The organism is Levilactobacillus suantsaiihabitans (assembly GCF_004745505.1).
GTDB lineage: Bacteria > Bacillota > Bacilli > Lactobacillales > Lactobacillaceae > Levilactobacillus > Levilactobacillus suantsaiihabitans.
Window position 1 is genome coordinate 57,672 of sequence record NZ_RKLX01000008.1, and the last position, 56,202, is coordinate 113,873.

General features: G+C 53.0%; 59 protein-coding genes, 2 pseudogenes and 1 riboswitch (2 of these 62 running past the window's edge). Of the genes and pseudogenes, 27 read left to right on the forward strand and 34 right to left on the reverse strand.

What is annotated here, in order from left to right:
• The 9 genes from parC to EGT51_RS06095 all read left to right on the forward strand — a co-directional run.
• Positions 1–1,328, forward strand: the 3' portion of a protein-coding gene (parC, locus tag EGT51_RS06055; protein WP_404819920.1) for a DNA topoisomerase IV subunit A. It extends 1,075 nt beyond the left edge of the window; the window shows 1,328 of its 2,403 coding nt (coding positions 1,076–2,403); the start codon falls outside the window, past its left edge; it ends in the stop codon at positions 1,326–1,328.
• A 125-nt stretch (positions 1,329–1,453) separates the two neighbouring features.
• On the forward strand, positions 1,454–2,413 hold the full coding sequence (locus EGT51_RS06060) for a LysR family transcriptional regulator (protein WP_135367866.1): 960 nt from the start codon (positions 1,454–1,456) through the stop codon (positions 2,411–2,413).
• A gap of 33 nt (positions 2,414–2,446) precedes the next feature.
• A complete protein-coding gene (locus EGT51_RS06065; protein ID WP_135367867.1) occupies positions 2,447–3,376 on the forward strand; it encodes a manganese-dependent inorganic pyrophosphatase in 930 nt (309 codons plus the stop codon).
• 146 nt (positions 3,377–3,522) lie between these two features.
• Positions 3,523–4,098, forward strand: a complete 576-nt coding sequence (locus tag EGT51_RS06070; RefSeq protein ID WP_135367868.1) for a matrixin family metalloprotease — start codon at positions 3,523–3,525, stop codon at positions 4,096–4,098.
• Between the two features lie 143 nt (positions 4,099–4,241).
• Positions 4,242–4,685 (forward strand): peptide-methionine (R)-S-oxide reductase MsrB, encoded by a 444-nt coding sequence (gene msrB, locus EGT51_RS06075; RefSeq protein WP_135367869.1) that lies wholly within the window; start codon positions 4,242–4,244, stop codon positions 4,683–4,685.
• 13 nt (positions 4,686–4,698) lie between these two features.
• The gene (gene msrA, locus EGT51_RS06080) at positions 4,699–5,220 is read left to right on the forward strand and encodes a peptide-methionine (S)-S-oxide reductase MsrA (protein WP_135367870.1); all 522 of its coding nucleotides are present in this window, start codon (positions 4,699–4,701) and stop codon (positions 5,218–5,220) included.
• Positions 5,221–5,267: 47 nt separating this feature from the next.
• Positions 5,268–5,717: an NUDIX hydrolase gene (locus tag EGT51_RS06085; RefSeq protein ID WP_135367871.1), complete on the forward strand. Its 450-nt coding sequence runs from the start codon at positions 5,268–5,270 to the stop codon at positions 5,715–5,717.
• Positions 5,718–6,823: 1,106 nt separating this feature from the next.
• Complete coding sequence (gene xerS / locus EGT51_RS06090) at positions 6,824–7,888, forward strand: tyrosine recombinase XerS (protein ID WP_135367872.1); 1,065 nt, start codon at positions 6,824–6,826, stop codon at positions 7,886–7,888.
• A 68-nt stretch (positions 7,889–7,956) separates the two neighbouring features.
• On the forward strand, positions 7,957–8,934 hold the full coding sequence (locus EGT51_RS06095) for an aldo/keto reductase (RefSeq protein WP_135367873.1): 978 nt from the start codon (positions 7,957–7,959) through the stop codon (positions 8,932–8,934).
• 265 nt (positions 8,935–9,199) lie between these two features.
• Here the strand turns inward: EGT51_RS06095 and EGT51_RS06100 are convergent, their stop codons facing one another.
• The gene (locus EGT51_RS06100; RefSeq protein ID WP_135367874.1) at positions 9,200–9,697 is read right to left on the reverse strand and encodes a cysteine hydrolase family protein; all 498 of its coding nucleotides are present in this window, start codon (positions 9,695–9,697) and stop codon (positions 9,200–9,202) included.
• 139 nt (positions 9,698–9,836) lie between these two features.
• On the opposite strand from EGT51_RS06100, the gene EGT51_RS06105 reads away from it, so the two are divergent.
• Positions 9,837–10,628, forward strand: a complete 792-nt coding sequence (locus EGT51_RS06105) for an ABC transporter ATP-binding protein (RefSeq protein WP_225428692.1) — start codon at positions 9,837–9,839, stop codon at positions 10,626–10,628.
• A 181-nt stretch (positions 10,629–10,809) separates the two neighbouring features.
• Here the strand turns inward: EGT51_RS06105 and EGT51_RS06110 are convergent, their stop codons facing one another.
• A complete protein-coding gene (locus EGT51_RS06110) occupies positions 10,810–11,973 on the reverse strand; it encodes an alpha/beta hydrolase (RefSeq protein ID WP_135367876.1) in 1,164 nt (387 codons plus the stop codon).
• A gap of 224 nt (positions 11,974–12,197) precedes the next feature.
• Here EGT51_RS06110 and EGT51_RS06115 point away from each other — a divergent pair, with 224 nt between their 5' ends.
• The 3 genes from EGT51_RS06115 to EGT51_RS13195 all read left to right on the forward strand — a co-directional run bounded on the left by EGT51_RS06115 (position 12,198) and on the right by EGT51_RS13195 (position 13,171).
• Entirely contained in the window at positions 12,198–12,725 is a 528-nt protein-coding gene (locus tag EGT51_RS06115; RefSeq protein ID WP_135367877.1) for a TetR-like C-terminal domain-containing protein, read from the forward strand.
• 75 nt (positions 12,726–12,800) lie between these two features.
• On the forward strand, positions 12,801–13,007 hold the full coding sequence (locus tag EGT51_RS06120; RefSeq protein ID WP_135367878.1) for a hypothetical protein: 207 nt from the start codon (positions 12,801–12,803) through the stop codon (positions 13,005–13,007).
• Positions 13,008–13,084: 77 nt separating this feature from the next.
• Complete coding sequence (locus EGT51_RS13195; protein ID WP_434737631.1) at positions 13,085–13,171, forward strand: hypothetical protein; 87 nt, start codon at positions 13,085–13,087, stop codon at positions 13,169–13,171.
• 216 nt (positions 13,172–13,387) lie between these two features.
• On the opposite strand, the pseudogene EGT51_RS06130 reads toward EGT51_RS13195, so the two are convergent.
• The 6 genes and pseudogenes from EGT51_RS06130 to mazE form a co-directional block, all read right to left on the reverse strand.
• A pseudogene (locus EGT51_RS06130) lies at positions 13,388–13,648 on the reverse strand (oxidoreductase); the annotation flags it as partial.
• Positions 13,649–13,944: 296 nt separating this feature from the next.
• Entirely contained in the window at positions 13,945–14,409 is a 465-nt protein-coding gene (gene tnpA, locus EGT51_RS06135; protein WP_135367879.1) for an IS200/IS605 family transposase, read from the reverse strand.
• A 243-nt stretch (positions 14,410–14,652) separates the two neighbouring features.
• Positions 14,653–14,964, reverse strand: coding sequence for a type II toxin-antitoxin system YafQ family toxin (locus EGT51_RS06140; protein ID WP_135367880.1), 312 nt, complete (start codon positions 14,962–14,964; stop codon positions 14,653–14,655).
• A 2-nt stretch (positions 14,965–14,966) separates the two neighbouring features.
• Positions 14,967–15,231 (reverse strand): annotated as a pseudogene (locus tag EGT51_RS06145) (type II toxin-antitoxin system Phd/YefM family antitoxin).
• 317 nt (positions 15,232–15,548) lie between these two features.
• On the reverse strand, positions 15,549–15,893 hold the full coding sequence (locus EGT51_RS06150) for a type II toxin-antitoxin system PemK/MazF family toxin (RefSeq protein ID WP_135367881.1): 345 nt from the start codon (positions 15,891–15,893) through the stop codon (positions 15,549–15,551).
• Positions 15,887–16,132 carry a type II toxin-antitoxin system PemI/MazE family antitoxin gene (gene mazE / locus EGT51_RS06155; protein WP_135367882.1) on the reverse strand — a complete coding sequence of 82 codons (246 nt, stop codon included), beginning with the start codon at positions 16,130–16,132 and terminating at the stop codon, positions 15,887–15,889. The genes EGT51_RS06150 and mazE overlap by 7 nt, the downstream gene beginning before the upstream one ends.
• Positions 16,133–16,714: 582 nt before the next feature.
• Between mazE and EGT51_RS06160 the strand changes: the two genes are divergently transcribed.
• Entirely contained in the window at positions 16,715–17,218 is a 504-nt protein-coding gene (locus EGT51_RS06160) for an LURP-one-related/scramblase family protein (RefSeq protein WP_135367883.1), read from the forward strand.
• 3 nt (positions 17,219–17,221) lie between these two features.
• On the opposite strand, the gene EGT51_RS06165 is transcribed toward EGT51_RS06160, so the two are convergent.
• Both EGT51_RS06165 and EGT51_RS06170 read right to left on the reverse strand, forming a co-directional pair.
• Positions 17,222–18,022, reverse strand: coding sequence for a metallophosphoesterase (locus tag EGT51_RS06165; protein WP_135367884.1), 801 nt, complete (start codon positions 18,020–18,022; stop codon positions 17,222–17,224).
• Positions 18,023–18,037: 15 nt separating this feature from the next.
• Entirely contained in the window at positions 18,038–18,688 is a 651-nt protein-coding gene (locus EGT51_RS06170; RefSeq protein ID WP_135367885.1) for an endonuclease III domain-containing protein, read from the reverse strand.
• A 156-nt stretch (positions 18,689–18,844) separates the two neighbouring features.
• Here EGT51_RS06170 and EGT51_RS06175 point away from each other — a divergent pair, with 156 nt between their 5' ends.
• Together EGT51_RS06175 and EGT51_RS12940 are read left to right on the forward strand one after the other, a co-directional pair.
• Positions 18,845–19,285 carry an SRPBCC family protein gene (locus EGT51_RS06175; RefSeq protein ID WP_135367886.1) on the forward strand — a complete coding sequence of 147 codons (441 nt, stop codon included), beginning with the start codon at positions 18,845–18,847 and terminating at the stop codon, positions 19,283–19,285.
• Complete coding sequence (locus EGT51_RS12940; protein ID WP_167850158.1) at positions 19,278–19,418, forward strand: hypothetical protein; 141 nt, start codon at positions 19,278–19,280, stop codon at positions 19,416–19,418. The genes EGT51_RS06175 and EGT51_RS12940 overlap by 8 nt, the downstream gene beginning before the upstream one ends.
• A 138-nt stretch (positions 19,419–19,556) precedes the next feature.
• Here EGT51_RS12940 and EGT51_RS06180 read toward each other — a convergent pair whose 3' ends face one another.
• On the reverse strand, positions 19,557–21,086 hold the full coding sequence (locus EGT51_RS06180) for an endonuclease MutS2 (protein WP_135367887.1): 1,530 nt from the start codon (positions 21,084–21,086) through the stop codon (positions 19,557–19,559).
• Between the two features lie 704 nt (positions 21,087–21,790).
• Here EGT51_RS06180 and EGT51_RS06185 point away from each other — a divergent pair.
• The 3 genes from EGT51_RS06185 to EGT51_RS06195 are packed head-to-tail and all read left to right on the forward strand — an operon-like array spanning position 21,791 to position 25,185.
• On the forward strand, positions 21,791–22,531 hold the full coding sequence (locus EGT51_RS06185; protein ID WP_225428688.1) for a WxL domain-containing protein: 741 nt from the start codon (positions 21,791–21,793) through the stop codon (positions 22,529–22,531).
• Positions 22,532–22,567: 36 nt separating this feature from the next.
• Entirely contained in the window at positions 22,568–23,704 is a 1,137-nt protein-coding gene (locus EGT51_RS06190; RefSeq protein WP_135367888.1) for a DUF916 and DUF3324 domain-containing protein, read from the forward strand.
• Between the two features lie 14 nt (positions 23,705–23,718).
• The gene (locus EGT51_RS06195; RefSeq protein ID WP_135367889.1) at positions 23,719–25,185 is read left to right on the forward strand and encodes an Ig-like domain-containing protein; all 1,467 of its coding nucleotides are present in this window, start codon (positions 23,719–23,721) and stop codon (positions 25,183–25,185) included.
• A 635-nt stretch (positions 25,186–25,820) separates the two neighbouring features.
• Here EGT51_RS06195 and EGT51_RS06200 read toward each other — a convergent pair.
• A complete protein-coding gene (locus EGT51_RS06200) occupies positions 25,821–26,654 on the reverse strand; it encodes a class I SAM-dependent methyltransferase (RefSeq protein WP_135367890.1) in 834 nt (277 codons plus the stop codon).
• 225 nt (positions 26,655–26,879) lie between these two features.
• Between EGT51_RS06200 and EGT51_RS06205 the strand changes: the two genes are divergently transcribed.
• Positions 26,880–27,392, forward strand: a complete 513-nt coding sequence (locus tag EGT51_RS06205) for a VanZ family protein (protein WP_135367891.1) — start codon at positions 26,880–26,882, stop codon at positions 27,390–27,392.
• A gap of 159 nt (positions 27,393–27,551) precedes the next feature.
• Here EGT51_RS06205 and EGT51_RS06210 read toward each other — a convergent pair whose 3' ends face one another.
• The 6 genes from EGT51_RS06210 to EGT51_RS06235 form a co-directional block, all read right to left on the reverse strand.
• Complete coding sequence (locus EGT51_RS06210; RefSeq protein WP_135367892.1) at positions 27,552–27,998, reverse strand: GtrA family protein; 447 nt, start codon at positions 27,996–27,998, stop codon at positions 27,552–27,554.
• 276 nt (positions 27,999–28,274) lie between these two features.
• Positions 28,275–28,817, reverse strand: a complete 543-nt coding sequence (locus EGT51_RS06215) for a folate family ECF transporter S component (protein ID WP_135367893.1) — start codon at positions 28,815–28,817, stop codon at positions 28,275–28,277.
• A 24-nt stretch (positions 28,818–28,841) separates the two neighbouring features.
• Positions 28,842–28,939, reverse strand: a riboswitch (THF riboswitch).
• Between the two features lie 384 nt (positions 28,940–29,323).
• Positions 29,324–30,190, reverse strand: coding sequence for a DegV family protein (locus tag EGT51_RS06220; protein ID WP_135367894.1), 867 nt, complete (start codon positions 30,188–30,190; stop codon positions 29,324–29,326).
• A 61-nt stretch (positions 30,191–30,251) separates the two neighbouring features.
• Positions 30,252–31,499 carry an MFS transporter gene (locus EGT51_RS06225; protein ID WP_135367895.1) on the reverse strand — a complete coding sequence of 416 codons (1,248 nt, stop codon included), beginning with the start codon at positions 31,497–31,499 and terminating at the stop codon, positions 30,252–30,254.
• Positions 31,486–32,790 carry an alkaline phosphatase family protein gene (locus tag EGT51_RS06230; RefSeq protein ID WP_135367896.1) on the reverse strand — a complete coding sequence of 435 codons (1,305 nt, stop codon included), beginning with the start codon at positions 32,788–32,790 and terminating at the stop codon, positions 31,486–31,488. The genes EGT51_RS06225 and EGT51_RS06230 overlap by 14 nt, the downstream gene beginning before the upstream one ends.
• A 133-nt stretch (positions 32,791–32,923) precedes the next feature.
• Positions 32,924–33,352: a MarR family winged helix-turn-helix transcriptional regulator gene (locus EGT51_RS06235; protein ID WP_135367897.1), complete on the reverse strand. Its 429-nt coding sequence runs from the start codon at positions 33,350–33,352 to the stop codon at positions 32,924–32,926.
• Positions 33,353–33,551: 199 nt separating this feature from the next.
• Here EGT51_RS06235 and EGT51_RS06240 point away from each other — a divergent pair, with 199 nt between their 5' ends.
• Positions 33,552–35,258, forward strand: coding sequence for an NFACT RNA binding domain-containing protein (locus EGT51_RS06240; RefSeq protein WP_135367898.1), 1,707 nt, complete (start codon positions 33,552–33,554; stop codon positions 35,256–35,258).
• 291 nt (positions 35,259–35,549) lie between these two features.
• Here EGT51_RS06240 and EGT51_RS06245 read toward each other — a convergent pair whose 3' ends face one another.
• The 5 genes from EGT51_RS06245 to lspA all read right to left on the reverse strand — a co-directional run bounded on the left by EGT51_RS06245 (position 35,550) and on the right by lspA (position 41,289).
• A complete protein-coding gene (locus EGT51_RS06245) occupies positions 35,550–38,126 on the reverse strand; it encodes a carbamoyl phosphate synthase preATP-grasp domain-containing protein (protein WP_135367899.1) in 2,577 nt (858 codons plus the stop codon).
• 2 nt (positions 38,127–38,128) lie between these two features.
• The gene (locus EGT51_RS06250; RefSeq protein WP_135367900.1) at positions 38,129–39,208 is read right to left on the reverse strand and encodes a carbamoyl phosphate synthase small subunit; all 1,080 of its coding nucleotides are present in this window, start codon (positions 39,206–39,208) and stop codon (positions 38,129–38,131) included.
• A gap of 24 nt (positions 39,209–39,232) precedes the next feature.
• The gene (gene pyrR / locus EGT51_RS06255; RefSeq protein WP_125576944.1) at positions 39,233–39,766 is read right to left on the reverse strand and encodes a bifunctional pyr operon transcriptional regulator/uracil phosphoribosyltransferase PyrR; all 534 of its coding nucleotides are present in this window, start codon (positions 39,764–39,766) and stop codon (positions 39,233–39,235) included.
• A 135-nt stretch (positions 39,767–39,901) separates the two neighbouring features.
• On the reverse strand, positions 39,902–40,825 hold the full coding sequence (locus EGT51_RS06260; protein WP_135367901.1) for an RluA family pseudouridine synthase: 924 nt from the start codon (positions 40,823–40,825) through the stop codon (positions 39,902–39,904).
• Positions 40,825–41,289 (reverse strand): signal peptidase II, encoded by a 465-nt coding sequence (gene lspA / locus EGT51_RS06265; protein ID WP_135367902.1) that lies wholly within the window; start codon positions 41,287–41,289, stop codon positions 40,825–40,827. The genes EGT51_RS06260 and lspA overlap by 1 nt, the downstream gene beginning before the upstream one ends.
• A 234-nt stretch (positions 41,290–41,523) precedes the next feature.
• Between lspA and EGT51_RS06270 the strand changes: the two genes are divergently transcribed.
• Entirely contained in the window at positions 41,524–42,270 is a 747-nt protein-coding gene (locus tag EGT51_RS06270) for an alpha/beta hydrolase (protein WP_135367903.1), read from the forward strand.
• A gap of 498 nt (positions 42,271–42,768) precedes the next feature.
• On the opposite strand, the gene EGT51_RS06275 is transcribed toward EGT51_RS06270, so the two are convergent.
• Both EGT51_RS06275 and EGT51_RS06280 read right to left on the reverse strand, forming a co-directional pair.
• Positions 42,769–44,427, reverse strand: coding sequence for a formate--tetrahydrofolate ligase (locus tag EGT51_RS06275; protein WP_135367904.1), 1,659 nt, complete (start codon positions 44,425–44,427; stop codon positions 42,769–42,771).
• Positions 44,427–44,843 carry an EbsA family protein gene (locus tag EGT51_RS06280; protein ID WP_135367905.1) on the reverse strand — a complete coding sequence of 139 codons (417 nt, stop codon included), beginning with the start codon at positions 44,841–44,843 and terminating at the stop codon, positions 44,427–44,429. Before EGT51_RS06280 ends, EGT51_RS06275 begins: the two co-directional genes overlap by 1 nt.
• A 36-nt stretch (positions 44,844–44,879) precedes the next feature.
• Here EGT51_RS06280 and EGT51_RS06285 point away from each other — a divergent pair, with 36 nt between their 5' ends.
• Positions 44,880–45,284: a ribonuclease HI family protein gene (locus EGT51_RS06285; protein ID WP_135367906.1), complete on the forward strand. Its 405-nt coding sequence runs from the start codon at positions 44,880–44,882 to the stop codon at positions 45,282–45,284.
• Here the strand turns inward: EGT51_RS06285 and EGT51_RS06290 are convergent.
• The 4 genes from EGT51_RS06290 to EGT51_RS06305 form a co-directional block, all read right to left on the reverse strand.
• Positions 45,260–46,384 carry an NAD(P)/FAD-dependent oxidoreductase gene (locus tag EGT51_RS06290; RefSeq protein ID WP_135367907.1) on the reverse strand — a complete coding sequence of 375 codons (1,125 nt, stop codon included), beginning with the start codon at positions 46,382–46,384 and terminating at the stop codon, positions 45,260–45,262. The two genes, EGT51_RS06285 and EGT51_RS06290, sit on opposite strands and share 25 nt — an antisense overlap.
• Before the next feature lie 290 nt (positions 46,385–46,674).
• Positions 46,675–47,277 (reverse strand): nitroreductase family protein, encoded by a 603-nt coding sequence (locus EGT51_RS06295; RefSeq protein WP_135367908.1) that lies wholly within the window; start codon positions 47,275–47,277, stop codon positions 46,675–46,677.
• A gap of 103 nt (positions 47,278–47,380) precedes the next feature.
• Positions 47,381–48,889: a carboxypeptidase M32 gene (locus EGT51_RS06300; RefSeq protein WP_135367909.1), complete on the reverse strand. Its 1,509-nt coding sequence runs from the start codon at positions 48,887–48,889 to the stop codon at positions 47,381–47,383.
• Between the two features lie 246 nt (positions 48,890–49,135).
• Positions 49,136–49,660, reverse strand: a complete 525-nt coding sequence (locus tag EGT51_RS06305; RefSeq protein ID WP_135367910.1) for a TetR/AcrR family transcriptional regulator — start codon at positions 49,658–49,660, stop codon at positions 49,136–49,138.
• Positions 49,661–49,850: 190 nt separating this feature from the next.
• Between EGT51_RS06305 and EGT51_RS06310 the strand changes: the two genes are divergently transcribed.
• Positions 49,851–50,516, forward strand: coding sequence for a CPBP family intramembrane glutamic endopeptidase (locus tag EGT51_RS06310; RefSeq protein ID WP_135367911.1), 666 nt, complete (start codon positions 49,851–49,853; stop codon positions 50,514–50,516).
• A gap of 86 nt (positions 50,517–50,602) precedes the next feature.
• Here EGT51_RS06310 and EGT51_RS06315 read toward each other — a convergent pair whose 3' ends face one another.
• The 5 genes from EGT51_RS06315 to EGT51_RS06335 all read right to left on the reverse strand — a co-directional run bounded on the left by EGT51_RS06315 (position 50,603) and on the right by EGT51_RS06335 (position 54,472).
• Complete coding sequence (locus EGT51_RS06315; RefSeq protein ID WP_135367912.1) at positions 50,603–50,947, reverse strand: hypothetical protein; 345 nt, start codon at positions 50,945–50,947, stop codon at positions 50,603–50,605.
• 133 nt (positions 50,948–51,080) lie between these two features.
• On the reverse strand, positions 51,081–51,554 hold the full coding sequence (locus EGT51_RS06320) for an 8-oxo-dGTP diphosphatase (RefSeq protein ID WP_135367913.1): 474 nt from the start codon (positions 51,552–51,554) through the stop codon (positions 51,081–51,083).
• Complete coding sequence (locus EGT51_RS06325) at positions 51,509–52,627, reverse strand: acyltransferase (RefSeq protein ID WP_135367914.1); 1,119 nt, start codon at positions 52,625–52,627, stop codon at positions 51,509–51,511. Before EGT51_RS06325 ends, EGT51_RS06320 begins: the two co-directional genes overlap by 46 nt.
• 141 nt (positions 52,628–52,768) lie before the next feature.
• Positions 52,769–52,963, reverse strand: coding sequence for a hypothetical protein (locus EGT51_RS06330; RefSeq protein WP_135367915.1), 195 nt, complete (start codon positions 52,961–52,963; stop codon positions 52,769–52,771).
• A 171-nt stretch (positions 52,964–53,134) separates the two neighbouring features.
• The gene (locus EGT51_RS06335; protein WP_135367916.1) at positions 53,135–54,472 is read right to left on the reverse strand and encodes an ammonium transporter; all 1,338 of its coding nucleotides are present in this window, start codon (positions 54,470–54,472) and stop codon (positions 53,135–53,137) included.
• A 400-nt stretch (positions 54,473–54,872) separates the two neighbouring features.
• On the opposite strand from EGT51_RS06335, the gene EGT51_RS06340 reads away from it, so the two are divergent.
• The 3 genes in view from EGT51_RS06340 to EGT51_RS12945 are tightly spaced (at most 39 nt apart) and all read left to right on the forward strand, a layout consistent with a single transcriptional unit that may run on beyond the window.
• On the forward strand, positions 54,873–55,757 hold the full coding sequence (locus EGT51_RS06340; RefSeq protein WP_135367917.1) for an AraC family transcriptional regulator: 885 nt from the start codon (positions 54,873–54,875) through the stop codon (positions 55,755–55,757).
• A 39-nt stretch (positions 55,758–55,796) separates the two neighbouring features.
• Positions 55,797–56,081 (forward strand): hypothetical protein, encoded by a 285-nt coding sequence (locus EGT51_RS06345; RefSeq protein WP_135367918.1) that lies wholly within the window; start codon positions 55,797–55,799, stop codon positions 56,079–56,081.
• A 24-nt stretch (positions 56,082–56,105) separates the two neighbouring features.
• Positions 56,106–56,202, forward strand: the 5' portion of a protein-coding gene (locus EGT51_RS12945; protein ID WP_167850159.1) for a hypothetical protein. It continues 80 nt past the right edge of the window; only the first 97 of its 177 coding nucleotides appear in the window; it begins with the start codon at positions 56,106–56,108; its stop codon lies off the right edge, out of view.

Here is a 56,202-nt window from a genome sequence, read left to right on the forward strand (position 1 = left end):
GGCAACACATCGTGGTCGGTCTGATCAAGGCGCTGTCCATTTTGGATCAAGTCATCCAAACGATTCGGGCCAGTCAAAACCGGCGCGATGCACGGGACAATCTGGTCAAGACCTACGACTTTTCCGAAAAGCAGGCCGACGCCATCGTGGCCCTGCAACTCTACCGGTTGACCAACACCGACGTGACCCAGCTGGAAGCGGAATCAGCTAAGCTATCCGCTGACATTGCGGAATACCACAAGATTTTGGAAGAACCCAAGACGTTAAACGCGGTCTTGCGCAAGGAACTCAAGGCAGTGGCCAAGGACTACCGCAACCCTCGGCGGACTGAGATCCAAGATCACATCGAAGACCTGAAGATCAAGACCACCGTGACCGTGGCCGACGAAGACGTGGTCGTCTTAGTCAGTCACGACGGGTACCTCAAACGCTCCGGCGTCCGGTCTTACACGGCGTCAGATCCCGCCGATAACGGGCTCAAGGACGAGGATTACCCAATCTTCATGGAAAAGTTGAGCACGTTGGATCACCTGATGATGTTTACCAACAAGGGAAATCTCATCTACCGACCGGTCCACGAGATCAGCGACGTGAAGTGGAAGGAGACCGGGGAGCACATTTCGCAAACCATTGGGCTGGCGTCCGATGAGGAAATCGTCGCAACCTACGCCTTCAAGACGCTGAAGGAACCCGGACGCTTCTTGATTGCGACCAGCGATGGTTACATCAAGCAAACGGCCTTTGCGGATCTGACCCCTGGGCGGACCTACAAGAGTCGGGCGGCCACTTACGAAAAACTCAAGCATCCAGAGGCCCACGTGGTCGCGGTGCGTTATTTGACCGAACCCATCGAATCAGGCATCCTGTTAGTCTCTAAGAACGGTTACGCCCTGCGCTACCCGGTTGACGAAGTTTCCGTCAACGGCGCGCGGACGACCGGGGTCCGGTCCATGGACCTCCGCGACGACGATGAGGTCGTCAACTTAGCCCTAGTCACCGACAGTGACACGATTGCCTTAGTCACCCAACGCGGGGCCTTCAAACGCCTGGCGATGAAGGAATTGTCCGTCACCAGTCGGGCCCGGCGCGGCGTCATCGTGTTACGTGAGTTGAAACGCGATCCACACCGCATCGTGGACTTCTTAACGATTCCGGCCGGCAATCCGGCACTGGAGATCATTACCAGTCGCGAACGCACGCACGACGTCATGCCGACCGAACACCCGTTGAGTGGGCGTTATTCCAACGGCTCGTTTGTCGTGGACACCGATGCCGAGGGACAACCGGTTCAATTACGGGTCAAGCCAACTGAGCTCGTCCTCGACTGATCCGGAATTTGCGAGGAGAAATCATTGCGCTTTTTCCCCAAACGGCCTATTATATAGATTAATAGTAACCATTAGGTAGACCTGGTATTTTGAAGCATCAGGCCAATCATAAGGAGAAAAAACGGATGAAGACGAAACAGGAAAGTATCTTTTCTTCCAAGACCCTGACGTATTTCTTACAATTAGCGGAAACCATGAACTACACCCAAGCGGCCCAGATTCTGGGCATCACGCAACCAGCCTTGACGCAACAGATCAAGAAGCTGGAACGCACGGTGGGGGCACCGCTCTTTTATTCAGTGGGGAAGAAGTTACGGCTGTCCGACGCAGGCTACACGATGCTCGACGCCACCCATAAGATCTATGGCATTTTGAACACGGCGACCGACGAGATTCAGCAGTCGACGAGTGCCACGCAAGGGGAAATCAACATCGGTCTGTTGGCTTCGATGGAAGACGCGGTCTTTGAAGACTTCGCCATTCTGTCTTATCAAAACAACCCCGAGCTCAAGATTTCCTTTCACATGTTAACGCGAAAGGAAATTTGGGAGCGCCTGGAAAACAACAAGATCGACCTAGCCATCATGTATCTGCCGGACGATTCGATCAAGAACTGGAAGCCTTACGAATCCAAGAAGATCATCTCGGACGACCTGTTGTTCATTCATCATGACGAGCAACTGGCTAAGAAGCGCCGCATCAAGTTCAAGGATACGACGGCGAGTGTCTGGGCCATGTATCCCGATGGCTACTACCTGAACCAGACGCTGCATGAAGCCTACAAGAATCAACTGGCTGATTTTCCCAAGAGCGTCGCCAACTTTACGACGCCAACGCAGCTGTTGCATTTTTCCATGCAGACGCAGGCCTCGACAGCGCTGCCAAATTCCTTTATGATAGGACAGGATGACCTGCCAGACACCTGGACGGCCCATTTTGACCCGAATATTCGGTTTGACCTGGCATTTGTCTTCCGGAAGGGCAAGGCGGAGATTCCGCGGATCAGTCACTTCTTGGCTCAGTTCGACCGTTACCTGCATACCGACGATTATATTTCTCGGCTGAAACAACTACGGAACCAATAAACTTAAAATTATTTGTTAAAGGAGTTTTCTCACATGAGTAAAGCATTAATCTTTGGTCACCAAAATCCTGATACGGACGCAATCGTTGCCGCTAAGGCCTTCGCTTACTTCCAAACGCAAAAGGGCTTCGACGTTGAAGCCGTTGCTTTGGGCGAACCCAACATGGAAACCAACTACGTCTTGAACCACTTCGACGAACCCGCACCACGGGTCGTGAAGACGGTCTCCAACGAAGTCGACACGGTGATGTTGGTCGACCACAACGAAGCGCAACAAAGTGTCGCTGATTTGGACAAGGTGACGGTCAGCTACGTGGTTGATCACCACCGGATCGCCAACTTCCAAACTGATTCACCCCTGTACTACCGGGCAGAACCCGTTGGTTGCACGAGCACGATCTTAACGGAAATGTTTGACGAAGAAAAGATCGAGATCCCAGCTAAGTTAGCGGGCTTGATGTTGTCTGCCATCATTTCCGATACGCTGTTGTTACAAAGCCCAACCACGACGGACGCTGACCGTGAAGCCGTTCGGGCCTTGGCAGAAATCGCTGACATTGACGTGCAAAGCTACGGTATCGCCATGTTAAAGGCCGGTACCAACCTGGCTGCCAAGAGCGACAAGGAACTCATCGACGGCGACGCCAAGTCATTTGACATGGCCGGCAAGAGCGTGCGCATTGGCCAAATCAACACGGTCGACTTGAACGAAGTCTTGGACCGTCAAGCTGGTTTGGAAAAGGAAATGCAAGCTGAAATGGCCGCTGATGGCTACGACTTGTTCATTACCTTGGCCACCAACGTTTTGAACAGCGACTCCGAACTCATCGTGGCCGGTGAACCTAAGAGTGCTGTCGAAAAGGCCTTCAACACCAAACTGGAAAACAACCGCGCTAGCTTACCTGGCGTCGTTTCCCGGAAGAAGCAAGTGGTGCCACCATTGACCGCTGCTTTCGAGGCTTAATTAGCTAAATTTACGATATTAAGCGTCCAACAACTGGCTTTCCCGGTTGATTGGGCGTTTTTTAATCGCTTCTTTGGGCCCGCTCCCGTATAATACGGGGCGATGGTAGCCGTCAGGCATCCTCCTTCAAGAGAGAAGGACTTTGCATGATTAAAGGTTGGTACCGTGGGATTTTAACCATTATCACAACGCTGGTTTTGTTTTTGACGCAGGTTGGTGGCAATTTGGCATTGGCGGCAGGCGTAACGCCATTTGGGCCAGAACGCTTTGCACATGCCAGTGCCACATATGTGATTACGACCAAGTCCCCATATTATCGGCGGATCTGGCAGTCAGCGATTTCAGCCTGGAATAAGACGGGGGCCTTTCACTTCAAGGCGGGCACTAAGGGAAATGCCCAAATTGACCTAGAAACCGCCTCTAAATCTCAAGCAGCCTCATTAGGTGACGACGTTGGTTTGACCGAATACACCGCGCAAAACGATTATTTGACCAAAGTCAAGGCGACGCTGAATCCGACGTTGCTGCATGCGTACGACTATTCTCGTTCCGATGACCTACACGTGGCAGAACACGAGTTGGGCCACACAATGGGACTAGCCCACAACCCATCCAAGCACAGTGTGATGTACTACCGGAACCGGACCGTTGGTATCCAAAAGGTGGATATTGAAGGGGTACAGTTGCGGTATCACACGCCTGCTGGGCAATCAGCAAAATAGAAGGTAAGGCTGAAAAATCGGTCCGCTGCGTGGTGGCGGGCCGATTTTTAGGTGGTCTGTCAAATCCCTTGTGTTTCTGGCAAAAAGTCTTACACTAAGAGTAGTAACGATTAAGTTGCGTACAACTGATTGGAGGAATTTGCATGAAGCAACCAGAAAATCAAGCCGATTTGAAAAAACGGCTCACCGCAGAGGAATACGCGGTCACCCAGCATGCGGCCACAGAAGCCGCGTTCACCGGGAAATACGATGCCTTTTACGAAGACGGTATCTACGTGGACGTGGTCAGTGGCCAACCACTCTTCAGTTCGACCGACAAATACGACGCAGGCTGCGGCTGGCCGTCCTTTACCAAGCCCATTGATGCCGCTAACGTCAAGGAAAACACCGATCACTCCTTTGGCATGGTCCGTCAAGAGGTCCGCAGTGCCGACGCCAATTCGCATCTGGGTCACGTCTTTACCGATGGCCCACAAGATCAGGGTGGCTTACGCTACTGCATCAATTCAGCGGCTTTAAAGTTCATTCCCGCTGATAAACTGGAAGAAAACGGGTATCACGATTTTGAACAACTCTTTGACAAGTAAGGAGGGGGATTCAATGGCTGAACAAGAGACCGCGATTTTTGCTGGCGGCTGCTTCTGGTGCATGGTCCAGCCCTTCGACACACAACCTGGCATCGTATCCGTCATTTCCGGCTACACCGGCGGCCACACGGTCAATCCAACGTACGCAGAGGTGGCCAGTCACACCACGGGCCACACGGAGGCCGTCAAGATTACCTTTGACCCTAGTATCATTAGCTACGCGCAATTGGTCGAAATCTATTGGCGGCAAACAGATCCTACCGATGCCAGCGGTCAGTTCCAAGACCGTGGCGACAGCTATCGGCCGGTCATTTTCGTGAACAGTCCCGCACAACGGGCCACGGCGGAAAAATCCAAGGCAGCCCTCGCAGCCAGCGGCCGCTTTGACGCGCCCATCGTGACCACGATTGAAGACGCCCAGCCATTTTATCCGGCTGAAGAGGAACATCAGGACTTCTACCGCAAGAACCCGTTTCGTTACCAGATTGAAGAAATGGGTGGTCGCCAGGACTTTATCCAAAAGAAATGGCATTAAAACCCATTTTGTATGATACAATCATGGGTAAAGGCGGGTGAAGACACGTGGGTTATGTGTTAAATTTACGGCAGCAAATCGGCCACGCACCGCTGATCGTCGTAGGCGCCGCGGCCGTGGTCTACCGGCAATCAGCGTTACTGTTGGTGCACCGCACGGATAATCAACGCTGGGGTCTGCCAGCCGGTTCCAAGGAACTCAACGAAAGTACGCTAACAACGGCCAAACGTGAGCTGCACGAGGAAACCAATCTGACGGCCACGGACGCAAAATTATTAACGGTCGTGAGTGGCGCTGGCATGCAATATCAATATCCCAATGGTGATCAGATTGATTCGGTCACGGTGGTTTATGAGCTGACCGCGACCGGCGAACCCAATGGCGATGATCACGAAACTAGCGCAGCTAAATTTTTCCCACTGACGCAATTGCCAACGGCGTTGACGCCATTAACGCGTGAGATTTTAACCACGCTAGGCGTCGGTCAGCTGCATTAAAACTTAAAACCAGTGAGCAGGTGAAAAAAACTTGCTGACTGGTTTTAATTTGGCTGGCATTCGAGGCTGGCGCGCTTGAAGCACTACTTTCGATAATATATATTATGTAAAGTAGAGAATGAAAAAGCTTTTAGTTGGGCAAGTGCCGGTTCCCTGCTTAATTACATTGACTCATCCAGTCATGTCATGATCGTTCAGTTCGTCAGCAAGTTCGTCTGCTAGAATGCCACGTCCGCTTTTGTGCTGAACTGTATTTAACGTGCTGTGCGCCGTTGACAACTGACTACCGGCTGACTAGCCGACTTCAGGCTGCTGACTGAATAGCCGTTGCCGACCGCCAACCAGCAACCATAACCTATTGCGCGTCAGTCTAAAAAAACGGCTATTTACGGGCGGATTCTACGGCCATTTCGCGATGACCTGATCAGCTAATTCCTGAACGTGTGCTCAGAATCAACGTCCTTTTTCCGGAAATTTGACGTTTGCTACCGCATGACTGTTGACTGATGGTTTAAGCGGAATTTTGCGCTTGTTGGTCGTTGAATTGACCTAGATCTGAAGTTCACGGTTGGTTGAGATTACTGGTAAACTGGCTATGATGCTGCCGCGACCGCAACACCGATACGCTGCTGGTCAGGATGTTTGCCGTATCAACGGTTTAGCTACGAGTTTAATGACCGCCAATCGGTCCAATGCGTGCCAGCTGCCACGTTTGAATTTAGGCCGACTTGCTGCTGGATTAGCTTAGGCTAAAATGCGGTCAAACGCTGTCATGGCAACGTTTCGGCTGAATACTAATAGTCACTAAAGCTGGCACGTATCTGTACCAATGCGGCTCGCTTAAGTCGACATGCAACCGTCTACTTAATCACCACAAACTGCGGTATGACAGCATTTTACCGTTACTTATTTAGGCCACTGACATGCTGAAAGCTAGTAACTGGTTAGCCGTCTCCAGGATCGTTAACCCGTCTCGGACTAACTACTTTCATTAAAACAAATATTTTAAAGATAATAGTCGCAAAAAAATGGGCGGGGGACTTGCTAATTTTTACGTTCACCGGTATCATTAGAGACATGAGAACATACGTTTGGAGGCCACTTCTATGGAAAAGCAGCACTACTTAAAATTAATCGACGAAGAATTGGCCACAGCGCCCTGGTATGTGCAGGAATACTACCAGGCCAAGGCCACGATTCCCCTGTCGCCCGCGACCCTATACCAATACCTGACGGAGTTTCGGCGTTTCTTTAATTGGCTGATCAGCGAAGGCTTGACCCCTGCCACGCGCCCCGCAGACATTGACATTCAGGTCTTGGCAACGTTAAAAAAAGAAACGGTCGAGCTATACAAGTCCGCCCTGCTGAACCAGACCAAATTAACGGGCGCCCCTGGCAGTCGGACGCACCCCACCATCAATCGGTCGCTCAACGCCCTGTCCTCGCTGTTCAAGTACCTGACCGAAGACACCGAAGACGACAACGGCGAGGCCTACTTTGACCGCAACGTCATGCACAAGATTGCCCTGGTGCGCACCAGTGAGACCTACGCCACCCGGGCCGCCAACCTCAAGACTAAATTGATGCTGGGCAACACCGATCATGAATACCTGGCGTTTATTGATCAGAAATACGAATCCCTCTTGTCACCGGCCAAGAAACGTTACTTTCATCGCGACAAACGCCGGGACTTGGCCATCAACGCCTTACTGCTCGGCAGCGGGTTACGGGTCTCGGAAGCCGCCAATGCCGATTTGCGCCACCTGAATCTCAAGACCGGCACGATTGGCGTGATCCGTAAGGGCGGCCAGCGCGACACCGTGCCGATTGCGCCGTGGACGTTGCCGTACATCCAAGATTACATCGACCACCGCGCAGCCACCTACCATGCCACCAACGCCGATCGTGCGCTTTTTCTCAGTAGTTATCGCGGTCAGGCCTCACGGATGCAGGCCAACTCGATGGAAAAGATGGTCGCTAAATATTCGGCGGCGTTCAAGGTCCGTATCACGCCCCACAAGCTCCGGCACACGCTAGCCTCAAAACTCTACCTGGCCACTAAGAACGAGCAACTGGTGGCCACCCAGCTGGGTCAAAACTCGACCAGCGCCACGGGACTGTACACGCACATCATCGACGAGGAACAGCGTCACGGACTCGAAAAAATGTAGTTTCGACCATAAAAGATGTCGTATACTGGAGATATCAGCAAATCACCCATTAAAGGAGTTAACCACAGATGAATTATCGAAAATTTGGTAAGACCGGTTTTAATATCAGCGAAGTTTCTCTCGGCACCTGGCAACTCGGCGGCAAATGGGGCCTCCCTTTCAGCCAACAAGATGCCGAAGACACATTAGCGGAAGCCTATGAGCGCGGGGTCAACTTCTTTGACACCGCCGATGGCTATCAAAACGGGGCCAGTGAACGCGCCGTGGGACAATTTATCAAGACCCACCCCGACGTGCATTTTACCACCAAGATTGGCCGCAAAGAAGAACCCCTGACCGCCGACCACTTTAGTCCGGCCAACATTGACCGCTACGTCGATGAATCCTTGAAGAATATGGGACTCGACGCGTTGGACATGGTCCTGTTGCACTGCCCACCGACCCAAGTATACTATCAACCCGAGACATTCTTTGCGCTCGACCGCCTGCAACAACAAGGTAAGATTCGCAACTACGGCGTCAGTGTGGAAAAGGTTGAAGAAGGCATCAAGGCTCTCGACTACAACGTCGCCGGGGTCGAAATCATCTTCAACATGTTCCGTTTACGGCCGGCCAAGCTCTTCTTTGAACTGGCCCAACAACACGACGTGGGCATCTTGGCCCGTGTGCCGCTGGCCAGTGGCCTGTTGAGTGGGAAGTACACCGCCGACACCAAGTTTGCGCCCGAAGATCACCGGACCAACAACCGGGACGGCCAACACTTTGATAAGGGGGAAACCTTCTCCGGCGTCGATTACCTCACCGGGGTCAAGGCAGCCACTGAACTCAAACAGCGGTTGGGCACGGAGCAGTTGGCAGCCACGGCATTGCGCTACATTTTAATGTATGATGCCGTTTCGGCCGTGATCCCCGGTGCCAGCAACCCGACGCAAATCGAACGCAACACCGCTGCTGCCGATTTAGCGCCACTGACGACTGACCAAATGGCCATCGTTCAGGACGTCTATGACCGGTACCTGAAGAATCCGGTTGACTACTTGTGGTAATTTGCTAAACGCTAATTGCGTAAAAAAGCTCTCAGGACTATTTCTTCAAATAGTCTTGAGAGCTTTTTATTTCGCCACTCGGTTCCGTAGCACGTACGACTCAGATAAACACAACTCGCGCCCCCAAAAACATAGATTGGCACCACTTCACTTAAGAAACCCTTAAGTTCCCCCATCAACCGGTGACAAATCCGCTCCCAATTTCGTTGGTATCAATAAAGGGGTGACTGGCGCACGCTCGCCAGTCACCCCCCTGTAATTTGCTTTAGTCTTGGTGCATCGTCACAAAGCGGCGGCTCCAGATACCCTCGTAAAAGGCAATGGTCTGTTCTGCCGTCATAAAGGCGTTGTCCACCGTAGTCGTCAGTCCGGGCGTCATTTCCAAATCATAGCCGATACCGTGGGCCACCTTGGTCGTGGTATCCACGCCATACTCGGTCTGGGCGCCACAAATTTCCAAAGATTCCGCCGCAAAATCGGTCAGTACCCGCCGCAAATTGGTGTGGTAAAAGGCGTTAGCGTGGGTCTTTTGGACGACCGTATCCGTTGGCTGGACGCGAAAGGCGGGGATGATCTGCCACGCCAGACTGTCGGCCACCAAGTCTTCGTCGTTGTGCTGCACGAAAACAATCGGCCGCCCCAACTGACGGTAATGTGTGATGCGCTGCTGAATTCCCGCAATCACCTGAGCAGCATTAGCCACCCCCGGTTCACCAAAACAAACCCCATTTTGCATATCAATAATCAGTAACGCATCAGCCATTCTGCCATCTCCTCAACCGTATTTGTTCTTAAGTTTACACGACTTACTGCTGGGAGACAACCGAACCTGTGATGCTTAAGCTTTAAAAAAATCGACAACGTCATTCAAGACATCACCACCTACATTCAGCCACCACCCCATTGTTACCCATGCTAGCTTTCAGCTTCAGCCTGGGATGATTGCGGGTCTGACTGGCCCCAATGGTGCTGGCAAGACCACCATCATGAAAACCATCTTAGGCTTAACCCGGTTCACCGGACGCATTCAAGTCAATCAACAGGCGGTCACCGAGGATCAGCACGCTGCTTTAGCCCACGTGGGCGCGCTAATTGAGCATCCTGCCATTTATCCCTTCCTGACTGGGCAACAGAATCTGGCCCTTTACGCCCATGACCCAGCGGACCTGCAACAACTCACGACCACCCTGGGGATGCGCACCTACATTCATGCTAAGGCAAAGGGCTATTCCTTGGGGATGAAACAGAAGCCGGGCATTGCCATTGCGCTACTCAATCATCCGCAACTGGTGATTCTAGACGAACCCATGAATGGTTTAGATGTTGAATCGACCATCACGGCCCGCCGCCTTATTCAGCAATATGCAGCGGCCGGGACAGCCTTCTTGATTTCTAGTCACATTCTCAATGAACTGCAGAAGGTCATGACTCAGGTCATTTTGATCGACCATGGTCAGATAATTGTGGACCAACCCATCAACACGTTCAATCAGCGCCATCAACGTGACTACCGCCTGATGACGACCAATCCGCAGCTTACCGCCCAACTACCCGCCCAATCGCATACGGCTTACCAGCAGGCCGATGCAACCTTTCGCGTCAAACGCACAGACATTCTGACCATTCAAGATCTCCTAATGGCCCACCACATCTATCTTCAGGAGCTCACACCGCTCAGACCTAATCTGGAATGATTAGTCGTCTCGGTCTTAGAGCAGCAAGGGGGCGCATCATGAGGTATATCGCTGCTCTCCAAGCTCCTGAGAGCCCCTTGGTATCAATATTTGATCCTGTGGCTAACTTGTTCTTACAAATTGTGATTATTTTTAGTGGGCAAATTTTATAATCAAGTTTGCTACTTGAAAAAGTTACACTTTATTTCTTGATACTCAGACCATCAATTCTCTTAGCATAATTACTCAGCAGACTGACTACTTCTTGCATGTTGATTCCATGATTAGCAAAAGGAATCTTAACTAGTTTTGCTTGCCCACCTGCCTGATTAAGTTTGCTGACAAATTTTTCAGATCCTGTAATAGTTACCAGAGTGTCTTTTTGACCATGAATGATATAAACGGGCGGAAACTTATCGTTAATATAGTTTGTCGGTGACACTGACTTTAGTCTATTTTTATGTGCTGTTAAATTTCCACCGAGATACTTTTCAACAATTCCAGGAATAACATTGCTACTTAGATAACGCCCATTTTTAGCTGTCCACGTCATATCGATAGCTGGGTACATTACACCGACTGCATCTGGAATCGGTGCTTCTATCTTGCCACTTGAAACTAGACCAGCATAAAGCAGTGCAAGCTGACCACCCGCTGATTCGCCTGAAAGGAGAATGTGTTCACCATCACCACCATACTCAGCAGCATGACTTTTTATCCATTTGATTGCATCGACTACATCATCAGTTGCAGTTCGCCAATTTGGATGGTTACCTGTTGCTAATCGATAGTTGATGCTAAAAGCGACATATCCTTTGTCAGCCATTGAACGATGAAGCCAAGCTGATGATTCTGAATCGCCAGAAGCCCAGCCACCACCATGAATATAGATATAGACTGGCTGTTTTTGTTTTTTCGCTATCCCTTTATTTTTATAGACGGACACTTTCAAATCTTTACCTTCCCGATGAGCAAAACTAACTTGTGTATCCGGTTTTGCACTTGTAGAAATACTTTTATCTCCCATTAAACTGATCTGACCGCCATTTTCACGAACAACATTTCTTTCTATCAGCCATTCGGTTCCACCAGTAAAAAGTGCAATTATAGATACTAAAGTTAACGTGATTAAAAATTTTCCTGGCTTCCGTTTTTGTTTGATTATCCATCCAACGAATCCCAGTGACGCTAATGTTAAGAGAATCAACAAAACTAAAAGACGACCAGCAGCCAATGGGAAAAAAATACTACCAATTTGAGTTGTTAATAAGTGATTGGGACCTAAAACAAAGACAAACAATAAGAGGCACAATGAAGCCAATATGATCCCAAAAATTTTCACTACTATAAACATAATTTTTTTCATTTTGATTTCTATCCCATCCTCAAATTTTATCCAACCAGCTTTGACACTGTTTAAAGTAATTTCGAATAAAGAGCATGCTACCTATCGTGAATATTAAATTCCCTTATTCGATGTTACTATCTGTTCACTTACGACTTTACAAGTGTAACATTGTTTGGTAGTATTTTTAGAAAGTATCGCTCCAAATTGCTAAAATGAAACAATCAAAGGGGTTTTGTAAAGACATGAATAATGCAGAAAAACAAACCTTTGCCAAAGATGAATTGACAAAGGCCCTTTTACAATTACTTAAAGAAAAGGAATTAAATCAAATTTCCGTCAGCGAATTATCCAGAGTATCACAGATAAGTCGAGTTTCCTTCTATCGAAACTTCCAAGACATGGAAGCAATCTTAGCCAATTATTGCAACAAAATCATGATGGATTGGTACCTTGAGAACGAGGCAAATTTCGATCAGGAGCGACGAGACTTTGGCCGAAATGACTCACTCTTGGCTGGCATATTTTGCCATTTAAATGATAATAAAGAATTATATAATTTGCTAAATCGGCGCGGCTATTTACGGTTGATCGTCCCAGTTCTCAAAAAAATCCTCTTGAACAAACATGCTGACAACAATTATGAGATTTATTTAGAATCATTTTACCTATATGGAATGTATGGATGGATTAAGGAGTGGCTAGATAGAGGTTCGGTGGAGTCTCCTGAAGAAATAGAAACTTGGTTAAAAGCAAGAACAATCAAACTTTAATGAGTCATCTTTATATGACATGGATGCTGAATCTAAACTTCCATTTTATGTACGAAAACAGCATATCGAAGTTTATTGCAAATTTATCGAGCAATAGCGGTAAACGCACCAAACAAAAAAGATAAAGTTGAATTCGAATACCATGCAGGTGAAGAGATCATTGATGTAGAAGACTTTAACAACAAACTTGATGATATCCTCGTTGATACTGAGGATTCAACAGTTGCTTACCTTAAAACTATTACTGTTGAAGAGCTGATGAATTCTGTGAAAATGATCTAAATTCACTTTTACGTAAAGTCAAATATTTTTAAACTAATCTTAAATTTGGATATTCTAATAACGAAATTGCTAGAAGAATGTGTTTGTCTAAATCGACAATCAGTTATGAACTCAAAAGCATTCAGACAATAAAAGGCATCAATGTGGACGTCGCTCAATCCTAACTAAAGATGATTCTACCTTGATTAAGCATCATCTGGAACTAACTTGGTCGCCTGAGCAGATCTCATGCAAATTCGGCTTTTGTATAAAGTCAATCTACAACTGGATATATGGCGGCTTGATTGATTTTAACGCATCTTTACTTCCAGATAAATTCCGACGTAAAAATCAGAAACATGAAACTAGAGGGACCTTTACCGTTGATGAAACCATTGAGACTAGGCCTGATTAGTTGGGTAAATCGTAAACTCCGAAATATCTACATCTTCTGGTTGGTCAATCGCAAAATTTACGACTCGAGCAATCGCTGCGGGAGAAATACCATGTTGTTGATAAAATTTCTTCATATTTGTCGCCGTCGTTTGATCACCGATATGATTTAACAGCTCAGTATTAATGGCTGCTGGATATAAAGTTGTTGTGCGAATGTTGGTACCTTCATTCGCGCTTTCCATTCTAGTAACCTCCATCGCATTCTTGTTTGACTTGTACGATATCTGGTTTATCCATAAAAAAACCTCAGCAATTTATTTGATGAGGTAATCATACCGTGTTGTGGCCACCAATCATAGACGGTCAGTTATTAGGTGCTTACATTCAAGCCATGACTGAGTGGATTAACTTTTACAACAAGCGTTGAATCAAAGTAAACATCCACCAGCACAGCTGGTGGCTTTATAACCGCCCTTTAAGGGGCTTATCACACGCAAAAAGCCCCTTAAAGGGGCCCAACAAAAGACTACCAACTGCTGACTCTCGTTGCCTTGGTAGTTTTTTACTTCTTAAACGGATCTCGATATTCACGCTTCGTCATGCTGTCATTTACACGATCCTCAGCTTCCTGATTGCGAATATATTTTTCAATTGTCTTTTGGTTCAAGCCCACTGTACTCACGTAATATCCACGGGCCCAGAAACTTCGATTTCCATAATTATACTTTAGATTTGCATGACGCTCGTGAATTATCACAGCGCTTCTCCCTTTCAAATATCCCATAAAACTTGCAACACTCATCTTGGGTGGAATCCTAACCAGCATATGGATATGATCTGGCATTGCATGTGCCTCAATTATTTCAACATCCTTTAACTCACAAAGTCTTCTTAGGATGTGACCAGCATCTGCTCTCAATTCTCCAAAAATAACTTTTCGCTGATACTTGGGGCAAAAGATTATGTGGTACTTACAATTCCATCTAGTATGTGCTAAGCTACTATCGTCTTTAGACTTTTTAGACATGTAAAACACCCTTTCGATACTATTTTTTGGTTGGTAGCCGTTAAATAGTATATCGAAAGGGTGTTTTGGGCTAAAGCCTTTTTTCACCCCCACAAGTAAAACTTGTGGTTTTATTTAACCAATTAATAACAAATTAGGATTGAACTATGAGTTACGATAGTTCAATCCTAATTTACGGCTCTTTGGCTGATGATAATTAAACATCTAATCATCTCATCTGTTAGCATGATTCTGTTTAAAAAACTACTTATCGTGCGTGCCTATGCGAATGCCAATTAGGATGAGGTCATCTTCGTCAATCGCGTAAATGACCACGACACCGTTACGTTCACTAGGCTGTTGTCCCTTTGACGTATCGCGTAATTGAAACTCATGATAGCCAGCCAACCGGCGTTGAAGTTGGTGATCGCCAAACTCAGCTGGCAAGGCGCGTCCGGTTAATAAGATTTCAATGGCGGCACGAACTTCATCAACAATCTGATGATCAATTGTCGCCAAGTGTTTGAGATCAGCATCAAACGTCTTTCTGGGCTTAAATCTCAGCTTTCGTTCCATTGCTAAAATTGGTTCCAATATTGATTGTCTGCCGTAACAATCTCATCATCCGGTAGGACCCCGCGGCGAATCAGCTGATCACGAGCAACTGCATACTCTAAGGAGTCTTCCTTGGCTTTCAACGCAATCCATCTTCTCCTGTGAAACAATTGCCACAGCGCGATTATTAGAGCGAGCAACATAAACCGTTTCGTCTTCATCGTTGATTTGATCCAAATAGTCTTTCATATGTGTTCTAAATGCACTTTGTGTCGCAGCTAAAGCCATTGTTAGCACCTCATTTCGTACTTGTATGTACGCGATTACGTCCCAAAAAGCGACCAATCTGCTTACCATTTTGAGTTAAGCTTAGCCATCGATGCTAACGGCAATAACACGGCAGTTTAGGTAACGATGACTTAGCAGCGCCACATCTATCTCCGCGGACTCACACCGCTCAGGCCTAATCTGGAATGATTAGTCGTCTCGTTCTTAGAGCAGCAAGGGGGCGCATCATGAGGCATATCGCTCCTCTCCAAGCCCCTGAGAGTCCCTCGGTATCAGTATTTGATCCTGTGGCTAACTTGTTCTTACAAATTGCGTATTCATTTTAATACCAAAACTGCCTTTTTCCTGATTTCATCAAATATATCACTAGGAAGATCTTCAACAAATTCCCAATTTCTAGCTTGATAATCAAATGATTTCAACTGTTCAACATAAACATTTCCATCAATTTTTGTTCTGGAATCCAGTTTTACGTGCAATGGATAATCAACCCCGTTATACGTTCCGTGTGAGATAGGCGCTACCCAGACAAAATCACTGGTTTTCATCAATATATTATTGCTCACAACGACTGCTGGCCTTTGTTTTACAATCTCACTACTGGCTGAAGGAGAAAAATTAATATAAATGATTTGCCCTGCTTTAGGAATTCTTTCTACCATATCTCTTTCCCCTCAGGCCTAGCGACATCCCAATCTTTCATCTCGGAATCAGTTTTATATTTACCATGCCAATCTTCAAATAATTCATCCATGGAGGAAGGAATTTCTTTGAACGGAATCAGTTCAATCGTCCCATCAGTCGATTTACGAACATCAAAAGTAGTCCCCTCTTCAATATTCAAGTATTTAGGTAGAGTTATCATTAAAGAGTTTCCTTGTTTACGTGCCTTAACTGTCATTTCAATTCCTCCATTTTTAAATAATTATAGCACATGTAATTACATAAGTAATTACATGTGCTCGATGATAATCCAAAGAACTCTGGTCAATTAAATTAAATTATTCCTACAAATTCGCCTTATTCCTATAAATATTTTTTCAATCTGCCAGTTATTTTGGAAAGAAATTCAAATCATTATTTGGGATGACATCAAAGCAATATCGCGCAAAGATTTAAAGATCTTATGCCATAGCTGATGTCAGCACATGAACGTTTTCCGTTTTGATTTATGCTCATTCTTCCTGTATAGTTGCCCTAACGAATATCGTCCAAAAGTTTAGCGTTGCAGAAAGCGTTTGACTAGTCGATTCAGTTGACTCACATCACTAACCACGGCAATTATGCAGTAACATTAATAGTCGCCAGCTGTGCAACTGGTTGAAAGGCGCCACCCCATGACAACGGAAACCGATTTACAAAAAAGTATTGCCCAGGCCTCGGCAGCATTAGCCGGTGGCCATTTGCTACCCTAATCCTGGCGATGCGCTAAAAATTCCGGTATCACAACCCGCAACCCAACCACAAGATAGGAGCACACCTCATGCGTAAACTCTATTTAGATCAAAAAATCTGGTCCGTCCGCGAGAAATTCACCATTTACGACGACCGTGAACAGCCGGTCTACCGCGCCCAGGGCAGTCTGTTTAAGATTCCCAAGCACTTTGACATCCTCGACTTACAGGACCACGTGGTCGCCAGCGTGACCAAACGGCCGCTCCACTTCTTGTCCAGCTTTGACTTAGAAATTGGTGGTCAGCCGGTGGCGACGATTCAAAAACAGTTCAGTCTCGTAAAGCCACGCTACGAGCTGGTGGCGGCCGGCCTCAGCGTGACCGGTGATTTTTGGGACATGAACTTTACCGTCTCCCGCTACGGCCAAGTGATTGGCACCGTGGCCAAACGTTGGTTCAGTGTCGGCGACAAATATGAGATCACCATTCAAGATGATACCGACAGCCTCCTACTGGTTGGGCTGGTGCTGGCTATCGATTACGTCAAGCGCCAGGCGCAAGCGGCCGCCAACTCATCCAGTACGGGTAACTAGGTCCTATTTAAAATGGGGCAAATTACCGTCAACGACTCGGCCATTGATCACCCAGGTCTTGGCCAGGACGGTCCCGTCAGCGGCCAACGTCAGCGCAAAGATGCCCCCATTGGCCGCCCCAGAGCGACTGCCGGCGTCAATGAGGTAGCGCGGCGTGTCGTGGGCGTCGGCTTGCATCGTGATCATGCCATAGCCGTCGTCGCGCAGCGTTTGAACCGGCGTGTGTCCCGTGATGATGACCTGATTCGTCAGGTTGCGGTGCCAGTGACCGGGACGGTCGAAGTAGTAGTCGTCACGGATCCACAGGAGGTCATCGCGCGCCTGAGCGGACAATGGCCGGTCCCAGTCTAATCCGGCGTGAATCGCCAATAGCTCAGGCGTTGCCCAAAACAAGGGTAGCTGCTGCAAAAAAGCCGTGTAGCGCCGCAGCGGGTCATGCGTCAGTGCGGCTTTCACCGCCGCAAGATTGCTCGAGTGGATGCCCAGTTGTCGCCAGGTCTTGGCCCCGCCGTTTAGTCGCCACGTTTGATAGCTGAGGTCATCGCCCGCGGCCGTTTGTACCCAAAAGTCATCGTGGTTGCCCAATAAGGCCACGTCACCGTGATCGGCCACCTGTGCCATCACGATGTCCAGTACGCCCAAGGGGTCTAAAGGCGCCGGTTGCAGGGTCCCTGCCCGCGTCGCGACGCCGTCGATGTAGTCGCCTAAAAAGACCAGCCGCCCGGTCTGTAACGCGGGGGCCTGCAAGAGCACACGCAAATCATCAGCCGCCGCATGGCAATCGCCAATCAATGTGACCGTCATCAAACCGCTCCCTCGTTAACCCAACGCCTCATTTTCCTCATTCAGCTGGTCGCAATCCTTGATCAGTTGGCAAACTTCTCGGTCCGGCGTCAATTTCATGGAATATTTCCGACCGAATTCGATCATCGTATGGTGCGCCTGGTGCAGCTCTTCCGGCGGCAGGACCGCCACGATGCGTTTTTCGACCTGCAAGGGGGATGCGGACTGGTCAACGAAGTGCAGGCGTTTGGAAATAGCGGAAACGTGGGTGTCCACCGCAAACGTCGGCTGGTCAAAGACGTCGCTCAATACGACGTTGGCCGTCTTACGCCCCGCACCCGGCAAGGCCATGATGCCTTTACGGTCAGTTGGCACCACGTCATTGAGGTCCTCATGGACGATGCGGGCCGTCTTGATAATGTTGCGCGCCTTGTTGTGAAAGAGGCCGACGCTCTTGATGATGGTCTCCACGTCGGTAACGTCGGCTCCCATCAGATCCTTAGGCGTCGGGTATTTGGCAAACAACACCGGGGTGACCTTATTGACAGAAACATCCGTGGCCTGGGCGCTCAAGATGACCGAGACCAGATACTGAAACGGCGTGCGTGAGTCCAGTGATGGCCCCACCGGCCCCATTTCCGCTTCCATCTGATGAATCGCCCACACAACTTGTTTGTCTTTTAACATCGCTTCCGCCTCCGTTAATTTCGTTACCTTTATGATACCCGAAGTCAGGCAAAAATAACACTCGCAGCTGAATCGAACAATTATCAAGATAGCGATTACCCACGCGGCCCGTATCGGGGTATTCTCAAGTCATCCTAATGAAAGCAGGTTTTACAGATGACTCAGACACCCTTGTTTCAAAATACGCTAACCACGTCCCTTTCGCCCGCACAGATTCGCGCGCGGTTGCTCGACTTGACCGACCTACCGCGCTGGAACCCGGCGATCACCCAGGTCACACCGACGTCCACTGGTAGCCACCTCACTCGCCAGCAGCCGGCCCTCAATCACAGCGAAGACGTCACCGTCACCACCACCGCGACCCAGGTCCAGTACCACAGTGTCGGCGAGCACCTGGCTTACACCTTGACGTTCACGCTGATGGCCACGCCGACGGGAACGCACCTCACGGAGGAACTAACCCTAGCCAATTCTGCCGCCCTAACCTATCTCCTGCGGCTCTTAGCCCCACTCACCCAAGCCGCCTTTGCCCGCAACCTGCAACTCCTGGTCGCGCCACTGCCGACAGAAGCCAATGCGGGGGCTGCTCATGACTAATTTACTAACGACTGATTGGCAACCACTCTTTCAGCAATTCCTGACGCTTTGGCTGATTGGCTGGGGGTTACGCGCCGGTTTGGTGGTCCTGTTGTTGGGCGGCCTGTACTGGTTCTGGCAACGGAAACGATGACTCGTCAAAAACAGGTCTGGAACAAAACATTCCAGACCTGTTTTTGATATCACCATTAAATGGGTGAAACGTGTGCCCAAAGGCAGCGGGTCGCTTAAAACTGCTAACCACCTTTCGGCCCACTCTTACTTATTTTTGTTACGACTCTGAAGCTTTCTTTTCCGCTAACCGTTGCCGTGCGGCTGCGATGATCGGCTGGGCCAAGCCTAACCGCTCTGCCAACCAGATGGCCTCACTATCCCCGACCTGGTGCAGCAACAAGCGATACGTTGGCTGCAGCGTCTGCGGGTCAAAGGCCATGGTGGCCGTCATGAAGGTCGGACAGTCCACCGCGTAGGCCTTGATAGCGCTAAAGTGGGTCGTGGCAATGATGGTGGCGTGTTGCTGGCGGAGGTACTCGATAATGGCAATGCTCAACGCCGAGCCCTCCTCTGGGTCGGTCCCACTGCCGATTTCATCCAACAGGACCAAGGCGTTGGCCTGGATATGATCGGTCATGTCGACCAGCGTCGTCATCTCGGCGGCAAACGTACTCAGCTGGGCCGTGATGCTTTGGTTATCGCCAATGTCGACCCAGAATTGATTGAAGACGGCCATCTGCGTACCAGCTGCGGCGGGCAGTTCCAAGCCGACCTGGACCATCAACGCAAACAACGCGATGGTCTTCAAGACCACGGTCTTCCCACCGGAATTGGCCCCGGTGATCATGAGACCCTGTTGCGAGTTGAGTTCGACGTCCAGAGGGACCGCATCCTTAAGCAAGGGATGCCGGCCCGCGACAATCTTAATATGCTGATCCGTATTTAACTCGGGGATGCGACTGGCTGTTTCCAAGCCGTACTGCCCGCGGGCCATGATCTGGTCAAATTGGCTCAATAGGTCCTGGTTCTTGGTCAAGTCGTCCCAACTGTTCAAAACGTCGCCCGTCAAGGTGACCAGTAGCTGGTAGACCTCGGCGCTCTCATCGGCAACCAGACCGGCCAACACGGCACTCTTCTTGGCGACCGTGGCCGGTTCGAAGAAGACCGTGGAGCCGGTGGCGGACTGGTCGATGATTTGGCCACTGAAGCGGTGTTTTTCGCTGGCCTTGAGCTGTACGGACACCCGGTCGTTGCGCGTGATCAGTCGCGTACTGCGCACGGAATGGGCGTGTTTTTGGACAAATTGTGTCAGTGCCGCCTGGACCTGTTGACGCTGTTTGGCCATTTGCCGGCGAATCTCCGCCAGTTTGGGTGTGGCGTCGTCGGCAATCTTGCCGTGGACGATGACGTGCGCCAATTGTTCCTGCAGGCCGCCTAGGTGACTGGCCGGCTGGAGCGCTTCATCCAGGTGCGGTGCCAGCTCCTGATGCGTGTGCAAGGTGGTCTTGAGCCGCTGCAAGTTGGTCAGAAATTCACTGATCAGCCCCAGTTGCGTGGCGTTTAACAGTAATCCCTGATCAAGCTTGGTCTGTAAGGCCGTCAGCTGGTCTAGGTCAAAGTACGTAAATAAGACGTTGTGGGCCAAGAGTCGATGAGCCTCCGCCGTGAGCGTCAATTGGTGCTTTACCGTGGCCAGGTCGGTCTGATTCGAAGTCGCCTGCAAGGCGTCGGCCGCCCGCTGACTGTGGGTATAGGTCGCCACCGTTTTTAAGATTTGATTCAGTTGCGTAATTTCTTTTAGATCCAATTTTTTCTCCTTGCGTCAACAGCCAAAACCCGGTCATTCAGGCAACCGGCTGTTAGGCGAATGCTTATCGCAAATTCTTGTGCGAAACGTTGCCGGACACCCCCCGGCGATGAGGCACAGACATAGCCGTCACTTCCTCGGTTAGACTTCCACTCTACCACAAGGGATTCGCTACGGGCAAGGGCGTTAACACGACGGCTCACCGACCTCGACCAGGTTGATCGCCCCAGCTAACCTGCGCGGCCGTCCCTAGCTTTGCACATTATTAGCAAGGTGTCACAATTCACGGCTGCTATTAAAATAATTGACAGGTCAGCCAAATTGTGGCCAGCGATTAATGCAGCTGCAACCGGTTGTTTTTAAGCCCCAGCCGTGGCCCATCGCCACCAGCCGTTAACTACTAGACACAATCTCTCTAACTGTCCGGTCAATCTACCCGCCAAATCGCTGAGGCTCCCCCACTAATGGCGACGATTCCGGAGAATTGTCAAAGTAAATATCTCACTATTAGCGGTTAGTATACAGACATCTCAAAATAAGCTAATCTCTCTAAGTCGCTGAATGGACCTGCTACTATAGAGTTGCAGAGAAGGAAATGGTTACTTAATCAAATACAATTAAGATGTTTTGATGGCTGACTTGGTTACGTATTTGACGGTCAAGTTGGCTGGTTCAGACTTGGCACAATTAGATTGGAGGAATTTATGATGATGAACATCAAGAAAATTATCAATCGTGCCGGCAGTAGTCTCGCTGTGATTGCTTTAGCTTTAGGTTTATCCCCAATGGTTGCCAACGCGGCTGGTCCTGGGACCGAAAGTAGTAACTTAACGACGGTTTCGACCGGGTACGCAGCCACTGCCACCAGTAACGCGGAGGCGATGTCTAACGCCCAATTCTCAGTGACAGGGGGGATGTTGACGTTGAACGCCGTACCAAACGTCTTACTGAGCAGTACGACTGTTAACGACCTGCAACAAACCACGCAAACCTTGAAGATGGCTTCTGGTAGTACGACTGTTGGGACCGGATACGATGGGAACAACAACGGTAACTTAAATGTTTCCGACTACCGGGGGACGCATGCCGGCTGGTCATTGACCGTTGGGATGGGACCCTTCACCTTACTGAGTGGATCCGCATCGGCCATTACCAACTCTTCGCTGAACCTCTTCTTCACGCAGGGTGCCTCTGATAACACGGAGACCCCAGCACCAAACGCTGTCGCTTTGCCACAGGGTACCGTGACCAACGACTGGATTGCTAACCCAGAAACCGTTTGGAACGCTCCTGCTCAGACCGGTGAAGGTAGCAACACTGCAACTTTGAATTCTGACGAAACTGATCTGCAAATCGGTAAGCAATCCAATGTTTCTGCTGGGACCTACGACTCAACGCTGTACTGGGCTTTGCAAGATGCTCCAACCGCAACTACGGCTGCTTAACGTTGATGTGATTTGATGACTAAGGTGGTGCTGACAATGAATTTGAACAGGTTTAAATGGTGGCTCGTAGCATTTCTGGCGCTGATCAGTCTGGTGGGCGGTGGCTCGCTGGTTTCAGCGCACGCGGCTTCCGATCCAGAATCGGACTTCGGCGTTACCCCGTTGCTGCCGAAGGACCAGCTTTCTAAAAAAGCCAACTACTTCGACCTCAAGGTACAACCCGGCAGTGCGCGTACGATCAAAGTGTCCGTGACGAATCCCAATAAGGCACCCCGGACGCTGGTGGTCAGTCCCATCAACGCCACGACTTCTGACAGCGGTCAAGCCGTTTATGTCCCATCGAACCGTACGGATTCTTCTGCGCAGACCACGTTTAAGGACATGACTTCTGGCCCCGTCACCTTGCATTTAGCGCCACGCCAAGGTAAGACCGTGACGTTTACCGTTCGGACCCCCGCCAGTGGCTTTACCGGCGAGGTTTTGGGTGGCCTCTTCGTCACCAACCCCAAGGCGCACCGTTCGACTTCTAGCGGTAACTTTACGCTGCAGAACCGTTATGCGGAAGTCGTCGCCGTTGCCTTGTGGTGTCAACCCAACCAGGTCTTACCGATCAATCTGAAATTGGCTAGCGTCACGGCGAAGAAACAAAATGGTCAACCGCAAGTCTTGGCCAAGTTGCGCAACGTCACGCCAGCCCTCTTCGGCAAGTTTGACGTCCACGCTCGGGTCTTAAAGACCAGTAGTCACCAGCAAGTGTTGACCAAGTCGTTAAAGAACGGCTCAATGGCGCCCAACAGTTGGTTTAACCTGGGCATTGGCTTGGGCAAGAAGCCGCTAGCTGCTGGTGAATACACGTTAAAGGTGCACGCCACCAGTGGCCAACGGGTTTGGAACTTCAGTCGTAACTTTACTATTTCGGCGAAGTTAGCCCGGGCCCACAATGAGACGTTGCATACGAAGCAACCGAACTACTGGTGGATCTGGTTGCTGCTCGCCATCCTGCTGGTAATTCTGTTATTGCTGCTGGCCTACTGGTTAGGCAAGCGTCGTTCTCAAGACGATGATGATAATGATGACGATGCAGATTTATCAGCTAAAGATGCCACCACGACTGACACGGACACCACTGCCGCGAAGTCCACAGACGAGGATCAATCCCATTTGAAGTCTTGACGGGAGGAATCATTATGCGAAATTGGGAAAGTTTCTTACGAGGCCTACTGATCAGTCTCGTCGCGTTGGTGGGCTGCTGGCTGGTTGCTGGTCCCACCGCCCACGCGGCGACCAGCGCCCCGCAAACACCAACGTCGCCTCCTACGTCGATTCTCGGGATCAACCTGACTGGTGGGTTTACCCAGCAACCCATTGATTCCAACGTCATTTCTGGACACAGCGTGACCCTTTCCGCTAAAGGGACGCGGAACATTTTGGAAACTGCGACCAACCCACTGGGCAGTCGGAAGTACGTCTGGTGGGAATCTACGGACGGTGGCAGTACCTATCAACAGGTTGGCACCAACAGTACGACCTACACGTTTACCGCGCCGGAGGTCACGAAAGACACGCCGCTCATGTTCCAATGTGAATATGATTTTACCGGACTGGGCCTCTTTTACAACGAATGGTCACGCATTGCGACGGTCACCGTCACGCCCGACCGGGTCCCCACGACCGATATTCAAGTCTCGGCCGACAGTAACACCTTATACAACGGCGAATCCACAACCGTGCACGCGACGTTAACGCCAGACAACGCGACCGACCCCGTCACCTGGACCAGCAGTAACCCCTCGCTGGCTTCAGTTGACGCCTACGGTAACGTGACGGCCGCCAACACGTCCAGTACCATGGACGGCACGGCTAACGACCACGGCACCGTCACCATCACCGGGACCAGCAATGGCCGCAGCGATTCTACCAAGATTACCGTCGGCGCGCTGCAAAACGTCACCGTCAATGAAGGCAGTGACGCGACGTTTACGCTGAATAATCTTCCCGACGGTATGACCGTGGCAAACTGGTACAAGGTCGATGACGGCACCACCACGGCGCTCAACTCGACCGCATCGAGTTACACCGTTAGCAAAACCACTGTCGGTGGCGACAATGGCACCGCGTACTACGCAACGTTGAACTACACCGTGAATGGGAGTACCAAGACGGTCAATACCAACGCGGCACTCCTAACCGTCAATAAAAGTGGCCTGTTGTCACTGACGGCGGTGCCTAACTTCAACTTTGGGAGTACGGATGTTGCTTCAGTCAGTCAGGACAATACCACCTTGGAGAACTTAGATGAAGCCACTAGCGGGAGTAATTACGACGGCAATGATAACGGTGAGTTAAGCGTCATGGATAGCCGAGAGACCGGGGGTGACTGGACGTTAACAGCGAGCCTGTCACCCTTCGCCCTTAGCGATGGTGACACGGGGCAGCTGAGCGCCGTAATCCTCGATCTCTATGACCCGACTGCACGGCTGGATGAAAACATTCCAGCGACGAATACCGCCACCAAGATTTATACGTCGAGTGACTACGATGGTCAGACCTTCGACGTGACCGACAGCCAGCTGAGTTTTGCGGCTGACCCGAAGATCACTGCCGGAGATTACCAAAGCACCGTCACCTGGACGTTGTCAGTAGCCCCTAGCTAATCACTAGTTTCGGTATCACTTATAAAACGACCGCGTCAGTTGGTTGGTCAACTGGCGCGGTCGTTTTTTGGTGTTAGCTAAAGGTTAAAAGCCGAAAATTAACGCGTTAATTACTGTAACAGCGGCGTTCTGACACCTAAATTGATGAAACCAAGTACCTGCGTCAGCCAGGGTTCCGCCTGCTCTGGGGAACACCTCCAGCCTGAGGAGCGGTCTTCCGGTTCGCTTGAAAGCCTGGCAAAACCGGCCAGTCTCTCAAGTCGTCCCGCGCTGTAGGCTGAGAAAGAACCTCAGCCAACATCGCCGACACAGCCGGCTCCACCCTGGCTGCCTCCGGCAAGTTGGTGGCTATCAGCGATACTGTGTTAATGATAGACTAGTCGTCAATGCCGCTATTATCTGGGGTTAAGACGACTGTTATGGCATGCACTAACATAGCCGAGAGTCCACCCCAGCAATCCAACGATAGACGGCCAGGTCGTATTGTGAGGCTGAAAACGACTATTTTTGACGCCAATCGTTACGATGAAACTCATGGCGCTAGGATTAATTGTTGACCACGTTATAGTGGCAAGCGACTGATTCAGGCGCCTGGTCTCACGAGTCTCAGTGAACAAGCCACCATTCCCGCAGCCTTACTTGCGAACCACCAAGGCGAACGTCAACGGAATCTGTGGCGCCCCCGCGGGTAACTCGAACCAGTCGCCGCGTTGGACCAGGTCTGGTAATGCTGGCCACTCCGTTCGCGGATACTCGCCCAGAAAAGCGATGTGCAACCCAGCCTGTAGTAAGGCACTGGTAATTTCCTGGAAATCATGATTCCAGTTGTGATTCGTGGTGTGTTTGATTTGACCGGCAGAATGGTCCGTGTACGAGCTATCACTCTCGTAGGTCGAGGCACCTGCGTTAAAGTAATCCGCGTGCACGTCCCAGGATGCAAAGTCCAACACGTTTAACAAGGGATGGTCGTCACGAATCAAGAAAGTCCCACCCGTCTTTAGCAGTGTCGCAATCGACTGGGCCCATTCCGTGAGCGTCGGCAACCAGGTGATGGTGCCCATGCTGGTCACGATAACGTCAAATTGCCGCTGAATCACCCGGTCGGCAAACCGTGCGTCACCGGCCACAAAGGTCAACGGGGCCTGGGCCTTAGTCGCAATTTCACGGGCATAGGCCAGTGACTGCTCTGAGAAGTCGAGTCCCGTCACGTGCGTTGCCCCCAGGCGCGACCAAGACAAGGTATCCGTGCCAATGTGACACTGCAGGTGTAACAAGTCCTGTCCTTGAACACTTTGGTGTGGCAACCAGGGCTTGAGGACGGCCAAGTCATGCTGGACCGTCGCCGTGATTTGCCTGCTATCGGCCACCAGTCCGGGTACGTCGTAAAAGTCCGAGTTCATGTGGACCCGCGCCCGGTCGTCCCAATTGGCTTGGTTGTCCGCTAAATCTCGTTGCGTCTCATCTGTCATTTTCCTCACCTCTTAGCTTCACAGTATACCCGATTTTATGGCGGTGTGGGGCAAACAACTTTGCCAAAACGTGTGATGATTTTGTGACGAACTTCTTAGGTTTTTCCTAATGCCGCCAAGAAACCTTAAAGCTCGCGGCAAAATGCCCCCCGGATGCACATTTAGGTGTAGGGTAGAACCATGTTAATCGACAGAACACTTAATCACACACTTGGAGGTGATTCGATGCGTTGGGAACCCTTATTACTGATCATCTTAATGGCTGGACTCAGCGGCCTGCTCATCTTGGCTACCGGCGGCAAGCGGCGTTGGTTGGCGCTCTTAGTCCTCGGCTATTTCACCGGCCTGGCCGCCATCCTCTTCACGCCCATTTCGTTTGACGGCACAGCCATCTATATCATGCCCGTGGGCATCGGTCGCGTGAACCTAACGACGCTTGACGTCTTCAACCTTGGCTTTTTAGAAAACATCGTCTTAACGATTCCGTTGGGCCTACTGCTTAAATGGGTCCTGCCCAGACTATCACTACTGGGCGTCGGCTTTTCCGGGCTGTTCTTCGGCAGCAGCGTGGAAACGATCCAATATGTCTTGTCCCACCACTGGCTGATCAACCGCAGCAGTGACATCAACGACGTCTTGGCCAACGCGCTAGGCATCCTCATTGGCGGCTTAGCGGTCGCGGTCGTCTACCGTCTCACTGCCAAGCACCCACAACACGCCCATCAGGTCACGGCCTGATGATTTCAAGACAACCTCTCAGTATCAAGCGGAATCAGTTGCCTGGTGGCACACGTTGCGGCTCAAAGCTCCCCAACCGTGCTCCGGTCCATTTTCGCCAGTCAACGTTACCAAAAATCCCGCATCACCCGGTTCAAAGACTGGATGGTGCGGGATTTTTTAATCGCGTTCGTTAACGGATGAAGCTTTGCCCTTGTTTTTCTTAAACACGAACCATTTGCTAAAGAAATAATTGGCCAGGACCACGACGACCTGGTCGACCAGCTTGGTGAGCATCTCGTTTTGCTGCAACAGAGACACCCCGGTCCACATGATGGCCATGTCCATGATCAACGTGGCACCCCGGGCCAAGAAGAAGGAGACGGCCTCATTGAACAGCGCCTTGACCGTCGTGAAATGGGAATGAAAGACCCACACCCGGTTGGTGACGTAGGCAAACAGCACGGACAAGAACCACGCCCACACGTTGCCGACCTGGTAATTCCAGCCCCAGAGGGTAACCGTCACGTAGAAGACGACCAGGTTCACCACCGTGGTCAGCCCCCCGAAAATCAGGTAGGCTAAGATGTCTTGATACTTTTTATATAATCGTATAAGTTGTTGCATGTGTTGTTCCTCCCTGGATGCTTATCTTTCCTCGTTATAATCGAAAATCCCCATAGACGCAAGCCAAGTGGCCGATTCCAAAGAAAAAGTTAAAGGTTCGGCCACTGCCCTTACCCTGGTGACTAGTTTGACTAGCGATGCGGGTTTGTGTTGGGAAGTTGTTGGGGGCTGTGTTAGTTATTGTAAGTTAAAGTAATTTATTTAATCTCCCCTGCAGCACCCCATTAAAAAACACCGCCCGGCTAACACCACGGCGGCGTTTGATCTATCAGTATTTTAACGATTTAAACGTTCTTGAATCTGCTGGATGATCCGACTATTTAACAGCCAATACAGCAAGACGATTTGAATCGGTGTCACAATCAGCTGCTTGAGCAACCGTAGCGGCAACAGGCTCCAAAACGGCGTCTGGTACATGATGGTCACCCACAAGGTATTTAGTAAGGCGTTGACCACCACGGCAATGATGACCGCCGCTGCGGCAATCCGTAGCCATGAGGCCGGCTGTCGGTACAAGAACAGCGCATAGATCAACGACCCCAAGATAGCTGAGAGCGTAAACCCGATGAAAAACGGCCCTCCGGTCATCAGCGTGCCGACCACGTCCACCACGGCCGCAGTCATCATCCCCCACCAGGGGCCAAACCACTTGGCCAGTAACGCCACGATCAGGAAGGTAAAACTAAACTTAATAAAGTTGTTCCCAATCGCGAACCGACTGATCACCAGTTGTAACGCCATCAACAGGCCCATGGTGACCATACTCAACGTATCCAGCTTCGGCAGCTGGGTTTTTGCTATCGTCTTCAATTCAGACATCTCCTAAGGGAGTTGCCACATTTCTGCGGTCAATGCGGAAATAAGATCGCGGGACACATTCCCTTCGTCCGGTGTTCACATTGCGTTCCACCAGCACTTGACGCCTTATTTCCTACTCCGTAATTTTAATTACAGAAAATAGCATACCATACTCACTGCCGACTTGCACGCGTTATGCGTCTGCCACTCTAAATAAAAGCGACTAGAACCCGCGACTTATCCGAGAATTAGTTGTTAAATGCTCTATGGTGGAAATTGGCCGCCTACCGTCTGCCACTAACTTCCGGCCAATACGTTGTTAACAGACGTTAACTTGCCAGAATCAGCCATCGTGAAACCCCAGCCGACGTTTGTCTCTGATTTCGCCAATTCCATGCGTTGATGCGCATTCTCACTTATACCCTGTGTGCATCTCACTTACCCTGTGTGCATCCCCGATAACCCAAAAATGCGCCCCAGGACAGCCAGTCACTAAAGAATGATTGCCATCTCGGGACGCACGCTGATTAGGCACGGTCGAAATCTTTGATCCAGGCTAAGGCCAAGGCCTTTTCGCCCAGATGGGCCCCAATCACGGGACCGAAGTAGGATTGTTCTACCGGAATTGCCGGGTACTGGGCCGCAATCTTGTTCGCCCAGGCCTGACCGCCCTCCGGATCATTGGCGTTGATGACCAAGGCCCGTAGTGGATAATCCACCTTGGCCTGGGCCTCCACGAAGAGTTGTTCCACGCGGGCCAACGCCTTTTTCCGGGAACGCACCTTTTCAAAGGCCACGATCTCGTGGGTCTCGTCGTCAAACGTCAACAACGGCTTGATTCGCAAGACGCTACCGATGAACCCGGAGGCATTGGACAACCGGCCGCCACGCACCAAGTTTTGCAGATCGTCGACCACGAAGTACTCGCCAATCGTGGACCGCAAGTCGTCTAAGCGCGCAATGATGGCTTCGGGGTCTGCACCCTTGGCAGCCATTCGTGAGGCCTCTATGGCCAAATAACCCATCAATTTGACCGTGATCTGTGAGTCATAGGGTATCACCCGGATATTTTCAATCGTCGGGGCAATATTTTTCAGCTGATTCACAAAACCGGAGATGGTGCTGGCCAAATGGATACTGATCACCGCATCGTATCCTTCGGCAGCCAAATCGTTGTATAGGTTGATCATTTCCCCTAATGGCGGTTGGGACGTGCTGGGGAACGACTTGGAGTTTCTCAAGCGTTCGTAGAATTCACTAGTGGTAATATCAACATCTTCATCGTAGGAGCGACCATCCATGATCACCGGAATTGGGACAACGTGAATGTGATACCGCTCAACCTCTTCTGCGGACAAATAGCTGGTACTATCGGTGACCACAGCAATCTTCATTTTTACACCTACTTTATCTTTTCATTCGTTCACCTAGGATAACATAAAACTGGCGCAACGCCTAGGCATTGTCCACCGCGGACTGGGGAATCCGCCAGAAAATAACCAAACCCAAAATAAATAACAGCGACAAGGAAGCCGCGCCAATCCGGGACTGCCCGGTCCATTGGGTCACGATGCCGACCAGCACCGGCCCCAAAACGGCGGAAAATTTTCCTAAGATATTATAAAAGCCAAAGAACTCACTGGAACGCGCCTTAGGGACCAGTCGACCAAAGTACGACCGGGACAAGGCCTGAATCCCCCCTTGACTGGTACCGACCAGCACGGCCAACAGCCAGAAGCTACCGACCGTCTTTAAATTAAGCGCCGCGACACAAATCAATAAGTACATGATAATGGCAATCAAGATGCCCAGGCGCGTGCTGGTCTTGTCGGCCAACCACCCGTACAGGATGGAAAAGGGAAAGGCCACCAGTTGAACCACCAGTAAAACGACGATCAAGGTGGTACTGTCGATGCCGATGTCTAAGCCGATCGACGTGGCCATGGTGAAGATGGTATCGACCCCATCGATGTAACAGAAGTACGCGAGCAAGAACCAGGCCAGATACTTGTGCTGGCGAATGTGACCCAGCGTGTGCCAGACCCGCCGCCAGCTTTGCTTCAATGGTGCCTGCGTGACGGTCAAGGCGTGGCGTTGGTGGACGTTTTGTTGCAGCGGGATAAAGAACACCACCCACCAGATGGCGGCCAGAACAAAGCCCCAGCGCGCCACGGCGGTACTCGACAGCTGACCAAAACCGTGCGTTAGCTGTAAGACCATAAATAAAATAAAGGCAATTACACCGCCCAGGTAGCCAAAGCCATAGCCGACGCTGGACAACCGGTCCATTTGCCGATCATCGCTGACGTCGGTCAAGAAGCTGTCGTAAAACAGGTTGCCCCCGGAATAGCCCAGCACCGATAAGATGTAGACCACCAGCAGCCACTGCCACTGATCGGTGGGCAAGATGGCCAGGCCCAGCGTCATAACCATCCCCAACGAGGCAAACCCCGTCAGTAGGCGTTTCTTAAAGCCCTGATAGTCTGCTAATGCCCCTAAAAACGGCGCGAGCAAGGCGACTAGTAGCGTGCCCACACTGTTGGCATAGCCCCAGTAAGCCGTCGCGTTGGCCGCAGTGACCCCAGCCGCTTCGGCGATTCCCTTAAAGTAGATCGGCAAGACAGCAGTGGTCACGATGATGCCATATCCGGAATTGGCCCAATCGTACAAGACCCAACTCCACTGTTCTTTAGTCAATTTCATGAGAGGCCCCCTTTAGTGCCGCGGTCAACACGTGACCCGGCAACGGTTCGGGGAACTGCACCCCCAACAGCTTAGCAAAGGTCGGGGCCTCATCGATCAGCCGGGCCTCGTCGAGCGTTTGTCCCGCCACGACGGCCGGACCATTCAAGACCAACGTCGTGAAGTAATCCGGCTTGTCGGGATCGTAGCCGTGAACCCCGTGGTAGCGATCCGGTTGTCCCAGACTTGCGGGATCCACCGCTTCCACCACGGCCGGCCGCTGGGTCTCATCCGTGAAGTAATATCCCGCCTGCGCCTCGACCATAAATTGGCAGTGTGGGTCCGCGCCCCGTTTCGCCGCTGCGGCCCCGTCAATGACTTGTTCGACGCCCTCAGTTGCTGCTAACAGGTGTCGCAGGGTCTTGGTATCGGCAAAGTTGCGGGTGTAAATGTACGTACAGCCGTCACAGGACTTGGCCCACACGTGCCAGTCAGGCTTGACCGTGCCGTTAGCCGTTGGAGTCAACCACCCCTTTTGGGCAAAGGCCTGGTTCAAATGGATCATGTGATCAACGTTGATCTGGTAGTGGTCGCCCAAAATGGCAAAGTTGGTCTCGCCAAAGGTCCCGGCAGCAATCGTGGCATCGATCAACTGACCGACGCGCGCATCCAAGCGTTTCAAGGCCGCCATGGCCTCCTCGGAGCGTACGCCGTAGCGGTGCCGCATACTATCCATGTCAACCAAGTGAATCAGCGTCAACCAGGGCTGACGGGTCTTTAAGGTGTCCACCGCACACGCCGTAATGAAGTCGTCTAACTCGGGCTGTTGAATGCCGCGCCGCAAGTGACCGTACTTTTGGTTCATCCGCAAGAGAAAGGCCGGACTGCTGGCCTTCAAGGACACCAGCACCTGGTTGGTCCAAATGCGGTTCGGAAAGATCTCTGCTAAGTTATACGTAATCTTACTGCCGGCAGTCACGGGCCACAGGAAGGCCGCCGTCTTGCGGTGCCGTTGACGGACCAGGTCGTAGAGTGTCGGCACCTTCACGTCGCGTTGATACCAGTACCAATCGGGCGATGGCCGCTGGGACTGGAGCTTGGTGTTGTTGATGATGCCGTGCTCCCGCGGATATTGACCGGTGATGATCGTCGTGTGCGACGGGTAGGTCAGGGTCGGATAGATGCCCCGCACCCGCCGGACCCGCGTCCCGGTCGTGACCAAGCGGCGCAGGTTGGGTAACTCGTCGAGATGTTCATCCAGATCTCGACTGCCCAGTGCGTCTAATGAAATGATGACTAATCTGTGCTGAATAGGTGCTCACTCCTTAAAAATGCAAATTGACAAACGGCCAGGTCGAAGCGGTGAGCGAGTAAAGTTGGCAATCTCTTCTCCCGTCAAGGACACCCGCCATTTTCACCCCGCGTCTTGGTAACCTCCGTGGAGATTATCCCTTGACCATTCGTTGCCGGTCCATACTCTTGTCCAGCCGGTTCAATAAAATCTGTAAGAGGTTGCGTTCATCCGTGGACCAGTGTTCAAAAACGTCGTCTGACAACGCCTCAAAGGCCGTATTGATATCTTCGGCCGTCGCCGTGCCCTGTTCCGTTATTGTATATACCAACTGACGTTTGTCCCGGCCAATGGCTTTCTTGGTGACCATGTTCTTAGTCACTAGTCCCTTAAGTTGACGACTCAAGGTTGAGGTATCTAAATTGGTTTTGGCGGCTAAAATTTCTTGGGTGTTTTCACCGCCACCGATATGGTCTAGAAGCTGCCATTCGGAAACGGTCAAGTGATGTTGCTTAGTCATGCGCTGGAGCAACGTTTGTTGAACCTTACTAATGCCAATCAAGGCTGCTAAACTTGACTTCATGGGGTCCTCACTCCTTTTGATTGTATTGTACAACGATTTGGTTGTTGACCACAAGTAGCAATCTGGTGATTTTGACCGATTTAATCGCGAAATCCGAATGATCTTCTTTGCACTTCCGCGATCAGGCCGGTATACTTTAACTTGTGCCGTTTTTTTCGAATTCAAAATAAATCTATTTATAGAAAGGTGTTGTTCCGCGATGTCATTTGATGGTTCTTTCACCCACGCCATGGTCCACGAGCTGAGTCAAACGCTCACGACCGGCCGGATCAGTAAGATCAACCAGCCCTACGCCAACGAAATCGTGTTGACGGTGCGGGCTAACAGCCACAATTATCCCATCCTGTTGTCGGCCAATCCGACTTACGCGCGGATCCAAGTCACCCAGATTCCGTACGTCAATCCGCCGGTCCCCACGAACTTTACCATGATCCTGCGGAAGTATTTGCAGGGCGCCATCCTCAAGGAAGTCAGTCAGGTGGCCAACGACCGGGTCGTGCATTTACACTTCACGTCTCGAAACGAACTGGGAGATCAACAAGAACTCCTGTTGATCATTGAGATCATGGCGCGCCACAGCAACGTGATCTTGGTCGACAGCTCGTCCATGAAGATCTTGGATGCCATTAAGCACGTCGGTTCCGATCAGAACCGCTACCGGCTCCTGTTACCCGGGGCCCAGTACATCCAACCTCCTAAGCAAGACCTCAGCGACCCGTTTGCGGGGGCCCGTGATGACCTGGACCAAACGATTCGGGAATTTCCCAACCAAGAGGTTCTCGCCCACGCCCTGCAGCAGCAGTATCAAGGCTTAGGCAAGGATACGGCGGCCGCCTTAGCCGCCAAGCTCCACGAAACTGGCGACCACGCCACACAATTTACGGACTTCTTCGCCGGCTTCGATCAGCCGCAACCCACGTTAGCCATCTCGCCGAAGAATAAGACCAGTTTCACCGCCTTTCCGTACCCCACTGCCGGCACGCAACAGTCTGCCGCCACGTTGAGCGAACTCCTGGACACCTACTATCAGGACAAGGCCGAACGGGACCGGGTCCAACAGCAAGGCAGTGTCTTGATTCGGGTCGTGCGTAACGAGCTCAAAAAGAACCGCACCAAGCTCAAGAAGCTCCAAAAGACGCTGGCGGCCACGAAGAATGCCGATGAGTACCGGATCAAGGGTGAGATCTTAACGACCTACCTGAACCAAGTCCAACGGGGGCAAACGGAAGTGTCCCTACCGAACTTCTACGATGACAATAAGCCGCTTAAGATCAAGCTGTCCAACCAGTTATCCGCTAATCAAAACGCCCAGAAGTACTTCAAACGCTACCAAAAGGCCAAAAACGCGGTCACCTACGTCAACGAACAGCTCAAGATCACCCAGGCCGACGTGGACTACTTCACCAACATCATGGCTCAGATCGAACTGGCGGCGCCTAAGGACCTGGTCGATATTCGCTTGGAGCTGCAACAAGGCGGTTATTTGCGGGACCACGACCACCAAAAGAAGGCCAAGAAGCAACGCCGGCAAAAGGTCAGCAAGCCAGACCGCTTCACGGCCAGTGACGGCACCAAGATCTCTGTCGGGAAAAACAACCTGCAAAACGATCAGCTGAGCCTGCACACGGCCAAGCGCACCGACATCTGGCTGCACGTGAAGGACATGCCGGGGTCACACGTGATCATTCACGCCGACCACCCCAGCGACGCCACCATCATGGAGGCCGCTAACCTGGCCGCCTACTTCTCCAAGGGGCGCGACTCCAGTAACGTGCCCGTCGACTATCTACCCGTCAAGCGGCTACACAAGCCCAACGGTGCCAAACCCGGTTACGTGATTTTCACGGGTCAGCGTACCGTGTACGTGACGCCGCAAAGCGATTTGGTCGAAAAATTAGCGGATTAAGCCACTATTTGCTAGATACAACTAATTTCAATTCTAAAAAACGCGTCGCACCATTAAGTTGGTACGACGCGTTTTTGTTAGTTACAAGTTGTTTAATAGCGGTAAAAAGAGTCGCTTGCCGCCTACCGTCCGCCAAAAATGAGTTGGAACGCTGGGACAGGTCAAGCCACAGGACGGTCTCGATTCCTCGCCTTGAACCAAAGGGTACGTCCCTAAATGGCCTCATGGCCGAAACGTGCACCAACAGGCAACTGGTTCCGCTTAACCGCCCGTTGGTGCACTCTTGCTTCTTTAAATCGTCCGATTAATGATCTGGTCCAACTCGGCGGTGTCACTCAGGTTGGTCAGCGTTAACGCCTCGCTTGACCCAAAGGCGATGGTGGCGCCCACCTCCTGGTCCGTGCTGCCGGGGCGGTTCAAGACGTGCAGTTGGCGGAACGGGAAGGCCGCGTTCATCAGGGCCACGCGATTGCTATTAATGTCGATGGTAATTTTGGCCAGCTCATCGTCATCCAGCGTGCCAATGTGTTGCCGCGTTAACATGCGGACCCAGTTGACGCCCGTGACCTTGCTCAAAAAGGCCATCTCCGTCAACCGCGTCGGCCGCACGCCCACCACCTTGAGCTGCGCAGAATCAGGACCCTTAGGAGCAAATAAGACCTGGATCATCCCCGTCACCTGCCGCTCACTGACGGCTTGTTTGGCCGCCTCGACCAGGTTATTGCGCTTGGCCTTAGGCAGTTCGGCCGGCATGCGAAAGGCCGTGACCTGGGACAAGGCCTTGTTCATCCCCGGGGCGATCATGTCCATGACCCCGACGGCCACCTTCTGCTGACCATGAACGAACAGGCTGACGCCAATCGTCGCCATCTTGGGCGCGGGCTCACCGGTCTCTTGATCTGGCGGCAAGACATGCAGGTTCACGTCATCGAGCTTGCCCAATTCACGCGTCAGGTAGTGCCGGTTGCCCGGGACAATCACGATGTCCGGGTGCTCCACTTGAATCACGTTGAGCACATCCCCCAGCTGAATCGGGTCGACGTATTGCTTGTCGGAAAATTCTGGTGCCACGCCCACCGCGTTGGGATTGGTGTTCATCAAAATCGTGTGATAACCGGCGCGCTTCAGCTGCTTCAACATTTCCGTGGTGAAGTATTCCGCCGCGGAATTAGGCCCTAACTGATTGCCGCCACGGCCCAAGACCAGTGCGGTCCGGTCGCCCAGCGGCTGACTTTCGTTTTCATACTCGAAGGTACTGTAGTAACCACTCAGGTCCTCGGGAAATTCCCCCGCGGTCGGTTCGATCATCTTGTAGGTCGGCATGATCTTGGCACTGGCAGACAATTGCCGAATCGCGGCGGTGTCCGTTTGCCAGATGCGGGCGATCATCCCGTCCCCAAAACCAAAGTAGCGGGCGCGTTGGAGCACGTCGACGTCCAGCGGATGGCTTTGGATCTGTTCTTCAATCGTTAACAAGTGTCGTAATTTGACGAAATAGTAGTTGTCGATCTTGGTCAATTCGCTCAGTTCGTCGGGCGCGTACCCCCGCCGCAGTGCTTCGATCAGCACCAAGATGCGGTTGGCCAACGGGTGGATCAGCTGGCGGATCATTTCACCGTCGCTAAGATTGCTGACGGACGGCAAGACGTCTCGCGGCGAGAACTGCGAGCTACGGACCGACTTGAGCATGGCCTCTTCTACGGAACGACCAATGCCGACCGTGGAGCCCACCGCCTTCATCACGGTGTCCAAATGCTGGTCGGCGTCGGGAACCTCTTGAAACGGCCACAGTGGGATGCGCACGCTGACGTGGTCGATCGTGGGTTCCATGATGGCCGTTTGCTTGGTGAAGCGGCTCGGCAATTTCACGTCGACCAGGCGTTGTCCCAGCAATAAGGCCCCGGTCACCAGCGCGATTGGGTAACCCGACGTCCGGGCCGCCAACGCCACGCCTCGTGAGAAGTACGGCGCAATCTTGGTGACGTAGAAATGTTGATTATCCGGATTGAGGGCAAAATGGAGGTGTAAGACCCCCACGATACTCAGCTCCGCGGCGATGCGAAAGGTCACGTCGCGCAAGTCTTGGTACTCGCGGTCGTTGAGCGTCTGCGGGGGGGCCACAACGATGGAGTCCCCGGAGTGGATGCCGATGGGATCGACATTTTCCAGCCCGCTGATCAACACGGCGGTCCCGGCACCGTCGCGGACGGCCACCATTTCAATTTCCTTATAGCCGACCACGCTGCGCTCCAGGGTGCATTGGTCAAAGCGTGACTGCTGGAAGCCCTGGTTCAAAGCCGTCACCATGTCATCGACGTTTTCACAGATGGTCCGGTTGGTGTCTAGGCGCGGGGCGACCGGCTTGACGATCAGTGGGAAGCCAATCGTGTCGACTAACCCCATGGCTTCATCGACGGTCGCCACGATCTGGGCCTCGATGACCGGCTCGTGGATCTCCTTTAACGTCGTGTTCAAGGCGGCCGGATTGTTGATCTGACGCAGCGTTGACGCGGGCATCCCCAGAATCGTGATGCCATAGCGGCCAATATCGCCATTTTCAATCAGTTCTTGGGCGATGCGAATGCCCAGCAATCCCCCCAGTGACGGCAAGATGGCGTCCGGCTGGTCTTTTTCAATGATGTGGCGGACGTTAGCCGTCGTGACCGCCTGGACGTACATGTTGGTCGGCTGGATCTCTTCTAAGGCCACCGAAAACGGGTTGTTGTCGATAATCAGCGTGCGGACCCCGTGCTTTTTAAATTCGGTAATGATCTGCACGGTGGCACTGTCCAGCTCCGTTTCATGGCCAATCTCGGTCGGTCCCCCGCCGATGATCAAGACTTTTTGAATATCATTCAAATTTGGCAAGTTTATCCCTCCCGGCGTGCTGTCATAGCTTCCATAAATTCATCAAATAAGTCGCGGCTCTCGTGGGGCCCCGGGGCGCCGTCCGCAAAGAACTGCACGGAAAATGCCGGGTAATCCCGGTGGCGCAGACCCTGCACGGTCCCGTTGATGAGATCGACGTAGGTGGTGATCAGCCGATTGCGGTCAATGGACTTGGCGATGACCGCGTAGCCTTGCCCCTGCGTCGCGTAGATGATGTCGTTGGTGATGATCCGGCGAATCGGGTGACTACTGCCGTGATACTCGACCGGCAGCATGGTCAGTTCCGCCCCGTTGGCCAGGGCAAATAATTCGTGCCCCAGCCCAATTGCAAAGAGCGGAATCTCGGCTTGGACCGTGCGAATCATGTCTAAGACCCCGTCACCCAGATCTAGCGGCGAGCCCGGTCCGGTCGACAATAACACCCCGTCCGGATCCAAGTTCAAGACGTCTTGGGCGCTGGCCGTCCACGGTAGGACCGTGACGTTGCACCGGCGCTCCGACAATTGCCGCAAGATCCCGTGCTTGAGCCCAAAGTCGATGACCACGACATTTTTACCGGTATCCGGGTTGGGATACGGCTTGGGCGTGGCCACCTGGTCCACTTGCCGGTTGGTCAAGACCGTGGCGTTCAGTTGGTCAAAGGCGTGCGCATCGGCCACGTCGACGATACTGCCCTTCATCGGCCCGTCGACGTCGCGGAGCTTACGGATCAAATGCCGCGTATCGATGCCACTGATACCGGGAATGTTGTGTTGCTGGAGAAATTCATCCAGCGATAGCCGCGACAACCGGTTGGTCGAGATATTCGTGACGTCTCTGACGACCATCCCCTTGGCCGTGGGCAAAATGGATTCATAACTATCGTGGTTGATGCCCACGTTACCAATGGCCGGTTGCGCAAAGATAATGATTTGGTTGTGATAGATTTGATCGGTAATCGTTTCTTGATAGCCTAACAGATTTAAATTGGAGATGACCTCTCCGCTCGTAGTGGCGCCGGCACCAAAGCCCTCACCGGCGTAGGCCGAGCCGTCTTCTAAAATTAAATAGCGTTTTGCCATGCAAAATCGGCCCCTTTACCCGTTCTAAGCTTGTTGAATCTCCACGGCATCCCGGTCGTCGATCTCACTGACCGATACCTTGATCCGTTCTCGTTGCGAACTCGGAATGTTCTTGCCCACAAAATCGGCTCTGATCGGTAATTCGCGGTGCCCGCGATCGACCAAAACGGCCAAGTTGATACTGGTCGGCCGACCGAGATCCATGATGGCACTCATGGCCGCGCGAATGGTCCGGCCGGTGTACAAGACGTCGTCGACCAAGATGACCTTTTTGCCTTCGACCGAAAAGTCGATGTTGGTGGCCGTGACTTCGGGTTCGCCCTGGGCATCGTGATCGATGTCATCGCGATACGGGGTCACGTCTAAGTCACCCACTGGGACCGAGACGTTCTCTAGTTGCTGCAAGCGGCTAGCAATCCGTCGCGCGAGGTAGACCCCCCGCGTCTTAATGCCTAAAATGACGAGATCGTCGACACCCTTATTGCGTTCGATAATTTCGTAAGTGATTCGGGTCAGGGCCCGTTGCATTGCCATTGCGTCCACAACTACCTTTGCCATCTGTATTTCCTCCTTAAAATTTTCACGGCGTTAGCGTAAGTGCAGGAAACGGGCGCGTTTCTTCGGCAAAATGGTGAAGAAACCCGCCCGCCTGATTCGGCAAACCCGTTTATCTTTGTGTTTAGCTTAAAAAAACTAGATTGCTTTGTCAACCGGTAATCCGGCTTGTTGGCGTAAATGTCGGACCGCCTTGGCAAAGTTTTCCGGCACCGGGGCCCTAAAGGTCAGCTGCTCGCCCGTCGTGGGTTGCTTAAAGCCCAGTTCCCGTGCGTGGAGAAATTGCCCGGCGCCTTTCAACGTCTTCTTGGGACCGTACAAGGGGTCGCCTGCGACCGGATGGTTGATGTAGGCCATGTGGACGCGAATTTGATGCGTCCGGCCCGTTTCCAAGCGACAGGCCACCAAGGTGTAATTGCCGTAGCGTTCCAGTACCCGAAAATGCGTGATGGCCGGTCGACCATCCGCCACGACCGCTTGTTTCTTGCGGTCCTTAGGTGAACGGCCCAGCGGCGCGTTGATGGTGCCATTTTCTTCCTTGAAGTTGCCGTGAACGATGGCCACGTATTCCCGCAGATTGGTCTTGGCCTGAAGTTGCGCCGACAGACTTTGGTGGGCGTGGTCATTTTTAGCGACCATCAGTAGGCCCGACGTGTCCTTGTCGATACGGTGGACGATGCCCGGCCGCAGCGTCCCGTTGATGCTGGACAGTGGGCTGTGGTACAGCAGGGCGTTGACCAACGTGTGGTTGGGGTGGCCTGGTGCGGGGTGAACGACCATCCCCTGGGGCTTATTGACCACCAGCACGTCGTCGTCTTCGTACACGATGTCTAACGGGATGTTTTCCGGTTCTAAGTCCAGCGGTTCCGGATCCGGCAAGGCCACGTGAATGGTCGCACCGACCTTGGGCTTGTCCTTGGGCTTGGCGGCCTGTCCATCCACCGTGATCTGCCCGGCCTCGATGGCGTTCTTTGCCTGGGAGCGCGAAATCGTGGCCACGTTATCCGCCACTAATTTATCCAACCGCTCCGTTGTCGTCACTTGAAATTCTGATTCTTGCATTAATGAGCCTCCCGGCGATCGGTCACATACACGCCGATCGCGATTAAAATCACGCCGACCGTCAAACAGCTGTCGGCAAAGTTAAAGATGGGGAAATTGATGAAGTCGAGCTGAAACATGTCGACCACGTACCCCTGTGTCAAGCGATCGATGAAGTTGCCCAGGGTCCCGGCCATCATCAAGGCCAACCCCAGTTCTTCGATCCAGTGGTCCCCCTGACGCCGATACTGCCAAAAGAAGTACCCCATGATGCCCAGGGCAATCACGGCGATCACCGTAAAGAACCACATCTGGCCCTGTAAAATACTCCAGGCCGCACCATTGTTGCGCAAATGGGTCAGTGACAGGAGCCCGGGAATCAAGGGGTGCTCGCCCCCTAAGGCGATGTTGGCCACCACCGCGTGCTTGATCCACTGGTCAATGACCACCAGTAGCACGATTAAAAGTGTATCTGCAATCAGCATAAAGTCCGGAACACCTTTCCTATAAGTCGTTACCGAAAAGTATACCAGAAAATGGCGGCTTTCGGCGGTTTCTAGCTGAGAAAAATAATTTGGTGGCGGTGTTTTTTTAATTTTGCCTAAGTTCTGCATGCCGGGTCACTAAAGCTGGGGAGATTTCGTTCGTAACCGTCTTAAACCAGCTTGACAGCGCTGGCACAAAGTTTCATAGTGACCTTACAAACTGGAGGTCTTTTCATGGAATTTAACGTTCAACGCGACGGCTTAACTCTGGCCGGCATTTACGAACCCGCCGACCAGCCAACCGGCACCATCGCCATTTTGATGCACGGCTTTACCGATGACCGGGGCTACACGTCTTCTGCCCTATTGGTCCAGTTGGCGGCGCGGTTGCGAGCCATTGGCGTGGGCACCGTGCGGTTTGACTTCAACGGTCACGGCCACAGCGACGGCCACTTCGTCGACATGACCGTGTTAAATGAGATTGCGGACGCCCAGGCTGTCTTAACGGCGGTCCAAACGCGCTTGCATCCCCAACGCATTGATTTGCTTGGCCACTCGCAAGGCGGGGTCGTCGCCAGCATGTTGGCCGGCTACGCAGCCGACGCCATCCACAAGTTGGTCTTGCTAGCCCCGGCCGCGACCCTAAAGGACGACGCCATTGCCGGCCACACCCGCGGATTGGTGTACGATCCCCACCACATCCCGGCCACCCTACCGTTGAACGATACCCTGACGTTAGGTGGCTTTTACTTGCGCACGGCCCAGCTGTTGCCCATCTACGAAACGGCGCAGGCCTTCACCGGTCCCGTGTGCCTGATCCATGGCGACGCCGACCAGATTGTGGACCCCATCGCGTCAAAACGCTACCACGACGTCTATCAGGACAGTACCTATCACCTGTTGCCCGGCGCCAGTCACGGACTGGACGGCCAGGCGCGGGCAACGGTGCTGGACCTGGCAACGGCCTTTGTTCAAGATTAAAAGCTATCTCATGTACTAAAAGCTAGTGGAACGCATCGCTTCGATGGGGATTACCTGGCAGCTAACTTAGCCACCATCCTCGTAGTTTGAACAGCTTTTATGGCTGTGTCAGAGTTAATCAATCACCTGCTGGAACTCGCAATTGACGTAGATAACTGCCCTTGTCAGCTCAAAATTGGCCTGCGTAGCAATCTTTACTGACAAGTCACCCACGTAGCCGATAGTTCGCCAACTATGCGTTCAGCCGTGGGAGTTTTCTTAGCGGCGAACTGGGCCGGTTAGAAAACTGGCGTCTTTGAGACGTGGGCTTCGGCTCAAAGCGAGGCGACGAGACCGCCCTTTGGCTCGTCCCGTCCGCCCACCGCGTTCCAATGCATAGTTGGCGAACGGCAAGGCGGCCAGCACCGACCGTGTTGCCAACTTCGGCTAAAATCCAAAACGGACCCGAGGAAAACTCCCCGAGTCCGTTTTGCGTCTTACATATCAGTTGTTATCAGTTTAGAACAACCCCGTAATCTTGCCATCGGCGTCGATGTCCATGTCTAGTGCCGCCGGGTGCTTAGGCAACCCTGGCATGGTCAACACGTTGCCGGTCAAAGCGACCACGAAGCCGGCTCCCAGTCGGGGCGCAAACTCGCGCACGTGGATCGTGAAGTCCGTGGGGGCTCCCAGCTGGTGGGCGTCGTCGCTCAAGGAGTACTGCGTCTTGGCCATGCAGACGGGGAGCTTGTCCCAGCCGTGCTTAGCCAGCGTCTTGAGTTGCCGGCTGGCCTTAGCGGATAATTCGACCTTTGCCCCACCGTAGATCTTTTGGGTAATGGCCGTCATCTGGGTCATCAAGTCGGCTCCCGCGGGTGCTAAGCGGGTAAAATGCTTGGGCTGTTGGGTCGCCGCGACGACCTTTTCGGCCAGTTCCGTGGCCCCGGCACCGCCATCGGCCCACACGGTCGTGGTCGCCACCGGCACGTTTAGCGCCGCCACCTCGGCCGTCAATGCCGCGATTTCAGCATCCGTGTCACTGGTGAAGCGGTTGATGGCCACGACGACCGGCACGCCGTACTGTTGCATGCTGGCGATGTGCCGTTTCAAATTGGCACTACCCGCCTGCAGGGCCGCCACGTTTTCTGTCGCGAGATCGGCGCGTTTGACACCGCCGTTGTACTTCAAGGCGCGGACCGTGGCCACGATGACCACGGCGTCTGGGGTTTGCCCCAAAACCGGCGTCTTGATGTCCATGAACTTCTCGCCCCCGAGGTCGGCCCCAAAGCCGGCTTCGGTCACGGCAAAATCTCCCAGCTGCAGGGCCGTTTGCGTGGCCAGCACCGAGTTACAGCCGTGGGCAATGTTGGCAAAGGGCCCGCCGTGGATGATGGCGGGGTTGTGGGCCAACGTTTGGACCAGGTTGGGCTTGAGAGCATCCTTCAAAAGCAACGTGATGGCACCACCGACTTTCAAATCGGCGACCGTCACGGGTTCCTTGTCGTAGGTGTAGCCAATCAAGATGCGGTTGACCCGGCGCTTTAAGTCGCTAAGGTCCTCACTCAGACACAAGACGGCCATCAATTCACTGGCCACGGTGATGTCAAAGCCATCCTGACGAGGCGTGCCCGACGTCCGGCCACCCAAGCCGATCACGGTCTGGCGTAGCTCGCGGTCGTTGATGTCTAAGACGCGCTTCCAAACGATCTGCCGGGGGTCAAGGTTCAAGGCGTTGCCCTGCTGGATGTGATTGTCGATCAAAGCGGCCAGGGTGTCGTGGGCCTCGGTCAAGGCATGCATGTCCCCGGTAAAATGCAAGTTGATGTCTTCCATGGGCACGACTTGGGCATAGCCGCCCCCGGTCGCGCCACCCTTCATCCCCATCACGGGGCCCATCGACGGCTCACGCAGCGCTAAGACGGTCTGATGGCCCAACAGGTTCAAGGCATCGCCCAAGCCGACCACGACCGTCGATTTGCCTTCACCGGCCGGCGTCGGATTGATCGACGTGACCAAGACCAATTTACCGGGCGTGTGCTTGCCGGCTAGTGGCAGGTCGATCTTGGCCTTGGTGTGGCCGTAGGGTTCGATCTGTTCGGGCGTTAAGCCGACCTTACCAGCAATCTTTTCAATCGGTTCTAACGGGGTTGCTTGTGAAATTTCAATATCGCTACTCACTAATTTTCCTCCTTCACACCATTGGCGGCCATGGCTTCGTGTAACAGGTTCGCCAGTTCAATCGCCGAGTTCCGTGGTAACAGGAACTGATAGATTCGCCCTTGGGCCACGATGCCCAGCCGGTAGCGCGATAGTTGCACGCTGCGGACCTTGTTCAGTGGAATGACCAAATGGCGGTGATTCAAGACCGTACTGACGGTCAAAACGCCGCCTGCCATGGTGATATTTCTGAAGTGAATCTCCAGCCAGCACAAAAAGGCAAAGGCCACGAAGAAGCCGAGCGTATACCAATTAAAGTGGGTGACCTCCAGCCAGAAGATAGCGCCCATGAAAAGCACCATCAGCGTCCAACTCCAGTTGATGATACTACTCAACGGATTGGGTTGATACAAAAATCGTCGTTCCTGGGTTATCATTAGTCTAAACACCTCGCAAAAGATTGGAGTGATTCTGTGTTTTCTCTGTATACCGATGCCGCCACGCAGCCGCAAACGGGCCTCAGTGCGGGCGGCATCCTCATCATTCAAGACCATCAGCAGACCCAACTCAAGCTGCCACTGACGGCCACGACCAACCACACCGCCGAGTTTGAGATCGCGCGGCTAGGCTTTGAACACCTGTTAACTCTGACTGACCAGCCAGAGTCCACGACCGTGCTCTTTTACACCGACAGTCAAATCGTCAGTGACAGCGTGGCCAAGCGTTACGCCAAGCATTATCAGCTGTGGGTCGATGCCTTATTGGCCGTCCAAGACCCCTTTCAATTGGTCTTGACGCAGTGGGTCCCGGAACGGGAAAACCGCGGGGCCCACACCCTGGCCAATCAGGCGCTTCATTCCGCCGAAGACGTTAAATAAGTCGTCAACGGCAGTTCGTATTCGCTCCAGTCGGGCGTGCCGCCATACAGGGCGGATCCGGCCAAGAGCCGACCGATTTCAGGTCCCGTGGTCAAGCCTGAAGAGCCCAGACCGGAAGCCGCTAAGATGGCCTCGTGTTCGGGAATCGGACCGAAGAACGGCGCAAAGTCCGGCGTGTAGGCCCGTGTGCCGACCCGTACGGCGGTGATGTTATCGGCCGTCACGCCGTGCATGAGCCGTTGGGCACTGGCCAACAGGTCCGCCGTTACGGCCGGATCCACGGCCAGGTCGAACTTGCCATCGTCTTCGTGGGTCGCCCCCACGATCAGCTTGCCGTGGCCAAACGGCACAAAGTCACGTTCGCCCTCGGGCATGACGACCGGCATGTTTTCTTGAAGCGGGTAGTCCTTAACGTTTAATTCGATCAGCTGGCCCTTTTGTGGCCGGACCGCCGCAACGACGCCTAAGGGCGCCACCACTTCTTTGAGCCAGGCGCCGACCGCCACGATGACCCGGTCAAAGTGCCGCGGTCCCATGGACGTGACCACCTGACCGTCGGCGGTGAACCGCACGCGTTCGCGCCGGATCGTTAAGTTCTTCGCCGTGGCTTGAGCAAGCAAGCCCTGAACCAGCGCTGCGCCGTCGACCCGGGCCCCACCGGAAATGAAGACGCCGGGTTGCGGGGCCGTCAAGAGGGGCACGCGCTGCTGCACTTCGGCGGCCGACAGCGTTTCGATCTGGCCCATGGTCGGCGCACTTTGGCGACGTTCGTAGGCCAAGTCGACCAGCGTTTCCAAGTCCGTGGGGACCTCACGCGTCACGATGGTCCCGGTCTGTTGATAAACGTCCGTTCCCAATTGAGCGCGGCGCATGAGCTCGGGAAAAAGAGCCGCACCGGCCTTGGCCAAGCGATACCAGCGTTGGTTGCGCCGTTTGGACAGCCACGGGGAAATAATGCCGGCCGCCGCGGTGGTCGCCTGTCCCGTGCCGTCGTCAAATAACGTGACCTTAGTCTGTTCACTGCCGGGTAAGATACTCAAATAATAAGCTGCGGTCGCCCCGACGATGCCGCCGCCAATAATTGCAATCCGTTTTTCCATAACGCTGCCTCCTCGTGCTAATAAGCGTGGACCAACGGACGGTCCGTCGACAAGACACTGGCGGCCCCTTGGCACACGTTTTGACTAGATAAAGCCGGTGTGCCAGTAGCTGGAAATGACGCCCCGACCCCAGTCGCAGTCCTGGCCCCGTGTTTCCACCGGGCATGAGACCCGCTTTCATTTTAGCATAACTCATCGCCTGAAAACGGTGGGAAAGACTTTGAAATCACAAAAGCGCCCCGCATCCGCCAATTGACGTGATGCGAGGCGCTTTTGTGATTTTGTTAAACTTACTTAAAGACCATGAACCGGTCGTTGTCGTCCATGTAATCCTTGTCGCCGGCCGGACTCTCAATGGAGCCAAAGTCCATTTCAGCCCGCAGATGCCAGCTAGCTGGCAGATTGAAGGCGGCGCGAACTTCGTCGTCGATCAGTGGGTTGTAGTGTTGCAGGTTGGCCCCCAAGCCGTTTTCGGCCAGTGCGGTCCAAACGGAGAATTGCGCACTGCCTTGGGCTTGTTCGGACCAATCCTGGAAGTTGTCCGCATACAAGGGGAAGTTATCTTCGAATTCCTTGACCGTCTTGGTTTCGGTGAAGAACAGGACCGTCCCAAAGGCTGCCTTGAAGCTGTTGATCTTAGCGGTCGTCTTGGCAAAGGCGGCTTCGTCCGGCACTTCTCGCTTCAGGCGGTCGATGACGATGTCCCACAGCTTTTCGTGAGACGCCCCGAACAAGATCACGGCCCGCGTCGTTTGGTTGTTAAACGGCGTTGGGGCATTCTTCACGTTGTCCTTGACCAGCGCGACCAACTCGTCTTGAGACAAGTTGACGTTGCGCCCTAAGGCATAGATGCTCCGACGTTGCTTGGCTAAATCACTAAATTGCGTTTTCATAACTTAAATAACCTCACTTTTAAAAATTTTCCCGGTAATGGGTGCTGATAGTTTCCTTAAAACTGACTATCACTAGTGTACCACTTACTTTTAGGAAGTAAAGTTATTTGTCAGTCACCTGATACGCCGTCTCAAAGGTCTGGGTCATCCAATCCAGCCAATACTGCGGGTTCAGTGGCTCGCCCGTGACTTGTTCACACAATTGGTTCGGCGTCAAACTGGCCCCCAGCCAGTGGATCTTCTCGCGCCGCCACTGGGTGATGGGCTGGTAGTCACCACTGCGCAGAATCGCCGTCACTGGCAGTTCTTGACACATGGTGTGGTAAAACTGTGCCGCGTAGAGTTGGCCCAACAGATACGTAGGAAAATAGCCAAAGTCCCCGCCGGCCCAGTGGATGTCTTGTAAGATGCCGTCCGTGTCGTTGTCCGGCTCAATTCCTAGGTAATCGTGATACTTCTGGCGCCACAAGTCGGGCAGTTCCGCCACCGTGGTGTCGCCGTTGAACAGCCCCTTTTCCAGCTCGTAACGCACGATGATGTGCAGCGGATAGGTCAGCGGATCGGCTTCGGTTCGAATCAGCGTTGGCTCAGTGGTCATGAAGCCGCGATAAAAGGTCGGCTCATCGATGTCGGCAAAAATGTCGCCCGTGGCCGCCTGGAACCGGGGGTATTCGCCCTGCCAAAAGGCCGGGTTGCGTGCCAAAAAGATCTCATTAAACAATGACTGGGATTCGTGTAACCCCATCGACGGGGCATCCGCCAGCGGCGTGTAGTCGTAGGCTGGGTTAAAGTTTTGCATGTACAACCCGTGGCCCGCCTCATGGATACCGCCCAAGAAGGCCATTTGAAAGGCGTGCTCATCATAACGATTGGTGATCCGCACGTCGTTACGGTCGAGTGAGACCGTAAACGGGTGCGTGCTGCGCGACAGGTCACCCTTGGTAAAGTCATATCCCAGGCGCTGGACCACGGTGCGCACCAATTGTTCTTGCACGTCCTCGGGCACGGCGCGACTCATGAAGGCATCCCGGGGCGTGACCCCTTGCGTTTGCAAGCGCTCACGTAGCCGGTGAATCCCCGCCTTGAGCGTCGCCATGATGGGGTCGAGTTGGGCCACGGTCATCCCCGGCTCGTATAGGTCGAGCAACACGTCATAGTCCGTCGCCTGGCCGTGCCGCCACTTGGGGATAAAGGCCTTTTGTTGGGCCACGATTTTAACCAAGTCCGGCTGTAACAAGGAAAAGTCCTGTGCGGCCCGCGCGGTCTCCCAGACCCCCTGCGCGTGTGTCAGGGTCTGTTGATAATCGGCGTAGTCGGCCGGTGCAATCTCGTGATTTAACTCATAGTCGCGTTTGACCAGGCGCAAGACCTGCTGGGACTGAGTGTCCAATTCGTCGGGATGGGCCGTGAAATACGCCACGAATTCGCCCATTTCCAGCCCCGCACTTAACGCCAAGTCCTGGGCACTGAGTGTGGCCGTCAGTTCGCCGCGAAAATCCGTTCCTGCCGGTGGCAAGTACGTCCGCGCGTCCCACCCCAGTAAGGTGAGATTCATCCGCACCAGGCTCACTTGCTTCACCAGCGCTAAAAATGCTGCTTGTGTTTTGACCATATGGCCGCCCCCTTTGATTGGTAATCTTAGTTTAGCATGACTGAATCTAAATGTCTTGTCATTTTTCTCATTATAATTTAATTTATTGAAAAATGGAGTCCCTCATATTTGAGATGACTTTAATTGATGATTTGTTGATATTAAGGGCTTTATGCCTTATTAGTGAAATAATCACAAATTTGCCACGTCTATTTGCTCATAATTCACAATCGAGCCTCTGATGCATCGTCTCATTAATTTCTTCTTTTATGCCTCCCCGAGCAAACGATCAACTTGGGCCGCAATCCAGTCAACCGTCAGTTGGGCATCCGGCAGTTGGCACAACACCCCCACCAAAAAGGTCCACACTGCGGTCGCATCAGCTGCCGTTCCTACCAAGCCTCGTTGAGCCCTGACCAACGTCAATACGGTGGTCAAGCTCTGGGGGGCCGCTAGTGGCGTCGTCAGGATAAACCGCACGGCTCGGGGATGGTCGGTCGCAAAGGTCACCAGGTTCGTGATCATCTGTTGCAGCATGGCCGTGGCATCGGCCGAATCCAAGACGTTGGCCCGTAAAGCAGCCGCCAGTTCCGCTGTAATCTCCTCGTGCAGCGCCGCCAGTAAGCTCGCCTTATCCGGAAAATGACGATAGACGGCGGCCGGCGTCACTGCCAAGAAACGGGCAATCTGACGCAGTGAGAGGTTGGCCGCCCCCTGCTCTTCTAATTGTTGCCGGGCCTGTTGCTGAATTAGTACGGCCAAGTTTTGTCGGTGGTACGGTAATTTGGTCATCGTGCATGCTCCTTTCCAATGTGCTTTTCTTCTATGTTATCACCGATTACATTTAAAGTAAACACTGATAACATCAAGCTGTGAACACCGCTAACCCGGCAGCTGACGAATCCTTAAAGAATCTTTACCCTTTCTTCGCCCAACTTGTCTTAAACTTAACTTAACCTATCTCAAGAGAGAAGTGTGCTGTATGTCAGAACCCGTATCAAATCGTCGGCTGGGTGGGCAATTCGTGGTTTTTTGGCTCATCTGGCTCATTGTGCAAATCGGTCTCAACACCCCAATCGAACACCACCTAAGCGGCTGGCCGCAGGAGCTGTTACTGGATGCCATCAAGTTACTGGTCTGGCTCGGGGCCGCCTGGTGGTTGCTCAGACACGCCCAGCCGGGCAACCTCAGTCTCAGCAATGCCGAACAGTGGCGACCAGCGTGGCGGTTTGCGGCCGGCTACCTGGTCTGGGGCATTATCGTGGTCTATTTGTTGGCCCAATTTTGGGTGGTCCATCACGGCTTGACCGTGGCGGCTAATTTTAAGCCGCAATTCTGGGGCCGCTATTTTCTGGTCGTCGGGGTCACGGAAGAATACCTGTTTCGCGGGTACTTCTTCAACGCCCTGCTACAGAAATTTTCGTTAGGCAAGGCCAACGTCATCCAGGCCCTGGCCTTCGCTAGCATGCACATCCCCCGCTACCTCACGACCGTTCCGGCCATGAGCGTGGGCGTTTGGATCAGCAATCTCTTGTCCGTCTTCATTTTAGGCCTGCTGTTTGGCTGGCTGTACGCCCGGAGTCGCTCGCTGTGGCCCGGCATCGTCACCCACATGACCTGGGATATTCTGGTCACCTTGTTTGGGTAAACGTGAGTGTGCAACCCATTTTAGACCAACAAAAAACTGGTTCTTGGACGTCTCATCCAGGAACCAGCTTTTTATCGCTCACGCCATCAAGCGTGGACGCGCCGTTTCAGGTAACCTAATAAAACACTTAAAAATGCAAACGGTAAAGCAAAGCTGAACAGTGCCGTCAATAAGACCGGTGCCACCGTCAGTGCCAAGGCCACGTCAACGACCCCAACAACTAGGCTAGCCACCAGTAACAGGCGCCACCAGCCACGCTTGAGCTGCGGTTGGTAGGTCAGACCGTACACCAGTAGGGTCAACGCCGTGGTCAGCAGTAAGGCCCGGTCGATCAGTGGCATCGCCAGCAGGCCGGACAGTCCCAAGGCCACAACACTCAGCCCGATAAAGAAGTAACCGTACCAGCGTTGCGTTTGAACAGTTGATTTCACGATTATCGCTCCCTTTATCACAATCTTTACACCTTTAGTTTACACGTTTTTGTAACCGCTTACAATAGATAAACACTAGTTGCCGTTTTCACTCACAAAAAAAGCCAGCGACGACTCGCTGACTTCACCCGTTCTATTGGTCATCGTGCAAGGGGCCGTTCCAGGCGTCGCTCACGACCGCTGGCACCTCACGATTGAAGACCCGCAGCAGTTCCGCCATGCTTTCGGCACTCTTTTCTGGGGTCATCTCACTCAAGGGGAGCCAACTCACCTGGCCCTCGGCACTGGCCTTGAGGGTCCCCGTGAAGTCGTCGCCGCGGTACAGCAGGCCCAGCTTGCGTTTCTGCCGCGTGGCATCGAACCATTCACAGGTCCCGCAAAAGCTCACGGCCTTTAGCCGCAGTCCGGTTTCTTCGAACACCTCGCGGATGGCGGCTTGCGCACAACTCTCACCGATTTCCACGTGACCACCCGGAAAACTGTGCCCCGCCTTCCAAGGAACGTTCACCTTATCTTCTACTAAAACGCGTTTTGTCGCCGGGTCCGTGACCATGATCATCGTTACCAATTCGACCGGTTGCGTGCGGTCCGTCTTGTTTGTCGCCATTTTCTCACCATTCCCTTCAGTCGTTGTCCGAGTAAATGTAAGCCGTAGGTCGCCGCAAACGACCAGCACCACGTCGCCAAATAACAGCCGACGACGCCCAGTACCGGGTGGCTTGCCGTTAAGGTGCGTCCCCCCAGCAACCAGATCAGCTCCAGCCAAAACACGTTGGCCAAATATGACGGATAGGCGTAGGTCGCCAGCCAGTGGATGATTGGCAGCCACCGGGAGTGGTGGGCTTGGTGCCACTTGGCCAGGCTGACCACCAGTAAGATCACACACAGGCTATAGCCGACCGTGGCCGGCAGGTAGTAGCTACTGCGATCGAGGTCGATGGGCGACCCGGTCGTGCGTAACTGGCGGTACTGGGCCAGCCAAGTGCCCACGCCGAGCAATGCCCAGCCGAGCCACCGGTACCTCCGTAGCCAGCCTGTCCGCGACGTCGCCAAGCCGATGCCCACGATCGCATACACGGCAAAGCCCCACCAGACGCGATCCAGGCCGTACCAGCTCGCCGCTTGCCCACTGGGGACCGCTACCCCGTTGTACCAGGCCAACCAGCCGAGCAGTAACCCGGCCGTGACCGCAACGATCGCCCAATGGTGCCGGGGCCAGCCACGGCGCAACGCCCACCACAACGGCATCAACACAATAATCTGCAGCATCATCGTGTTGTACCACAGATGAGGCGCGGCATTACCGTTGATCAACTGCCACCCGAACTGGCCCAGACTGTGAAATGACGTGTGCTGCTGGAGTTGCGGCAGCAATAAGAGGTAGGCCAACGACCAGACCAGCGTGGGCAGCCCCAGTGCCGACCACTGTTGGCGCAGGTAAGCCCCGTAGTGTGGGCGCGCCGGGCTCACGCGCATCGTAGTCATGACGATGCCGCAGATAAACGCGGGGGCGGTAAACTTGATGGCCAGATACACCCCCGCAATGCCCGTTTGTAAGGTCCGCCCCGCCGGCACGGTCAAGGCCATACTCAAGACCGTCTGGGCCATGACCGCCGTGCAGGCAAACGCTTTTAGATAATCCCCGCTATCGGCAGCCGGGGATGCTTGTTGTTGAATCACCTGTCATCATCGCCTTTGTCTTCTATTTTAGCAAGACGCCTCGGGCGGTGTAAACCCCGGGTCCCCAAAATCAGCGCGGGGTGGCGGGCACATTTACGCCAACAAAAAGGACGGCTCACTGGCCGCCCATTATTTTTGCAATTACGCTTCACGATGATTGTTTTTCGTCATTTTGGTAAAGGCTTCTTCGATCCCGTAGCACGCTGCGCCCAGGACGGCGAAGGCTAGTGGAAAGCCAAACGCCCAGACTGGTGATTTCATCAGCAGTAGAACCAAACTCAGCCCACAAACGGCCAAAATGGCCAAGGCAATGACTGCCCAACGATCTTTTTTCATGATAATTCCCCCATTTTTGAAAAACTGGTGTCCCCTAAACACACACTTAGTCTAACAAGTCCGCCGGCAAACGGCAATCATCTCGCCCAATCTTAAGAAAGAACTTAACCTTTCTCTATTTGACTTAACTTTCTGCTGGCACAACTGCTGACCCACTAAGGGATTGGGGAATCAACGACCGCTCAGATGATTGGCCTGGGGATTTTCGAGGTGCTGCAGCTGTCCCTTGAATTCCTGGGCGTAACGTTCCTGATCCGGTTGAAAGGTCGTCAAGCGTTCGCTCAAGCCCACGGTGTAATCGACCTGTTCGCCATGTTCACCCTTATCCAGGCCCATGGCTTCCTCGGCCGCGTCGACTCGCATTGGCGTCAATTGCCGCAAGATCACGATCAAGAGACTGCCGACGACGGCAACCAGCGCAATGGTGATGCCAGTTGCCAAGATCTGAATCCCTAACAAATGCCAGCCGCCACCGTAGGCCAACCCATTTTCGGCAATCGTTGGGTTGATGGTCTTGGTCGCAAAGACCCCGGTCAAGATACTCCCCACAATGCCGCTGACGCCATGGCAGCCAAAGGCATCCAGCGCGTCATCCACGCCTAATTTCGGCTTCAGCACTTGAATGAATCCGTAGCTGGCTAACGTGGCCACCGCACCAATCGCAACGGACCCCAAGACCGTGACGTACCCTGCGGCCGGTGTGATACCAACCAAGCCGCACAGTGTCCCGGTGCAGACCCCGACCAACGTGGGTTTTCCCGTGGTCCAAATGTCCAAGAACATCCACACGACCATCGCTGTGGCCGTGGCCACGGTACTGGTAATGGCCGCCTGCAGGGCCACGCCATTAACGGCCAAGGCACTGCCGGCATTGAACCCGTACCAACCGATCCACAGAATCGCCGTTCCTAACAAGACCCACGGCAGATTGTAGTGTTGACCCGGATGATCCTTGGCCAACCGTGGCCCCAACCAAGCGGATAAGACCAGCGCCGTGACCCCGGCATTGATGTGGACCACAGTCCCGCCGGCGAAGTCCAGCACCCCCAATTTTGCCAGTAGACCCATGGGACTCCAAACCAAGTGGACCATGGGATAGTAGATGCAAACGGACCAAGCAATCAGAAACAGCAGTAAGAACTTAAAACGAATCCGGCCAACCACCGCGCCCACGAATAAGGCAGGGGTGATGATGGCAAACATCATTTGAAACAAGGAGTACGCGCCCAAGGGGATGTGGGTCGCTGTGACGCTGGCCCAGTTGACACCCGCCATGAAGACGTGATGGAGATTGCCAATGATGCCGGCCACGTTACCCGAAAAGGCCAGTGAATAACCGAGAAAGACCCACAGTAAGATGGCCACCCCCGTCATGATGAAGACCGACAGCATGGTGTTGACCACATTTTTCTCTGAGACCAGGCCGCCATAGAAAAAGGCTAGACCTGGTGTCATAAACAGAACTAAGATACTCGCAACCAAAATAAATGCCGTGTTCGCAAGATTCATCGACGCCGCCCTCTTTACTTTTTATGTAAGAAATCCTAACACTGGCTTTCAGAAAAGTCACGTGCTATTTTCCGTCAGTGGGCGGTTAAATACGTCGTTGAACGAACTAAACGGTTGATTGGCGGGTGTTTTCAGCCGTTAATCAACTTTTGAAAGCTATGTGACATTTTCTAACATCAGACTAATTTATGATGTCTGATCCGCCAAAATACGTCCCACCTCAAATATCCCTGACTCTGACGACCGCTACCGGCCACGCCCCTTTTGACCCCATGACAGACGATTAGCCAACCGATGCTGTACACTAAAGGTACCGGACCCGATTAAACCTGACTGCCAATTGTCAAGTCCGCCAGCGAGTTAGCGGCTAGACTAGAACTTGAAATGAAGGAGGCGCTCCATGCAACCACTCAATCAGTTAATTGACTACCTCGAAGACCACCTGACCGACGACCTCTCGTTTGCGGCCATTGCGCATCAACTCGGCTTCTCGGAATACCATTTACGCCGGACATTTGCCTTTATTGCCGGAATGTCGCTGTCCGATTACGTCCGCAATCGGCGGCTGGCTGCGGCTAACGGCGAATTGGTCAACGGCCAAGCCGTCACCACCGTAGCCTTTAAATACGGTTACCAATCCGTTGAGGGCTTCTCCCGGGCCTTTCGGGACTGGAGCGGCTATTTGCCGTCTGAAGTGCGTCAAAGTGGCTGGCAAAAGACCTTCCCTAAGCTTTCATTTCACCTAGAAATCAAAGGAGGCAGTCCCATGCACTTTAAACTCGAACCAAAACCCGCCTTTAACCTGGTCGGCGTCACCCAGCGCGTTCCCATCCAGTTTTCCGGGCAGAACCCCGCCATTCAAGCACTGGCGCAAAGCATCACGCCGGCCCAGCGCGCCCACATGCACGCGCTAGGCGATCTCTACCCGCACCAGGTGTTGAACGCATCCTACGCCTTTGACGACGGCCGGTTAGCCGAACAAGGTCAGCTCACGCAGCTGATTGGCTTTGCCACCACGCAGGAAAATCCTTACGCCGACCTGACCCAACTCGCGGTGCCCCGCCACACCTGGGCCATTTTCCCCAATCACGGGCCCTTTCCGCAACAGCTCCAAGAAACTTGGGGCCGTATTTACAGCGAATGGCTACCCACCTCTGAATACGAACTGGTCGACGCGCCCGAAATTTCCTTTTCTCAGTTCGGCGGTACCGAGGTCGCTAGTGAGATCTGGATCGCCGTGACCCCGCAGTCGTCAGGTCCCGTTGGTTTTTCTCCCGCCAGATAGTATAATGAATTTGTATCTGATGGCCAAAGGAGGCACAACATGACCCAATATTTTCTGGTGAACCAGCAGGACTACTTTGCGGCGGGCTTCATGATCCACAACGGCAGTGTGTCCGTCGATACGGTCGCCGGGTTGGACGTTGCCGCCGCGGTGAACAGCGACTCGCCAGCTAGCGCCAAGACGGCACTGTACCAACAGGTAGCGGTGCATCCCGCGGCCGGTAGTGAGCGCACCCAGCTCACCGCAGCGGAACAAGCCCAGCTGACCCAAAAACTCGCTGCTCAGTTTACCGTTACCGGGACCGATGACTTGGAAGGCTGTTAACAAAACGACTAGGAGACGATCAGCATGACTGAAGAACCGAAAAAGACCACAGCGAAAACCGAAGACAACCCCTTCTGCCACGCGGGGATGACCTGCGCGCCCGGATGCGGCTGCGCCAGCG

Bases quoted from the DNA above. Each gene is read 5' to 3' on its own strand.
- EGT51_RS06060 (WP_135367866.1), top strand. From the start codon at position 1,454: ATGAAGACGAAACAGGAAAGTATCTTTTCTTCCAAGACCCTGACGTAT.
- EGT51_RS06065 (WP_135367867.1), top strand. From the start codon at position 2,447: ATGAGTAAAGCATTAATCTTTGGTCACCAAAATCCTGATACGGACGCA.
- EGT51_RS06070 (WP_135367868.1), top strand. From the start codon at position 3,523: ATGATTAAAGGTTGGTACCGTGGGATTTTAACCATTATCACAACGCTG.
- msrB (WP_135367869.1), top strand. From the start codon at position 4,242: ATGAAGCAACCAGAAAATCAAGCCGATTTGAAAAAACGGCTCACCGCA.
- msrA (WP_135367870.1), top strand. From the start codon at position 4,699: ATGGCTGAACAAGAGACCGCGATTTTTGCTGGCGGCTGCTTCTGGTGC.
- xerS (WP_135367872.1), top strand. From the start codon at position 6,824: ATGGAAAAGCAGCACTACTTAAAATTAATCGACGAAGAATTGGCCACA.
- EGT51_RS06095 (WP_135367873.1), top strand. From the start codon at position 7,957: ATGAATTATCGAAAATTTGGTAAGACCGGTTTTAATATCAGCGAAGTT.
- EGT51_RS06100 (WP_135367874.1), bottom strand. From the start codon at position 9,697: ATGGCTGATGCGTTACTGATTATTGATATGCAAAATGGGGTTTGTTTT.
- EGT51_RS06110 (WP_135367876.1), bottom strand. From the start codon at position 11,973: ATGAAAAAAATTATGTTTATAGTAGTGAAAATTTTTGGGATCATATTG.
- EGT51_RS06115 (WP_135367877.1), top strand. From the start codon at position 12,198: ATGAATAATGCAGAAAAACAAACCTTTGCCAAAGATGAATTGACAAAG.
- EGT51_RS13195 (WP_434737631.1), top strand. From the start codon at position 13,085: ATGTGTTTGTCTAAATCGACAATCAGTTATGAACTCAAAAGCATTCAG.
- tnpA (WP_135367879.1), bottom strand. From the start codon at position 14,409: ATGTCTAAAAAGTCTAAAGACGATAGTAGCTTAGCACATACTAGATGG.
- EGT51_RS06140 (WP_135367880.1), bottom strand. From the start codon at position 14,964: ATGGAACGAAAGCTGAGATTTAAGCCCAGAAAGACGTTTGATGCTGAT.
- EGT51_RS06150 (WP_135367881.1), bottom strand. From the start codon at position 15,893: ATGGTAGAAAGAATTCCTAAAGCAGGGCAAATCATTTATATTAATTTT.
- mazE (WP_135367882.1), bottom strand. From the start codon at position 16,132: ATGACAGTTAAGGCACGTAAACAAGGAAACTCTTTAATGATAACTCTA.
- EGT51_RS06160 (WP_135367883.1), top strand. From the start codon at position 16,715: ATGCGTAAACTCTATTTAGATCAAAAAATCTGGTCCGTCCGCGAGAAA.
- EGT51_RS06165 (WP_135367884.1), bottom strand. From the start codon at position 18,022: ATGACGGTCACATTGATTGGCGATTGCCATGCGGCGGCTGATGATTTG.
- EGT51_RS06170 (WP_135367885.1), bottom strand. From the start codon at position 18,688: ATGTTAAAAGACAAACAAGTTGTGTGGGCGATTCATCAGATGGAAGCG.
- EGT51_RS06175 (WP_135367886.1), top strand. From the start codon at position 18,845: ATGACTCAGACACCCTTGTTTCAAAATACGCTAACCACGTCCCTTTCG.
- EGT51_RS12940 (WP_167850158.1), top strand. From the start codon at position 19,278: ATGACTAATTTACTAACGACTGATTGGCAACCACTCTTTCAGCAATTC.
- EGT51_RS06185 (WP_225428688.1), top strand. From the start codon at position 21,791: ATGATGATGAACATCAAGAAAATTATCAATCGTGCCGGCAGTAGTCTC.
- EGT51_RS06190 (WP_135367888.1), top strand. From the start codon at position 22,568: ATGAATTTGAACAGGTTTAAATGGTGGCTCGTAGCATTTCTGGCGCTG.
- EGT51_RS06195 (WP_135367889.1), top strand. From the start codon at position 23,719: ATGCGAAATTGGGAAAGTTTCTTACGAGGCCTACTGATCAGTCTCGTC.
- EGT51_RS06200 (WP_135367890.1), bottom strand. From the start codon at position 26,654: ATGACAGATGAGACGCAACGAGATTTAGCGGACAACCAAGCCAATTGG.
- EGT51_RS06205 (WP_135367891.1), top strand. From the start codon at position 26,880: ATGCGTTGGGAACCCTTATTACTGATCATCTTAATGGCTGGACTCAGC.
- EGT51_RS06210 (WP_135367892.1), bottom strand. From the start codon at position 27,998: ATGCAACAACTTATACGATTATATAAAAAGTATCAAGACATCTTAGCC.
- EGT51_RS06215 (WP_135367893.1), bottom strand. From the start codon at position 28,817: ATGTCTGAATTGAAGACGATAGCAAAAACCCAGCTGCCGAAGCTGGAT.
- EGT51_RS06220 (WP_135367894.1), bottom strand. From the start codon at position 30,190: ATGAAGATTGCTGTGGTCACCGATAGTACCAGCTATTTGTCCGCAGAA.
- EGT51_RS06225 (WP_135367895.1), bottom strand. From the start codon at position 31,499: ATGAAATTGACTAAAGAACAGTGGAGTTGGGTCTTGTACGATTGGGCC.
- EGT51_RS06235 (WP_135367897.1), bottom strand. From the start codon at position 33,352: ATGAAGTCAAGTTTAGCAGCCTTGATTGGCATTAGTAAGGTTCAACAA.
- EGT51_RS06240 (WP_135367898.1), top strand. From the start codon at position 33,552: ATGTCATTTGATGGTTCTTTCACCCACGCCATGGTCCACGAGCTGAGT.
- EGT51_RS06250 (WP_135367900.1), bottom strand. From the start codon at position 39,208: ATGGCAAAACGCTATTTAATTTTAGAAGACGGCTCGGCCTACGCCGGT.
- pyrR (WP_125576944.1), bottom strand. From the start codon at position 39,766: ATGGCAAAGGTAGTTGTGGACGCAATGGCAATGCAACGGGCCCTGACC.
- EGT51_RS06260 (WP_135367901.1), bottom strand. From the start codon at position 40,825: ATGCAAGAATCAGAATTTCAAGTGACGACAACGGAGCGGTTGGATAAA.
- lspA (WP_135367902.1), bottom strand. From the start codon at position 41,289: ATGCTGATTGCAGATACACTTTTAATCGTGCTACTGGTGGTCATTGAC.
- EGT51_RS06270 (WP_135367903.1), top strand. From the start codon at position 41,524: ATGGAATTTAACGTTCAACGCGACGGCTTAACTCTGGCCGGCATTTAC.
- EGT51_RS06280 (WP_135367905.1), bottom strand. From the start codon at position 44,843: ATGATAACCCAGGAACGACGATTTTTGTATCAACCCAATCCGTTGAGT.
- EGT51_RS06290 (WP_135367907.1), bottom strand. From the start codon at position 46,384: ATGGAAAAACGGATTGCAATTATTGGCGGCGGCATCGTCGGGGCGACC.
- EGT51_RS06295 (WP_135367908.1), bottom strand. From the start codon at position 47,277: ATGAAAACGCAATTTAGTGATTTAGCCAAGCAACGTCGGAGCATCTAT.
- EGT51_RS06300 (WP_135367909.1), bottom strand. From the start codon at position 48,889: ATGGTCAAAACACAAGCAGCATTTTTAGCGCTGGTGAAGCAAGTGAGC.
- EGT51_RS06305 (WP_135367910.1), bottom strand. From the start codon at position 49,660: ATGACCAAATTACCGTACCACCGACAAAACTTGGCCGTACTAATTCAG.
- EGT51_RS06310 (WP_135367911.1), top strand. From the start codon at position 49,851: ATGTCAGAACCCGTATCAAATCGTCGGCTGGGTGGGCAATTCGTGGTT.
- EGT51_RS06320 (WP_135367913.1), bottom strand. From the start codon at position 51,554: ATGGCGACAAACAAGACGGACCGCACGCAACCGGTCGAATTGGTAACG.
- EGT51_RS06330 (WP_135367915.1), bottom strand. From the start codon at position 52,963: ATGAAAAAAGATCGTTGGGCAGTCATTGCCTTGGCCATTTTGGCCGTT.
- EGT51_RS06335 (WP_135367916.1), bottom strand. From the start codon at position 54,472: ATGAATCTTGCGAACACGGCATTTATTTTGGTTGCGAGTATCTTAGTT.
- EGT51_RS06340 (WP_135367917.1), top strand. From the start codon at position 54,873: ATGCAACCACTCAATCAGTTAATTGACTACCTCGAAGACCACCTGACC.
- EGT51_RS06345 (WP_135367918.1), top strand. From the start codon at position 55,797: ATGACCCAATATTTTCTGGTGAACCAGCAGGACTACTTTGCGGCGGGC.